This is a genomic window from Microbacterium sp., from assembly GCF_047606685.1.
GTDB lineage: Bacteria > Actinomycetota > Actinomycetes > Actinomycetales > Microbacteriaceae > Microbacterium.
Genome location: NZ_JASGEC010000038.1, coordinates 1 through 47,269, shown reverse-complemented (window position 1 = coordinate 47,269; position 47,269 = coordinate 1). Strand labels below are relative to the sequence as shown.

The window sequence follows — 47,269 nt, the reverse complement described above, 5'->3', positions numbered from 1 at the left end:
GGTGCCGTAGCCGACGAGCACCGCGCCGCCGGCGTCAGGCTCCGGCGCCGCCGCGGGGGCGCCGTGCTCGCTGCGGCCGACCGAGGCATCCGCCCCGCCCGCCGCCGTGATCGTGATGATCGGCGCGCCCACCTCAACGGTGTCGCCCTCGGCCGCCAGCAGTTCGCCGACGGAGCCCTCGAACGGCGACGGCAGCTCGACGAGCGACTTCGCGGTCTCGATCTCGACGAGCACGTCGTTGACGGCGACCGTGTCGCCGGGGCCGACGCGCCACTGCACGATCTCGGCCTCGGTGAGCCCCTCCCCCACGTCGGGGAGGACAAACGTCTGCGTGCTCATCGGGTCTCCTTCGGTCGCCGCATCCCTCGCCGCATCCTCCCGGCGAGAGTACATCTGGTGGACGAAAGCATGGTTGGTTGCCTACCTCTCGTCCATCAGGTGTTCTCTCGCGGTCATGGGGGCGGGGTCAGAAGGCGAGGGAGCGGTCGACGGCTTCGAGGATGCGGTCGGGGTCGGGCAGGTACGCGCCCTCGAGCTTGGCGGGCGGGAAGGGCACGTCGAACCCCGACACCCGCAGCACGGGGGCCTGCAGCGCGAAGAACGCGCGCTCCATCACGGTCGCGGCGACCTCCGAGCCGAGCGACGTGAAGCCCGGGGCCTCCTGCGCGTAGACCATGCGGCCGGTGCGGCGCACCGAGTCGAGGATCGGCCCGTAATCGACCGGCGACAGCGACCGCAGGTCGACCACCTCGCACGACGTGCCCTCGCTCTCGGCGAGCGCGGCGGCCTGCAGCAGCGTCGTCACCATCGCGCCGTGGCCGACGAGCGTGACATCCGTGCCCCGGCGCACGAGCCGCGACGCGTGCAGCGGCAGCGCGCGAGCGGAGGCATCCACCTCGCCCTTCATCCAGTACTTGCTCTTGGGCTCGAGGAAGACGACCGGGTCGTCGGAGGCGATGGCGTCCTGGATCATCCAGTACGCGTCGTTGGGGGTGGATGGCGAGACCACCCGCAGGCCGGCGGTGTGCGTGAAGTACGCCTCGGGGCTCTCCTGGTGGTGCTCGACCGCGCCGATGTGCCCGCCGTACGGGATGCGGATCACCACCGGCATGCGCAACGCGCCCTCGTGCCGGTTGGTGAGCTTGGCCAGCTGCGTCGTGATCTGGTCGAATCCCGGGAACACGAACCCGTCGAACTGGATCTCGCACACGGGCCGGAACCCGCCCATCGCCAGCCCGATCGCGGTGCCGACGATGCCCGACTCGGCCAGGGGCGTGTCGAGCACGCGGCGGTCTCCGAACTCGGCGTGCAGGCCCTCGGTGACCCGGAAGACGCCGCCGAGCGGGCCGATGTCCTCGCCCATCAGCAGCACGCGGTCGTTCTCCGCCATCGCGCGGCGCAGCCCCGCGTTCAGCGCGCGGCTGAACGCCATGGATGCCGGCGGCGCCTGCTCATCGCGTCCCGCCACGCGGGACGGCCCATACTCGGTCATGCGCCCGCTCCCTGGTCGAACGACGCCTCGTACTCGGCGAGCCAGCGCCGCTCCTCCTCGACGAGGGAGTGCGGCTCGGCGTACACGTGCTCGAACATCGAGTCGGCCTCGATCGTGCCGAGGGCGTTGGTGCGCTCTCGCGCGTCGTCGGCGACCGCCTGCGCTTCGGCGTCGACGTCGGCGAAGAACGCGTCGGAGGCGCCGCGGCCGCGCAAGTGCGCGCGCATGCGCGCGATCGGGTCGCGCTCGGCCCACGCGTCCTCCTCGTCGGACGTGCGGTACTTCGTGGGATCGTCGCTGGTCGTGTGCGCACCCATCCGGTAGGTGACCGCCTCGATCGCGCGCGGACCGCCGCCCGCCCGCGCCTCCTCAAGTGCCGCTCGGGCCACCGCCCAGCTCGCGAGGACGTCGTTGCCGTCGACCTGAACGCTGGGCATGCCGTAACCCTCGCCGCGACGGTAAAGCGGCACGCGCGACTGGGTGGAGACGGGCACCGAGATCGCCCACTGGTTGTTCTGCAGAAAGAACACCTCGGGCGTCTGGTAGCTCACAGCGAACACCATCGCCTCGTGCACGTCGCCCTGGCTCGACGCGCCGTCGCCGTAGTAGACCATCACGGCCTCGTCGCGCTCGGGGTCGCCCGTGCCGCACTTGCCGTCGAGCACGAGCGCCATGCCGAGGCCCGTGGCGTGCAGGGTCTGCGATCCGAGCACCAGCGTGTAGATGTGCGTGTTGCCGTTCTTCGGGTCGTACGGGTTCCACCCCCCGTGCGTGAGCCCGCGCATGACACGGAGGATGTTCACGGGGTCCACGCCGCGAATGCGGCACACGGCGTGCTCGCGGTAGGAGGGGAAGATGTGGTCCTGCGGCCGCGCGGCGCGGGCCGAGCCGACCTGCGCCGCCTCTTGGCCGAGGCTGGGCGGCCACAGCGCGAGCTGGCCCTGCCGTTGCAGATTCGTCGCCTGGCGGTCGAAAGCGCGGATGATGACCATGTCGCGGTAGAACCCCTCGACATCGGCATCAGCGAGCCCGTCGACGGCCGCGAGGTAGGGCTCGGCGGCCGGTGTCGGGGCGACGGTTCCGTCGGCCGCGAGGATGCGGACCACGGCGGGGTCGTCGTGCAGAGTCACCGTTCTACGCTAGCCCTCGCCCGGAGTGCCCCTGTGGAAGGCTTTCCACAACGGATGCCGCGATCCGTAGGACCTTCTCCACAGACTCCTCTTCGCCCACGGAGACGCGGACGCCCTCGCCCGCGAACGGTCTCACGATGAGCCCGCCCTCCTCGAACGCCGCGGCGACCGCCGCCGTCTCGTCGCCCGCAGGCAGCCACACGAAGTTGCCCTGCGCGGCGGGCACGCGCCATCCCCTCTCGCGCAGCCCTACCACGAGACGGTCACGGCGCTCGGCGATGACCGCGACGCGCTCGCGCAACTCCGCCTCGGCGTCGAGGCTGGCAAGGGCCGCCTCCTCGGCCTGCGCCGTGACAGAGAGGGGGATGGCGGTGCTGCGCGCCGCGTCGAGCACGCGGGGGTGGCCGATCGCGTAGCCGATCCGCAGCCCGGCCAGCCCGAACGCCTTCGAGAAGGTGCGCAGGAACAGCACGTTGTCGCGCCCCGTGCCGATCAGGCGTATGCCGTTTACGGCATGCGGGTCGGTGACGAACTCGGCGTATGCCTCGTCGAGCACCACGAGAACGTCGTCCGGCACGTCGTCGAGGAAGGCGTCGAACTCGGCCTGCGTCACGATCGGCCCGGTCGGGTTGTTGGGGCTGCACACGATGACGGCCCGCGTGCGGTCGGTGATCGCGGCGGCCATCGCGGCCAGGTCGTGCCGAGCGTCGGCGGTCAGGGGCACCTGAACGGGCCGGGCGCCGGCGACGAGGGCGAGCCCGGGGTAGGCCTCGAACGACCGCCACGCGTAGACGACCTCGTCGCCCGGGCCGCTCACCGCGGCCAGCAGCTGCGCGATGATCGACACGCTGCCCGCGCCCACGTGCACGCCGTCGACGGCGACGCCGTAGCGCGCGGCGAGCGCCTCGCGTAGCCGCGTGGCCGCGGCATCCGGGTAGCGGTTCACGTCGACGCGCGCGCGCAGCCGCTCGACCACGCTCGGCAGCGGGTCGAACGGGTTCTCGTTGCTGGAGAGCTTGAACGCGTCTGCGCCGGCCTGCCTGCCCTGCCGGTACGGTGGCAGGGCGGCGATCTCGGGGCGGACGCGGACAGGGATGTCGGTCACGGTCCGAGTCTACGGACTCGTAGCCGACGCGGTCAGAGATCGAGCAGGTCGAGCGCCTGCACCTTGCGGTGGGCCACGAGCGAGTCGAGGATCACGCAGCTGCGGGTGCGAGTGACGGCCGGGCAGTTCGCGATCTCCAGGAGCACTTCCTGGAGATGGCCCGTGCCCCGCGCCGCGACGCGGCATCGCACATCAGCGTCTCCCGTTGTCGAGAAGGCTTCGATCACCTGCGGCATGGCGAGCAGTGCCTCCCGAATCTCAGACAGCCGGCCCTGCACCACTTCGAGCTCCACCCAGGCCTGCACCTCGAACCCCATCGAGGCCAACTCGAGCTGCGTCTCTCGGCCGACGATGATGCCGCTGTCCCACAGGCGGTCGAGCCGGACACGGAAGGTCGTCCGGGAGACGCCGACGTGTTCGGCAAGCTCGCCGAGCGTCGCGCGGGGCTGGTCGCGGAGCGCTCGAAGTATGCGGCGATCGAGGTCGTCTATGACCTGTCGAGATTCGCGCATGAAGGGCCACTCTCCTTCCCCGCAACGGACTCCCGCGGCCACTGTGCTCCCAGAACTCTATGCGAAATCGCGAGTGCGTTCTCGCGGCCGCAGCATCACGACCCCGGTGCTGGCCGCGTCCGCCGTGCACGCAAAAGCTTGCACTGTGGGAAGCGCTTGTGTACTCTCGCGATCAGAACGGCTACTAAACACGACTATCTGGTTATTTTTGGGAAGCAATATGTCACACCGTGGCGCAATTCAGAAGGTCGCATCCTGTGCGCGGCCTCCGCGAGGCGGTGCGTGCTGTGCGTAATCGGACGGGACGTGTGCTCGTCACCGGCGCGGCATCCGGCATCGGGCACGCCATCGCCGAGTGGCTGGAGCGAGCCGGGACCGAAGTGGTGCGCCTCGACCTCAACGCCGCGGCGGGGGTGCGGGCGTTCGATGTCACCTCCGAGTCCGACTGGGACGCGCTGGACGGCGCCGGCGTGACGGGCCTCGTGCACGCGGCCGGCGTGCGTGGACGCAGTCCGATCGCCGAAACGAGCGTGGCCGCATTCCGGAAGACGTTCGACACGAACGTGCTCGGAACGTTCCTGGCGCTGCGATGGGCGGCTCGGCAGACGGCTGCGGCGTCGCCGCTTGCGGTCGTCACGCTGTGCTCGGCCGTGATCAGCAAGACGGTCGAGGACCAGGCCGCCTACAACGCGTCGAAGGCGGCTATCGCCGCCCTCACGCGCTCCGCCGCGCGCGAGCTCGCGCCCGCCGGCACCCGCGTGAACGCGATCGCGCCGGGCTCCGTGCTCACGCCGATGACAGAGGCCGGGTGGTCCGACGACGAGCACGCCCGGCGCATGCGCACAGAGATCCCCGCCGGTCGCCCGGGCAGTCCGGACGAGGTCGCGGCGGTCGCCGCATTCCTGCTTGGTGACGACAGCGCGTACGTCACCGGCGCGGTGTGGCAGGTCGACGGGGGCTGGACGGCGTGAGAGCCCGACACAGGACGAACAGAGAGGTGAACAGATGAGCTACGACCCGTATGCGGCGCTCCCGGCGGTGCCCGCCCTCGCGGTCACATCGGCTTCGTTCGAAGACGGGGCGCGCCTGCCGCTGGCCCAGGTCGGCGGCATGCTCGGCACGGGAGGCGGCGACTGCTCGCCGCACCTGGCGTGGAGCGCCGTTCCGCAGGGCACGCGCAGCATCGCGGTGACCTGCTTCGACCCGGACGCGCCGACGGCAAGCGGGTTCTGGCATTGGGCGGTGTGGGGCATCCCGGCCGACACTGTCGAACTCCCCGAGGGGGCAGTCGTGCTCGACACGCTCGGAGCCGGGCTCCCGACAGGCGCCTCCGTCCTGCGCAACGACGCCGGCTTCGCCGGCTTCGTCGGCGCCGCTCCGCCTCCCGGCCACGGCGACCACCGCTACATGTTCGTCGTGCACGCGCTCGACATCGACGACCTCGCCCTCGACGCGGCCGCGTCCCCCGCTCTTCTCGGCTTCCACATGTTCGGCCACACGCTCGCCCGCGGACGCATCACCGGCACCTTCGGGCACTGACACTCACGACGACCCAACTGTCCGACGACTTCGCGGACTGTCCCGCAGGATCCCGGCGACGGGCTCCGCAACCTGAAAGAAGCGCACATGTCCGACAATCAACGGGATCGTATCGGCACGGACACCGTCCGCATCGTCACCGCTGACGGCCGCGTCGTCCGACGCGCGACCCTCGCCGGCGCGATCGGCTCCTTCGTGGAGTGGTACGACTACGGCATCTACGGACTGCTGACGACCTTCCTGGCGGTCAACTTCATGAACGGGGTCAGCGCCACCGATCTCATCCTGACCAACGTCGGCTTCCTCGTCAGCTTCGTCGCGCGGCCCTTCGGCAGCGTGGTCTGTGGGTTCCTCGGCGATCGGCTCGGCCGCCGCAACCTGCTCGCGATCCTCCTACTGCTCATCTCCGGCTCGACCACCGCCGTCGGCCTCATCCCCTCGGCCTCCGTCATCGGCGTCGCCGCGCCGATCCTGCTCTTCTCGCTGCGCGTCCTGCAGGGCTTCTCCGCGGGCGGCGAGGTGGCCGGCGCCGCATCGTTCGTCGGCGAGTACGCGCCCGACTCCCGTCGGAACTTCCTGATGAGCTTCATCCCGGTCGGCTCCTACGTCGCGCTGATGGTCGGCAGCGCGCTGTCCGCGTCGTTGATCGCGATCGCCGGCGAAGAGGCGATGACCGCGTGGGTGTGGCGCATCCCGTTCCTGGCGGCGGCGCCGCTGGGCTACATCGGGTTCTACATCCGCCGCAAGATGGAGGAGACGCCGTACTTCGAGGCATTGCGCGAGCGCAACGCGGTGGAGCGCAACCCGCTTGTGGCGGCGTTCACCTCCGCTCGACACCTCAAGGCCATCGCCATCACGATCTTCCTGCCCGCCTTGAACGGCCCGGGCTACTATCTGCTGTTCATCTACATGCCCACCTATCTGAAGACGTCGTTGGGCGAGGAGCGCAACTTCTCGTCGCTGCAGGCCCTGTGGGTGACCGCCATCAGCCTCGTCGCGATCTCGATCGCCATCCCGTTCGCCGCGCGTCTGTCCGATCGATTCGGGCGCAAGGTGCTGCTCGCGTTCTCCTCCGTCGCCATGGCGATCGTCGCGTTCCCCATGTTCCTGCTCATCACCAGCGGCGAGTTCGCGCTGGCGTGCATCGGCACCATCGTGCTGGCGATCGCCTTCGCCGGCCACACGGGCGTCGTGCACACGGTGCTCACCGAGATGTTCCCGACGACTGTCCGCTACAGCGCCTACAGCATCGGGTACAGCATCTCGACGATCATCTTCGGCGGCAGCGCGCCCCTCGTGATGACAGCCCTCATCCAGGCCACGGGCAGCAGCCTCATCCCGGCTTTCGCGGCCGTCATCTCCGCCGTCATCTCGCTGGTCACGCTGCTGTTCGTGAAAGAGACGAAGGGGCAGCCGCTGAAGTCCGTGTAGCCTTTGGCGGCGCTGTGGAGCACGGCCGGATGGAGACTGATACCATTTTGGTATGGCTATGACGCTCCGCCTCCCCGCAGAACTCGACGCCCGCCTCGAGGCGCTCGCCCGAAAGCGCGGCACGTCCAAGCACGCGCTCGTGGTCGAGAGCACGAGGATTCTCGTCGACCTCGAGGTGAAGACCGACCTCGCGGTGGAGATCGCGTCCGACGTGCGCACTCGCTATGCCGAGCTGTTGCGCCGCCTCGAAGACGCATGACGGTCTATCTCGACCTTCCCCAGGCTGCCGCCATTGCGGCCGACATGGGCCTGCATGTGCGCGACCTCGGTCTGCTCAGCTCGGCCATCGCCCGCCCCGAGAGCGCGATGTTCGGCGTCGAGGCGTATCCCGACCTCGGCCGCAAAGCCGCCGCGATGTTCTCGTCGCTCGCCCAGAACCATCCGTTCTTCGACGGCAACAAGCGGTTCGCGTGGGTGGCGACGCTGACCTTCCTGGAGCTGAACGGGGCCGTGGTCGACATGCCGACCGGCGAGGCGTTCGAGCTCGTCCTCACCGTCGCGCAGAGCGCGATCGGGCTCGACGAGATCGCGGCGGCGCTCGCCGCGCGCACGGTTCGCGCCTGACCCTCAGCACCCCGTGCAAGACTGGCCGAACTATGGGCTTCATCATCCGAGTCGTGGTCAACGCCTTCGCCATCTGGGTCGTCTCGCTCATCCCGGCGCTCGCCGTGTCGGTCATCGCGTTCCCGCCGGGCGAGACCCTGCAACTGGTGCTGGCGCTGCTCGCGGTCGCCGTCGTGTTCGCGATCGTGAACACGATCGTCGGCACCGTGATCAAGATCCTCGCGTTCCCGCTCTACATCCTCACGCTGGGGCTGATCTCGCTCGTCGTCAACGGGTTCCTGCTGTGGCTGACCGCGTGGCTCACGCACTGGTGGAACTGGGGCCTGCGCGTCGACAGCTTCTGGTGGGGCGTGGTCGCGGCCTTCCTCATCTCGCTCATCAACTGGATCTTCGGCATCATCCTGCGCCCCCAGCGACAGCGGAAGCGGGACTGAGGCGATGGCCGACGCACACCGGGCGGCGCGGCCCGTCATCGTCGACTGCGATCCCGGCCACGACGACGTGTTCGCGCTGTGGCTCGCCGCCGCGCACCCGGGCCTCGAGCTCCTCGCCGTGACGACCGTCGGGGGCAACGTGCCGCTCGCGCACACGACTCACAACGCCCGCGTCGCGCTCACCGTCGCCGGTGTGGCAGGAGTCCCCGTCGCGGCGGGCGCGGCCGGCCCGATCGCGCGCGAGCTGCAGACGGCGGAGTGGATCCACGGCGAGAACGGGCTGGGCGGCCCCGAGCTGCCCGAGCCGACGGTGCCGCTCGACCCGCGCTCGGCGACCGAACTCATGGCCGACACGCTGCGCGCCGCGGCCGAGCCGGTGACGATCGTGGCCACCGGGCCCATCACGAACGTCGCCGTGCTGCTGCGCGACCGGCCCGACGCCGCCGCGCGCATCCGCGAGATCGTGTGGATGGGCGGATCCACCGGCCGCGGCAACGTGACCCCGTACGCGGAGTTCAACGCGTGGGTCGACCCCGAGGCCCTGGCCGCGGTCGTGGCCTCCGGCATCCCGTTCACGATGGTCGGTCTGAACGTCACCCACACCGCGCTCGTCACCCCCGCGGTGCGCGCGCGGCTGGCGTCGGCGGACACGGCGACCGCGGTCTTCGGCGGCGAGCTGCTCGAGTTCTTCTGCCGCACGAACGACGAGGTCTTCGGCCTGCCCGACGGCCCGCTGCACGACCCGGTCGCCGTGGCGGCGGTGGCTGAGCCCGACGTCGTGGCGCGCGTGCGCACCCGACTGGATGTCGAGCTGGCCGGCGCCGAGACATCCGGAGCGACGTGCGTCGACCTGGACGGCGTGCTCGGACGCGAGCCGAACGCGTGGGTGGCGACCGGGCTGGATGTCGACCGCTTCTGGGACTCGATCGCCGCCGCCATCGCGCGACTGCGCTGACGCCGGTCACGGCCGCGTCGCCGTGTACTCGGTGACCTCGACCGATGTGGCCTGGCCGAGCCGGTCGAGCGTCTCGCGCACCGCGTCCATGCGCGGGTCGGGCGACGCGTCGAGCATCCGCGCCGTGTCGCTGTAGTGGTCCATCCAGTGCGCGCGCGCCGCGAGGTCGTGGAGGGCAGGCAGCGGATCGGCCGTGCGCTGCGCCACGAAGCTGTCGGCCGAGCCCACGCCCACAGCCGAGCCGCCGTGCGCGAGCGCGGCCACCGGATCGTCGGTGTGGCGCACGTCGACCGACAGCACCGACGTGGGCAGTTCGGCCTGCACGGGCGACCCGAACGAGACGACCGTCTTCACGTTGTACTCGCGCTCCATCGCGAGGCGGTTGGCAACCATCGCGCCCTGCGAGTGGCCGACCTGGTGCAGGGTGTCGCCCGGGCGGGCGCCGGCTTGGCGCAGCGCGTCGCGCACCGACTCGTACGACGCCGACCGCTTGCCGTCGTAAAGCTGGGTGTTCGAGGTCCAGTCGAACGCCGTGCCGCCGCGCGTGCCGGCCACATACACCACGAACTCGCGCGAGCCGCCGGGCATCGTGTGGCGCTCGACGCGGATGCTCGCATCGCCGGGGATGCGGCGCGCCGCCTGCTCGAGCGAGGTGAGCGGCGCTCCCTCGCCGCGCGCGACTCTCGTCACCGTGACCGGGTCGGATCGGCCGGACAGCCGCGCGTCGGCGCGCACCAGGCCGCGGTCGGCGATGCGCAGGCCGATGCCGAGGCCGGCCACACCGCTCGCGGCCGCGAGCCCGAGGCCGGGGATGGTGCCGTTGCCGAGCGCCCACGCTTGCACGATGATCTCCCACGGCATCCGCAGGTCGTACGCCGCGTCGGCGACGCCCAGGCCGAGCGCGTCGCCCGGGTGCTCCGCCTCCAGCTCGCGCAGCCGCGCGTCGTACGCGGCGATCTCGGCGGGGTCTGTGGCCGCGAGACGGAGCGCGGAGAGCTCGGCGTGCTCATAGCGGGCGGCGGCCAGCCGCAGCCGCCCGCCCACCTCGGCCACGCGCTCGCCGGCCACGCCGACGCCGATCGTCAGGGCGGAGGCGTCCACCGAGAGCATCCCGCGCAGCTCGGCGTCCACGTCGCCGAGGAGCAGCGTCGCGGCACGGCCGAGCTCGACGGCCTCGTCGAGCCCGGCGCGCAGCGCGTCGAGCTCGGCCGCCGCCTGGCGCAGGGTCGCCGAGTCCACGGCGACCACCGCGCCGTGCCGGATGTCGACCTCGTCGTCGCTCACGAGCGCCACATTCTGGTGACCAGGATGCTGTGCTGCCGCGCGGCGTCCTGCGCGAGCGCGCACGCGCGCTCGCGCAGGCGCACGACCTCGTCGCGCACGCGGTCGAGGTCGTCGTGGAACCCGGAGGCGGCGTCGGACTGCCAGTCGGTCGCATCGGCCGCCCGCCCGAGCGCCGGCGCGGCCTCGTCGAGGGTCGCCACGAGCGCCTCGAGGCGGAGCACGGCGTTGCGCGCGGCATCCATCAGCCAGGTCTCCGGATTCACCGCACCAGCCTCGCCCGCCCGCGACCGCCGGCGGCGCGGTGGGCGGGAAACCGCGAACGACTCGTCCGCAGCGAGAGGCTGTGCAGGAACAGACGGCGCGCAAATCCGGGCGGCACGGCACAATGGTGTGCATGCCCGCGCCCGCCGTCCAGCCCTTCCGGGTGGTCTTCGTGTGCACGGGCAACATCTGCCGGTCGCCGATGGCGGAGGTCGTGTTCCGCGCCCTGGCCGAGGCCAGCGGGCTGGGAGACCGCGTGGTGTCCACCAGCGCAGGAACTGGCGACTGGCACGTCGGCGAGCTCGCCGACCAGCGCACGATCACCGCCCTCCAGCGCCGTGGCTACGACGGCCGCGCGCACCGCGCGCGCCAGTTCAGCCACGACGCGTTCGCCGCCAACGACCTCGTGATCGCGCTGGACCGCAGCCACGCGCGCATTCTGCACGGCTGGGCGCAGTCGGTGGACGAGTCCGACAAGATCGCGCTCCTGCTCTCGTACGACCGCGCCGCCGGTGGCGCGCTCGATGTGCCCGACCCGTACTACGACGGCGCGGCGAAGTTCGACGAGGTGCTCGGTATGATCGAGAGCGCGAGCCGAGCGCTCTTCCGCCAGCTGGAGCCGGCCCTTCGCTGATCCGCCGCTGGACACACACTCCCGGAGCCTTTTCGTGACCTCGCTGCCCCCGCAGCCGCTCAGCCCTCTCGACGGGCGCTACCGCGCCGCCGTCGCCCCGCTCGCCGACTACCTCTCCGAGGCCGGCCTCAATCGCGCCCGCGTCGAGGTCGAGGTGGAGTGGCTCATCGCGCTCACCAACAAGCGCCTGTTCGGCTCCGAGCCGCTGGATGACAGCGACATCGACCGGCTGCGCGCGCTGTACCTCGACTTCGGTCAGAGCGAGATCGACTGGCTCGCCGAACGGGAGGCTGTCACCCGCCACGACGTGAAAGCCGTCGAGTACCTCGTGCGCGACCGCCTGGCGGCCCTCGGCCTCGACGCGATCGCCGAGCTGACCCACTTCGCGTGCACGAGCGAGGACATCAACTCCACCGCGTACGCGCTCACCGTGCAGCGCGCGGTGAGCCGCGTGTGGCTGCCCGCCCTCGAGGGCGTCATCGCCGACCTGCGCGCGCTGGCGGCAGAGCATCGGGATGCCGCGATGCTCGCCCGCACGCACGGCCAGCCGGCCACCCCGACGACGATGGGCAAAGAGCTCGGCGTGTTCGCGTGGCGGCTCGAGCGCGTCGCCGAGCAGGTGCGCGAGACCGAGTACCTCGCGAAGTTCTCCGGCGCGACCGGCACCTGGTCGGCGCACCTCGCGGCCGACCCGGCCGTGGACTGGCCGACGCTGTCGATGTCGTTCCTGGAGACCCTCGGGCTGACGTTCAACCCGGTCACCACCCAGATCGAATCGCACGACTGGCAGGTCGAGCTGTACGACCGCGCGCGGCACGCGGGCGGCATCCTGCACAATCTCGCGACGGATGTCTGGACGTACATCTCCCTCGGCTACTTCTCGCAAATCCCGGTCGCCGGCGCGACGGGCTCGTCGACGATGCCGCACAAGATCAACCCGATCCGCTTCGAGAACGCCGAGGCGAACCTCGAGATCGCCGGCGGGCTGTTCGCGACGCTGGCGGCCACCCTCGTCACCTCGCGCCTGCAGCGCGACCTCACCGACTCGACCACGCAGCGCAACATCGGCGTCGCGTTCGGGCACTCGCTGCTCGCCCTCGACAACCTGCGGCGCGGCCTCGGCGAGATCTCACTCGCCCAGCCGGTGCTCGACGCCGACCTCGACGCGAACTGGGAGGTGCTCGGCGAGGCGATCCAGACTGTCGTGCGCGCCGAGATCGTGGCCGGCCGCTCGCGTATCAGCGACCCGTACGCGCTGCTGAAGGAGCTCACTCGCGGCCGTCGCGTCGGCGCCGCCGAGCTCGCGGAGTTCGTGCGCGGCCTCGACATCGGCGACGCCGCGAAGCAGCGCCTGCTCGCGCTGACCCCCGCCGCCTACACGGGCCTCGCGGCGAAGGTAGTCGACTGGCTGGAGTGACGCCCGGCATCCCCCGCCCCTGCCCGCCCGCACTCGTGGGGCTTGCCCAAATCTCCTGATCTCGCGCACTCAGGCCGATAACGCGGCAAACGTCCTGAGCACGCGAAATCTCCTGATCTGGGCAAACGCGACGAAGGGGCGCGAGGAAAGTCACGACAAGGAGGGATGCCGCGGCGCGCAGACGGCGGAGGGATGCCGCGGCGCGGCGCTACGGCGAGCGCGCGGGGCCCGGGGAGTCCGGCGCGTCGCCGGCCTGGTCGTCGGGGTCGTCCAGCAGCACCGGGCGGTCGATCTGCTTGCGCACTTGCGCCGGATCGACAGCAAGGATCAGCAGCGCGATCGTGACGAGCGTCACGATGAACGCGATGCCGGCGACCACGCCGCCCACCATCAGCGCGCGCATCGGCTTGGTCAACTCGCCCTCGGCGACCTGGCCGGCGCTCTGGAAGGCCCCCATAGACACCGCCGTCACGATTCCCGCGAACAGCGCGGCGCCGAAGGCCAGCCCGAGCAGTTGCACAGGCCGCATGAGCTCTCGGCGGGTGGGCTTGTCGGTCACGCGCCCTCCTCTGAGGTGGTCGTGCGCCGCGGCGAGAACGCCGCGATGCCGAGGTAGACGGCCACGATCGCCGCGTAGGCGCCGAAGAGGCCGACCGCGATCGTGGTGCCGGTGAGCGTGAATTGCCCCGCCTCGTCGATGACGTAGTCGAGGCTGTAGCCGGCCGGGACGATCGCGACGGCCGCGGCGAGCACCAGCCCGAGGCCGCCGACGACGATCGCGTCGCGCGACTCCGAGCGACGCTGCGCGTCGTCGGGGTCGAGCAGCTGGCGCTCGCGCCATCCCTCGATCAACTCGACCACTCCGGCCACCGCGGACCACGCGATGACGACCGCGAAAAACACCGGTGTCGTCCGCCACGCGGGCACGCCGCCGAACATTCCGGCGATGAGCGTCACGACCGCCAGCGCAGCGACGGGCCACCGCCGCCCCGCCGGATACGCCATCCACGCCCCGAACCCGAGCACGAGCGCCGTGGCGACGGCGAAGCCGCTGAACACCGCGAGCCCGAGCGCCGCGGAGTGGTCGGGCGAGAAGGTGATCATCACCGCCGCGATCGCGGCCAGCGCCGCCCGCAGCAGCTGCACGCCGGGGACGACGAGCCGCGGAGCGGCGCTCGCGGGCGCGCTCGTCGCGGTGTTCTCAGGCACAGGCATTTCCAGTTCAGCGGAGGGATCGCCTCACAGTCTACGGTCGTCGGGCCCGTCGGCACGCGCCATCGCGCGGGCGAGCAGTTTCCGAGAAGCGCGCGTCGTCAGCCGCACGTGCGCTGAGTCCCATGACCTCGAAGACGGATGCCGCGACCGCCCCCGCGGGGGGCCACATCGCCGACTCGCACGCCTCGATCCGCGTCACGGGCGCACGCGAGAACAACCTCAAGGGTGTGAGCCTCGCGCGATGCCCCCGTTCGCGAACGCGTCTCGCGCCTCGCGCTACAGATACCCGCAGTCGCGCCAGCGAATAACACGCGCGAATGCGGGCATCTGTAGCGCGTGAGCGTGAGGCCCGCAGAATACTGGCGCGAATGCGGGTTGCTGTAGCGCGAGAGCGCGTGAGCGCGTCAGAGGCCGAGGCGCTCGGCGAAGTCCGGCGCCCCGGGTTCGAAGCGCGAGAGCGCGGGGATGCCGGCGAACGCGCGGTCTGCCAAGGCGACGCCGCGCACGTGATCGCGACGTTGCACGGCTGCCGCGAGCGCCGCGTCGAACACCCCCAGCCGCTCGTGCCGGCGGAACAGCTCCATCCCGCGGGCGAAGTCGTCGTGGCCGACCGACACGAGCGGCGCGAGCAGGTCGCCGTAGCGCTCGGCGAGCTGCGCGACATAGATCGCTGTGCGCACGAGCGAGGCGACCGACACCCCGCGGGCGCGGGCGCTGCGATCCAGGCCAGACGCTCGCGCAGCTCGGCGTCGATGAGCACTTGAAGCCGCTCCGCCTTCATGCTCATACAGGAGCAGGTTTTTTCACTGTCAGCGGTCCGCGCGCGGGTCGAGGTGCAGCAGCGAGGCTTGCGCGTCCTCTTCCCGCAACTCGAACTCGAATCGGGAGCGATCGCCGCGGTGGTGCGCGATGAAGAACTCGATCACCCGGCCGCTCGCGTCGCGACTGACGCTGCGCAGGCGCAGCAGGGCCGTGCCCGCGCTGACCCCGAGCAGCAGCGCCTGCGCGTGCGAGGCGACTGTCGCCTCGGCCGAGCGCACGCCGGTGGTCGCCCGCACGCCGTGATCGGCCAGCAAGCGGTAGAGCGAGGCGTCCGACAGGTCGGCGCCGAACGTCACGCGCCCGACCTCCTCCGGCATCCACACGGTGGCAAGCGCCCACGGGTCGTGGTCGACGATGCGCAGCCGCTCGAGCACCACCACGGGTGTGCCGGGCTCGAGCCCGAGCGCCTCCGCCACGTCGGCCGAAGCGGGCTCGATCTCGTGGCGCAGCACGTCGCTGTGCACGTGGCCGCCCCGGCGCTCGACGTCCTCGTACAGGCCGACCAGCGTGTGCACGAGGTTCTCGTTGATGCGCGGCCGCGCCACGAATGTGCCCTTGCCCTTGACGCGCTCGACGACGCCCTCGTGCTCGAGCTGGGCGAGAGCCTGCCGCACGACGGTCCGCGAGATGCCGTACTGCTCGCACAGCCGGTGCTCGCCCGGCAGCAGGTCGCCCGGCCGCATCCCGTCCCGCGAAATGCCGTCGATGATCAGGCGGCGCAGCTGGTCGTACATCGGCGCGGCCGACTGGCGGTCGATCGCCGCGGAGAAGGCGCCGGCCGCGGCCATCTCAGTACGCCACCCCGGCGTGCAGGATGACGTTCGCGTAGGGCGTGAACTCGCCCGAGCGCACGAACGCGCGCGCCGACCGCGTGCGGGCCTTGAACTCGACATGCGGAACGAGCTCGATCTCGAACCCCATTCCGGCGAACCGCTCGCGCAGCGCCGCCAGCACGTGCGGGCTGTGCTCGGCGACCTCGGCGGAGACGGTCGCTCCCTCGACGACGAGCTCGCCGAGCACGGTGTCGAGCACGTCGAGGAACGCGGGGGCGCCGGGGCGGTACGCGAGGTCGATGCGCTCGCTGCCGGGCGGGATGGGCAGGCCGGCGTCGGTGACGACGATGAGGTCGGTGTGCCCGGTCTCGCTGATGACGCGCGAGAGCGCCGGGTTGATCGTGGTGCGCGTCCGCCTCACGGGTGGCTCCTTTCCGGAAGGGATGCCGCATGCTCGGCGAGGAAGGAGTCCACCCGGTCGCTGGCGGGAAGGCTCGGCGACGCGCCGCGGGCGGTCACCGTGAGCGCGCCCGCCGCGTTGGCGCGCACGACCGCGTCGGCCAGCTCGGCGCCCGACGCGAGGGCGGCGCCGAGATAGCCGGCGAAGGCGTCGCCCGCCGCCGTGGTGTCGACCGGGTCCACCGGGAACGGCGGGAACAGCCGCACGAGGTCGGGGGTCGCCAAGAGAGACCCAGAGCCGGCGAGCGTGATGATCGCGGCCCCCGCGCCGCGGTCCAGGAACCACCGCGCGGCGCGCTCGGCCGAGGCCGGGTCGGTCACCTCGACGCCGGTCAGCAGGTGCGCCTCGGTCTCGTTCGGGGTGACCACGTCGACCGACGGCCAGATCTCGTCGGGAAGGGCGACGGCCGGGGCAGGGTCGAGCACGACAGCGAGGCCGCGCGCGTGCGCGGAGCGGATGGCGTGCATGGTCGGCTCCACGGGGGTCTCCAACTGCGTCAGCAGCACGGCGGCGGTGTCGGCCAGCTCGTCGAGGGCCGCGTCGATCTGCTCGATGCTCAGGGCCGCGTTGGCCAGCGGGACCATGACGATGTCGTTCTGCGCCGACGCGTCGACCCGGATGTGCGCGATGCCGGTGGGGCCGGGGACGGTGCGCACGTACGAGATGTCGACGCCCGCTGCGGCGAGGGAGTCGACGATCAGGTCGTGGAAGAGGTCGCTGCCCACGCACGCGACGAAGCTCGTCTCGGCGTTCGCCAGGCCCGCCGCCACCGCTTGGTTCGCGCCCTTGCCGCCCAGCACGAGGGTGAAGTCGTCGCCGTGGATCGTCTCGCCCCGGGCCGGCAGCCGTTGCGAGAAGGTGGTGAGGTCGGCGGTGACGCTGCCGACCACGACGACTCCCGTTCGGGCCGGGTTGTCGGGTCCGGAGGAAACGGCGGCCATCACGCCTCCCGGTGGTCGACGACGCTGTTCCCCCTCACACTAATGGAGCCGTGGCCTGTCACGACAGGCTCGCCGGCCGCCGGCGGGCGTCGCGCAGCCAGCGTTCGACGCCGGCGACATGCGCGCTCGCCAGCGCCGTCGCCCGCTCCACATCGTGGCTCGCGATCGCCGCGACGATCGCGGAGTGCTCGCTCAGCGTCCGCTCCACGGCCCCGGCCTCGGTGACGCCGCGCCACACCCGCGCGCGCACGGTGTGGCTGATGAGGCTCTCGGTGAGGCTGGCCAAGTACCGATTGCCGGCGAGCTCGACGATGGCTCGGTGCAGGCGGATGTCGTGCTCGACAAGCGTCGGGAGGTCCGTGTCGCGGGCGACGGCGTCGACTTCGCGCTGCAGCGCCTCCACGTCGGCGCCCGTCGCCCGGGCAGCGGCGATGCCGGTGGCCTGCGACTCCAGGATGCGGCGCACCTCGAAGACCTCCAGGAGCGACTCGCCGTCGCGCAGGTCGGCGGCGAACGAGACGGCCTCCAGCAGCAGGCCGGGCTCGAGGCTCGTGACGTAGGTGCCGTCGCCGCGCCGCACATCGAGCAGCCGGATCACCTCGAGCGCCTTGACGGCCTCGCGCATCGAGCTTCGCGAAAGCCCCAGCCGGGCGGCGAGCTCCTTCTCGGGCGGCAGGCGGTCGCCGGGCCCGAGCTCGCCGGCGGCGATCATCGCCTTGATCTTCTCGATCGCCTCGTCGGTCACGGCCACGGTGTCATGCTAAGCGCATGCGCGTGCTCGACAGCCATCTGCACCTCATCGACCCGGCCGTGCTCTCGTACGACTGGCTCGACGACCGGCTTCGTCGGCGGTTCGGGCCGGAAGAGCTCGCGCGCGCCACGGCCGCCGCGCCGACGGCCGAGCGCCGCGCGTTCGTCGCCGTGCAGGCGGAGTGCGCCCCCGAGCAGTCCCTCGCCGAGGTCGACTGGCTCGTCTCCGTGGCGGCCGACGCGGCCATCGTGGGCATCGTCGCCCGCGCCCCGCTCGAGCGCGGCGAGCGCGTCACGGAGGCGCTCGACGAGCTGCGCTCCCGCCCGCTCGTGGTCGGGGTGCGGCGGCTGCTGCAGTCCGAGCCGGACGGATTCTCGGCCACGCCGGAGTTCCGCGCCGGCGCGCAGGCCGTGGCGGAGGCGGGGCTCGTGTTCGACGCGTGCGTGCGCGACCGCCAGTTGCCGCACGTGATCGCGCTGGCCGACGCGCTGCCCGAGCTGCGCATCGTGCTCGACCACCTCGGCAAGCCCGCCGTGGGCTCGGCGGAACGCCCGAAGGGGCCGGATGCCGCGTGGCTGCGCGATGTGCGCGCCCTCGCCGAGCGGCCGAACGTGGCCTGCAAGGCGTCGGGGCTGCCGGCGGAGTCGGCCGGGGGCTGGGCGCCGGCGCAGCTGCGCCCGTTCCTGGACGCTGCGCTGGACGCGTTTGGCGCCGACCGGCTGCTGTTCGGCGGCGACTGGCCGGTGTCCGAGCCGTACGGGACGTGGGCGCGCTGCGTCGCGGAGTGGACGGCAGGCCTGTCGGCGGCGGAGGCCGACGCCATCCTGTGGGCGAACGCCGAGCGCGTCTACCGGATCGCGTGACCTACTGCGGGCGCAGTCGCAGGCCCGACATGCCGCCGTCGACCTCGACGAACGTTCCGGTCGTCGAGCCGGCCGCGGGGCTCACGAGGTAGAGCACCGCCGCCGCCACCTCGTCGGCGGTCACGAGCCGCCCGTGCGGCTGCCGCGCCTCCAGCGCCGCGCGCTCGGCCACCGGGTCGGGCGCGGAGTCGAGGAGTCGGCCGATCCAGGGCGTGTCGGCGGTGCCCGGGCACACCGCGTTGACGCGGATGCCTTCGCGCACGTGGTCGGCGGCCATCGCCCGGGTCAGCGCGACGACCGCGCCCTTGGACGCGCTGTACAGCGCGCGCTGCGGCAGCCCGGCGGTCGCCGCGATCGACGCCGTGTTGCACACGGCCGCGGCGGGCGAGGAGCGCAGCCACGGCAGGGCCGCGGAGGTCACCCGCGCGATGCCGGTGACGTTGATGGAGAGCACGCGCGCCCACTCCGCGTCGTCGTTCGCTGTGATGTCGCCTTGCGCGCCGATGCCGGCGTTGTTGACCACGATGTCGAGTCGGCCGAACCGCTCGGCGGCGGCGCGCACGGCGGCGTCCACGCTCGCCCGGTCGGACACGTCGGCACAGAACGCGGCGAACCGCTCGTCCACGCCTGCCGGGTCGAGATCGAGCACCGCCACACGCGCCCCGGCGCGGTGCAGGCGCGCGGCGATCGCCGCGCCGATGCCCGACGCGCCCCCCGTGACAACCGCCGCGAGCCCCTTCAGCTCCTGCGCCGGGGTGGCCGGGTCGCGGTCGGATCGCATGCTGCTCCTGCGGGTCGGCGAGTGTCGTCGTGGGATCGTTGACAGTATAGACATCCGATGTTTACACTGCGATGGTTCGTCGGCTGTCGCCGCGCAGAAGGGGCTCGCCGTGACCCGCATCGTCGGTCTGGAAACCAGCGACATCCGCTTTCCCACGTCGCTCAGCCTCGACGGCTCTGACGCGATGAACCCCGACCCGGACTACTCCGCCGCGTACGTGCGCGTCGTGACCGACGCCGAGGACGACATCGAGGGCCACGCGTTCGTGTTCACGATCGGCCGCGGCAACGACGTGCAGGTCAGCGCGATCTCGGCGCTTGCCGACCACCTCGCAGACCGCGAGCTGGAGCCGCTGCTGGATGACATGGGCGCGATCTGGCGAGAACTCGTGGGCGACTCGCAACTGCGGTGGCTCGGCCCCGAGAAGGGCGTCATGCACATGGCGATCGGCGCCGTCGTCAACGCCCTGTGGGACATCAAGGCCAAGCGCGCCGGCCTGCCGCTGTGGCAGCTGCTGGCGCGCATGTCGCCGGAAGAGCTCGTCTCGCTCGTCGACTTCCGCTACCTGACGAACGCGCTCACGCCCGACGAGGCGCTCGGCATCCTGCGCGCGGCCGAGCCGGGGCGCGCGCGGCGCGAGGCGGAGCTGATCGAGACCGGCTACCCCGCCTACACGACCACGCCGGGATGGCTCGGCTACTCGGACGAGAAGCTCGCCCGGCTGTGCCGCGAGGCCGTGGCCGACGGGTTCGGGCAGGTCAAGCTCAAGGTCGGCGCCAACCTCGACGACGACATCCGGCGCTTGCGCATCGCCCGCGAGGTGTGCGGGGCGGGCTTCCCGATCGCGATCGACGCCAACCAGCGCTGGGAGGTCGCCGAGGCCATCGCCTGGGTGAGAGCGCTCGCCGAATTCGACCCGGCGTGGATCGAGGAGCCGACAAGCCCCGACGACGTGCTCGGCCACGCCGAGATCGCGCGCGCGGTCGCGCCGGTGCCGGTGGCCACGGGCGAGATGGCCCAGAGCCGCGTGGTCTTCAAGCAGTTGCTGCAGGCGCGCGCGATCGAGGTCGTGCAGATCGACGCGGTGCGCGTGGCGGGCGTCAACGAGAACATCGCCAACCTGCTGCTGGCGGCGAAGTTCGGCGTGCGGGTGTGCCCGCACGCCGGCGGCGTCGGCCTGTGCGAGGCGGTGCAGCACCTGTCGATGTTCGACTTCGTCGCCGTGAGCGGCACGAAGAAGGGCCGGGTGATCGAGTACGTCGACCACCTGCACGAGCACTTCGTGAACCCCACCGTCGTCCGCGACGGCGCGTACCAGGCCCCGCTCGCCCCGGGGGCGGGCATGGAGATGCGGGCCGCCAGCCGCGCGGCGCACGAACGGCAGGGTGCGCGTGTGGCCTCCTGACCGGCTGACGGCGCTCGGCTACGGCGCCGCCAACGTCGGCAATCTCTTCCGCCCGCTCACGGACGACGAGGCCTGGGAGGTCTTGGAGGCGGCGTGGGAGTGCGGCATCCGCTACTTCGACACGGCGCCGCACTACGGGCTCGGGCTCTCCGAGCAGCGGCTCGGGGCCTTCCTGCGCACGAAGCCGCGGGCCGAGTACGTCGTCTCGACCAAGGCCGGCCGCCTGCTGCGGCCGAACCCCGACCACGACGGCGAGCTCGACCTGGACAACGACTTCCACGTGCCGGCGGCGCTGCGGCGCGTGTGGGACTTCTCGGCGGCGGGCATCGGCGCGAGCGTGGACGAGTCGCTGGAGCGGACGGGCCTCGACCGATTCGACATCGTCTACCTGCACGACCCCGAGCGCCACGACCTCGGCCGGGCGATCGCCGAAGCGCTGCCCGCGCTGGTCGCGCTGCGCGGGCAGGGCCGCGTCGGCGCGGTCGGCGTCGGCTCGATGGTGACGGCGGCGATCGCCGCGACGGTGGAGGCAGCCGACCTCGACGTCGCCATGATCGCGGGCCGCTACACGCTGCTCGAGCAGCCGGCGGCCGCCGACGCGCTGCCCGCGTGCCGCGCGACATCCACCGACGTCGTGACCGCGTCGGTCTTCAACTCGGGCCTGCTCGCCAGCGCCCGGCCGAGCCGCGACGGGCGCTACGAGTACGGCCGACTGCCCGACGAGCTGTGGGAGCGGCTCACCCGCGTCATCGCGGTGTGCGACGCGCACGGCGTGCCGCTGCCGGCCGCCGCCCTGCAGTACACGCTGCGCGACGACCTCGTGCGCTCGGTCGTCGTCGGCGGCAGCCGCCCGGCCCAACTGCGGCAGAACGCCGAGCTCATGGCCGCGCCGATTCCCGACGCGCTGTGGCGCGAGCTCGCCGCCACCGGCCTCATCCCCGCCGACCCCGAAAAGTGAAGGACCCCGCATGCTCGAAGGAATCCACCCGCTGCTGACCGGCGAGTTGCTGCGGCACCTCGACGAGATGGGCCACTCCGACGCGGTCGTGGTCGCCGACGCGCACTTCCCCGCCGCCGCCGTGGCCTCACGGCTCGTGACGCTGCCGGGCACGACGACGCCCGACGTGCTGGCGGCGATCCGCACCGTCGTGCCCCTCGACGACGCGCCGGCGCTCGACCTGATGGCGTCGGCCGACGGCGCGGTGCTCGACGTGCAGCGCGAGCTGATGGCGGCCGCCGGCGCCGACGAGGCGGCGACGCGGTTCGTCGACCGCTTCGACTACTACGACCTCGCGCGAGCCGCGTTCGTCATCGTGCGCACGGGCGAGACCCGGAAGTACGGCAACGCGCTGCTGCGCAAGGGCGTGGTCGGGCACCCCTCCGCGTGACTGTCGTGCTGTTCGCTCGCAGAATGGAAGGCGGGGCGCTAGTGCATCGCGATCGTGCGGACGGCGTGGACGCCGTCGCGGATGAAGCGGTTGGCATGCGCGGCGAGGTCGTCCGAGTCCTCCCACAGGTTGCGCCAGACGCCGAGCGTGTTGCTCAGCTGCTCGCTCACCACGGCCGAGCTGAACGACTCGAACACGACGGGGCCGTCGAACCCGACCCGGTCGAGCGCGCGGAAGAAGCCGTCGAAGTCCACGGTGCCGGTGCCGAGGTACCCGCGGTGGCTCTCGCCGATGTGCACGTAGCCGAGCCGGTCGCCCGCGTCCAGCACCGGCTGCCACATGTCGGACTCCTCGATGTTCATGTGGTACGTGTCCAGGTGCAGCGAGACGTTGTCGGAGCCGACGCCGTCGACAAAGCGCAGCCCGCCGCGCGCGGTGTTGAAGACGTTCGACTCGTAGCGGTTGACGACCTCCAGGCAGAGGCGGATGCCGCGCTCGCGCGCCCGGTCGGCGAGCCGCGCCAGCGCCGCCTGGCTGTTCGCGACGCCCGCCGGCGTCGTCGGCGCCATGTACTTGCGCATCGCCGAGTAGATCACCCCGCACAGCACGCCGCCGCCCATCGCGGCGACGTGGTCGAGGCATCCCTCCAGCATCCGCTCTCCCGCCTTCACCGCCGCGGAGTCCTCGCTCGTCAGGTCCGTGGCATCAGTCAGCCCGAGCGACGCCGTCACCTGCAGGCCGTTGTCGGCGACGAGGCGCCCCGCGAGCGCCGAGTCGAAATTGTCGGGGTCCATCAGCGGCAGCTCGATGAGGTCGAATCCCGCCGCGGCGGTTCCCTCGATCGCGCGGCGCAGGCCTGCCTCGTCGAAGACTCCGGTGAACACAAGGCCGTGGGCGCCGATCAGCATGGCTCTCCTTCGAGTTGTCGCGGCTGTGATCAAGATGTTATTACAGGTCTTTCCTCCGGCGCAGAGTGTTAGATACATTTGAGTACAACTTGAACCGCGATGCCGCGCCATACCTCCAACGAAGCAGGTGAACCAGTGACCGACCCCATCCTCAAAGTCGAGGGGATCAGCAAAGGATTCCCGGGCGTGCAGGCCCTGAAGGACGTGCACCTCGACGTGTACGCGGGCGAGGTGCTCGTGCTCGTCGGCGAGAACGGCGCGGGCAAGTCCACCCTGATGAAGATCCTCTCCGGCATCTACCAGAAGGACGAGGGCACGATCACCTTCGAGGGCAACGAGGTCGAGATCACCAGCCCCCTGCAGGCGCAGCAGCTGGGCGTGACGATCATCCACCAAGAGTTGAACCTCATGCCCGACCTCACCGTCGCGCAGAACATCTACATCGGCCGCGACCCGACAACCGGCCCGTTCCTGGCCGAGGCGAAGCTCAACCGGCAGACCAAGGAGTTGCTCGACCGGCTCGGCATCAACCTCAACCCGCGCCAGCTCGTGGGCGAGCTCACCGTCGCCAAGCAGCAGATGGTCGAGATCGCGAAGGCGCTCTCGTTCAACGCCAAGGTGCTCATCATGGACGAGCCGACGTCGGCGCTCACCGACAGCGAAGTAGAGACGCTGTTCACGCTCATCGACCAGCTGCGCGCCCGGGGCACCGGCATCGTCTACATCTCGCACCGCATGGACGAGCTGCGCCGGCTCGCCGACCGGGTCACGGTCATCCGCGACGGCACCTACATCGGGTCGCTGACCAAGGAGGAGATCAACGTCCCCCGGATCATCGAGATGATGGTCGGCCGGCCCATCGACGAGGGAGCGCGCCCGACGGCGCGCGAGCACCAGAACGACCCGGTCGTGCTCGACGTGCAAGGGCTGACCACGAAGGCGCTGCTCAAAGACGTCTCGTTCCAGCTGCACAAGGGCGAGATCCTCGGCTTCGCGGGCCTCATGGGCGCGGGGCGCACCGAGACCGCGCGGGCGCTCATCGGGGCCGACCCCCGAGACGGCGGCACGATCTCGGTGGCCGGGCGCGAGGTGCGCATCCAGCAGCCGGCCGACGCCGTGCGGCTGGGCATCGGCTACCTCAGCGAGGACCGCAAGCTCCTCGGTCTCATGCTCGAGCAGGACGTCACGTTCAACACCGTGCTGGCCTCGCTGAGCCGCTACGCCAACGCGATCGGCTGGATGTCGGACGGCAAGGCCAAGGGCAAGACCAAGGACTACGTCAAGACCCTGCGGGTCAAAACCCCCTCGATCAACCAGATCGTCAAGCTCCTCTCCGGCGGAAACCAGCAGAAGGTCGTCATCGCGCGGTGGCTGCTGCGCGACTGCGACGTGCTGATCTTCGACGAGCCCACGCGCGGCATCGACGTGGGCGCCAAGGAGGAGATCTACCGCGTCATGCAGCAGCTGGCCGAGGACGGGAAGTCGATCATCGTCATCTCGTCGGAGCTGCCCGAGATCCTGCGCGTCGCCAATCGCATCGTCGTGATGGCCAACGGGCGGATCATGGGGACGCTGCGCAACGAGGAAGCAAGTCAGGAGAAGATCATGCAGTTCGCCGCACACGGAGAGGAAGACGAATGAGCAGCCCTCAGGGACCGTCGACGACGACGGTCATTCAGCAGGCCGTCGAGGAGGACTCCTCGTCCGGAGGGATCGTCGGGCTTCTCAAGCGCCAGCTCCAGCAGTCGCTGGCGTTCGGGACGCTCATCGTCCTGATCGTGTTCTTCTCGATCTTCGGGCCGAACTTCTTCACGTGGAGCAACATCTCCGGCATCCTGCTGGCGACCGCCGTGATCGGCATCCTCGCCCTGGGCACGACCTTCGTGATCATCACGGGCGGGATCGACCTGTCGATCGGAACCGGCATGACGCTGTGCGCGGTCATGACGGGCGTCTTCATCACGAAGATGGGGCTGCCGATGTGGATCGGCGTGATCGGCGGCGTCCTGACCGGAGTGGTGATCGGGCTCATCAACGGCCTGAACATCACGTTCTTGAACCTGCCCCCGTTCATCGCGACCCTCGCGATGATGATGATCGCGCAGGGCCTCGCGCTGATCATCTCGGGCGTCGCGCCGATCTACTTCTCCGGCTCGGCCCCCGACTTCAAGCAGATCGCGCTGGGAACGCTCATCCCCGGCTTGCCGAACGCGGTGCTGATCACCCTCGCGTTGGCGCTGGTGGCCTTCCTCGTGCTGAACAAGACGCTGCTCGGCCGCTTCACGTTCGCGATCGGCTCCAACGAGGAGGCAACGCGCTTGTCAGGGGTCAACACGCGCCGCTGGAAGATCCTGATCTACATGTTCGCGGGCGCCTTCACCGGCATCGCCGGCGTCGTGCTGGCCGCGCGCCTGGACTCTGCGCAGCCGCAGCTCGGGCTCGGGTACGAACTGCAGGCGATCGCGGCCGTGATCATCGGCGGCACGTCGCTGCTCGGCGGCCGGGGCTCGATCCTCGGCACCGTGATCGGCGCGCTCATCATGAGCGTTCTGATCAATGGCCTGCGCATCATGTCGATCCAGACCGAGTGGCAGAACGTCGTCACCGGCATCGTCATCCTGATCGCCGTCTTCTTCGACTCGCTGCGCAACCGGTCGAAGACCTGACGCGACACAGACCTGTCGGCGCGAACAGTGCCCGGCGCCGACACGGGCCGCACGGCCCGTCGAGGGCACACAACACCAAAAAGGTCCAACCCACAGCCGACTGACGTCGGCCCACACAGAGCAATGGAGTTCACATGAGGTATCGCAGAAGGGCCGCGATCGTCGCGGCCGCTGCAGCGGCGGCGCTCGTCTTCGCCGGCTGCGCGCAAAGCGGCGGCGAGACGGGCGAGGGCGGCGCTGGCACCGAGTCCGGCGACAAGATGTACATCGCCCTCGTCTCGAAGGGCTTCCAGCACCAGTTCTGGCAGGCCGTGAAGAAGGGCGCCGAGGAGAAGGCGGCAGAGCTCGGCGTCGAGATCACCTTCGAAGGCCCGGCCGCCGAGACCGAGGTCGACGCCCAGCTGCAGATGCTGCAGACGGCCATCGACAAGGGGCCCGACGCCATCGGCTACGCGGCGCTCGACCCCGAGGCGTGCATCCCGCTCTACGAGCAGGCCGAGGAGAAGAAGATTCCGATCGCGCAGTTCGACGCCCCGTGCGACAGCGACTACGGCGCCAACCTGTCGGCGACCGACAGCCTGAAGGCGGGCGCGCTGGCCGCACAGCACATGGCCGAGCTCATCGGCGACTCGGGCAAGATCGCGATCGTCGGCCACAGCCAGATCAACTCGACGGGTGTCGAGCGCCGCGACGGCTTTGTCAACGAGATGAAGGACAACCACCCCAACATCGAGATCGTCGACATCCAGTACGGCGACGGCGACCACCTGAAGTCGGCCGACATCGCCAAGGCGATGCTCGCGGCGCACCCCGACCTCAAGGGCATCTACGGCACCAACGAGGGCTCGGCGATCGGCGTCGTGAACGCGGTCAAGGAGCTCGGCCTGGAGCCGGGCAAGGTCACGATCGTCGGCTTCGACTCCGGCGCCGCGCAGGTGAACGCGATCAAGGACGGCACGATGGCCGGCGCGATCACGCAGGACCCGATCGGCATCGGCAAGTCTGTCGTGGAGTCGGCGTACAAGCTGGCCAAGGGCGAGACCGTCGAGGAGTTCATCGACACCGGTTCGTACTGGTACGACAAGACCAACATCGACGACCCGGAGATCGCCGCGGTGCTGTACGAGTAACAGCGCCTCCGCGCCAGAGCGCCCCTCGCCGTCCGGCGAGGGGCGCTCTGCGTCACCCGGGCAGATCGAGCAGGCGCGCGGGGTTGGCCGTGAGCATGGAGGCGACGATCTCCTCGCCCAGGCGCTCGCGCAGGCGCGGCAGGTAGCGCTCGCCGAGGTACGCGAGCCCCGGCATCCCTCCGTACGCGACGTAGCGCGTGCGGCGCGCGACGTCCCCGCCCAGCACGACGCGCCCGACCGCGCCGAGCGCGACGACCCGCTCGGCGAGCTCGAGCAGTTCGGCGTCGCTGCGGGTGCGCGGGCGGGCGAACCCGTCGTAGCCGAGATACGCGCCGCGGGCGGCGAGCTCGGCGTGCAGGCCGGGGTCGGGGTCGCGGTCGGCGTGCGCGAGCACGACCCGGTGCGGCGCGACGCCGCCGTCGGCGAGCAGATCGAGCACCTCGTGCGCAGCGGTGCAGAACTCGAGGTGCACCATGACCGCAGCGCCCGTCGCGACGTGCGCGGCCGCCACGGCGTCGAGCGTCTCGTGCTCGAACGGAGAGATCCGCCAGTAGTCGATGCCGGCCTTGAGCAGCCCGGCCCGCACGGGGGGACCCGACGGCGACGCGGCGACCGCGCTGTGGTCGCCGCGCAACACGGCCGGCTCGTCGCGCGGCATCCCGTCGCGCACGTCGGCGACCAGCCGCTCGGTGAGCCGGGCCATCCCCCACTCGCGCAGGGGGTGGGATGCCGCGTAGTGCGCCTCGCGGTGGCGCCCGGTCGTGGCGACGACCCTCAGCCCCGTCGTCGCGCTCGCCCGGGCGATCGCCTCGGCGTCGCGGCCGAGGCCCAGCGGCGTGGCATCCACCATCGCGGCGAAGCCGCTGTCGCGCAGCGCCGCCGCCTCGCGCGTGGACGCCTGCTCGTCGTCGAGCTCGTCGCCGGGAAGCAGCGGCGAGACCTGGAAGAGGTGCTCGTGGTAGTTCGTCGCGCCGAGCGTCTCGGGGGCGACGTCGCCCAGCACCGTGCGGATCATCGCGTGGTCGCCGCCGCGGCCGCGAGCTCGTCGACGAGCTCGGGGGTGAGGCGCAGGTCGAAGACGTCGGCGACGACCTGCGACCAGCCGTGGATGAAGTAGCGCCAGCCGTCCACCACCGTCAGCGCGTGGCGCTCGGCGTCGGCCACGGCCTGGTGCAGGAACTCCAGCGACCCGCGGTAGTTGAACTCCCACGCGAAGCCCGCGTCGGGAAACCGCACGCCGTCGGGCAGCGGAGAGCCGGGGCGGTCCTTGCCGAGGCCGGTCGCGTTGGCGACAACCGACCCGGGCGGCAGCGACGCGACGAGCGCGGCGGACTCGTCGGGCGACCCGACGCGCGCGTAGCGGATGAGCCCCTCCGGCGTGCCGCGCTGGTCGTGGATGGCGCGCAAGTCGTCGAGCTTGTGGTCGTTGCGGGCCGTCACGGTGACTCGGGCCGGCTGCTCGGCGCGCTCGGCGAGCGCCCAGCTCAGCGCCGTGCCCGACCCGCCGGCGCCGAGGATCAGCACCTCCGCGCCGGTGGCGGCGAAGTGCCCCGCCGGCAGGAAGTCGTCGAGCGAGCTGGCGACCGTGATCGGGTCTTTCGCCTGGCCGACGAGCCGGTCGCCGCGCTTGGAGATGCTGGAGATCTCGCGGCACGAGACGGCGAAGTCGTCGAGGTCGTCGAACAGGTCGGATGCCGCGGCGTACACGTTCATCTTGTGGGTCGTCACGAGCGCGCCGCGATGGTGCTCGTCGTCGCGGATCTGCTCGACCATCGCGCGATACTGCTCGCGCGTCGCGTCCAGCGGCAGGTCGTGGCCGACGAGCCGGTCGGTGGGAAGGCCGAGGATGCCGGCCCACAGCGGGAAGACGGCGTTGATCGACGACGCCGCGGTGCTGACGCCGACGAATCCCATGTAGTCGGCGGCCATCAGGCATCCTCTCCTTCGCGCACGCTTCGAAGCGCCCGGGCGAACAGCGCGGCACGGCGCTCGATCTCGGCGTGGTCGCCGGCGGCGAGCGCGGCGCCGGGCACCAGGTCGCCGCCCGCGCCCACGGCGATCGCGCCGGCGGCGAACCACTCGGCGAGGTTGCGCGGTGTGACGCCGCCGGTCGGCATGAGCGGGATGTCGGGGAACGGCCCGCGCAGCGCCTTCAAGTACGCCGGGCCGCCCAGCGACGCGGGGAACACCTTGACGACGTCGACGCCGAGCGCCGTGGCGGCCATGACCTCGCTCGGGGTGAGCGCTCCCGTCATCGAGACCGCGCCGGTGGCGCGCATCGCCTCGGCGACCTGCGCGGTCGTGCCGGGGCTCACGAGGAACGCGGCGCCCGCGTCGGCGGCTTCCCGCGCCTGCGCGGGCGTCGTGACGGTGCCGGCGCCGACGTAGGCGTCGGGATGGCGCCGCAGCGCCTCCGCGATGACGTCGGCCGCGTCGGGCGTCGAGTACGTCACCTCGATGCCCGTCACGCCTCCGCGCACGAGCGCGGCGATCGCGTCGAGAGCGGACGCCGCGTTGGGAGCGCGCAGCACGGCCAGGACGCCGGCGGCCCGCGCCGCGTCGAGGGTCGACGGAAGTGTCGTCATGGTGCCTCCGGGTCTAGACCTCGTTCAGGGGGTTCGGCGGCGGGTCGCCGGCGAGGACTGCGAGCGCGTTGTCGAGCGCGAGCGTTCCCATGTTGTCGACGGCCTGCACGGTCTGCGCGCCGAGGTGCGGGGTCACCACCACCCGATCGGCGAGGTCGTCGGCCAGGAGCGGGCTGTCGTGGCCGGCGGTGTCGCCCTGCAGCACGTCGGCAGCGTACGCGCCAAGGGCGCCCGAGCGCAGGGCGCGCGCCACGGCGTCCTCGTCGACGAGGTCGGGGCGCGCGGTGTTGACGAGCACGGCGCCGGGCGGCAGCAGGGCCAGCCGGGCGGCGTCGGCCACGAGCTGGCCGCCGGGCGCGTGCAGCGTGACGAGGTCGGACTCGTGGAACACGTCGTCGAGAGTCGCCGCGGTCGCACCGAGGTCGGCGAACCGCTCGGCCGGGAGGAAGGGGTCGGCCGCGAGCACGCGCGACCCGAATCCGCTCACGCGGCGGGCGACGCCCTGCCCGATGCGGCCGAAGCCGACGATGCCGACGGCGAGTGCGCCCAGCTCGCGGCCGCGGCGCACCGACCAGTCGCCACGGCGCACACGCCGGTCGCCGTCGACCGTGTGGCGCAGCGCGGCGAGCATGAGCCCGACCGCGTGGTCGGCGACGGCGTCGGCGTTCGCGCCCGGCGTGTTGGCGACCCACACGCCGCGGCGGGTCGCCGCCTCGATGTCGACAGCCTCGACCCCGACGCCGTAGCGCGCGACGATCCTCAGCCGCGGGGCGGCGGCGAGGTGCTCGGCGGTCACCGGCCCGGTGCCAGCGACCCAGGCGTCGGCGCCGGCCAGCAGCGGCGCGAGCTCGTCGAGGGCGTGGTGCGACGGGCCGCGCACGACCTCGTGCCCCGCGGCGGCGACGCGCGCGTGCAGGTCGGCTTCGCCGTCGCCGAACGACCGGCTCGTGACCAGGATGACGCTCATCCCCCGAACCACCCCTCCAGCGAGTCGTACGCGGCGCGGAACCGCGCGTGCCGCTTCGCGTACTCGGCGTGGCGCGCGCGGTCGGGCACGAACTCGGCGGTCACCTCGCTGAGGCTGCGTGCCGCGGCGAAGTCGGCCACGCCGAACGCGACGGCTCCGGTCACGGCGGCGCCGAGGCTGTTCGCCTCCTCGACGACCGAGCGGCGCCGCACCGGCACGCCCCACACGTCGGCGAGCAGGCCCAGCCAGACGTCGCTCTGCGCGCCGCCGCCGACGGCGTCGATGCGGTCGATCGCGGCCCCGGCGGCGCGGAACGCGTGGATGCACGTGAGCAGGTTGAAGGCGACGCCCTCGAGCACGGCCCGCATGAGGTGCGCGCGCGTGTGGTGCCGGCCGAGGCCGACGAACGCGCCGCGCGCGTCGGGGTTCCACAGCGGCGAGCGCTCGCCGAGGAGGTACGGCAGAAAGTACAGGCCGTCGGTGTCGACGGCGTCGGCCGCGTCGGCGAGCGCGCCGGTGTCGGGATGCCGCGGGTCGGCGGAGAGCGCCTCGGCGATCCACTGCACCGATGCGCCGCCGGCCTGCATCGTCGCGGTGGGCACAAAGCTGCCGGGAACGACGTTGTCGAACGTGAACGTGCGCATGGCGGGGTCGTGGAGCGGCGCGGCGCTGGCGAACGAGATCCATGACGACGTGCCCAGGCACACGTACGCGCCGTCCTCGGGCGCGACGACGCTCGAGCCGACGGCCGCCATCGGCCCGTCCCCACCGCCCATCGCGACGCGCACGTCGCCCGACAGCCCGAGGGCGTCGGCCGCCGCCGGGAGGAGGGCTCCCACGACCGTGACCGAGTCGACGATCTCGGGGAACAGCGCGCGGTCGAGCCGCGCGGCATCCAGCACGTCCGACGACCACGCGCCGGCCGCCTGGTCGTACGCGTTCGTGCCCGACGCGTCGGAGCGGTCGGTGGCGAGACGGCCGGTCAGACGCAGCACGATGTAGTCCTTCGCGACGCAGAACGAGCGCACCCGCGCCCACGCCTCGGGCTCGTTGTCGCGCACCCACATGACCTTCTCGACCGAGTAGGTCGGGTTCAGCCGGTGGCCGAGCACGCGGTACGCGTGCTCCTCGCCGATCGCGGCCGCCAGCTCGCGCTCCTGGGCGGCCGAGCGCGTGTCGGCCCAGATGATGGCGGGGCGCACGGGTTCGCCTGCGGCATCCAGCAGCACGGCTCCCATCATCTGGCCGCTGACGACGAGGCCTGTGACCGAGCGCGGGTCGATCTCCGACTTCGCCACGAGCGCTCGCGTCGCGCCGACGACGGCGTCCCACCAGTCGTGCGGGTTCTGCTCGGCGACGCCTCCGGTCGCGAAGTGCGCCGGGTACCCGACCGTCACGGAGGCGACGAGGCGCCCGTCCTCGTGGTGCAGCGACGCCTTGTTCCCCGTCGTGCCGAGGTCGTGGGCGATGATCACGGTCGCCCCTCAGCCGTTGTACGGCCGCAGGTCGAAGCCTCCGTCGGCGCCGCGGTAGGCGCGCAGGCCCATCCCGTGCTCGAGCACCCAGCCGTAGTCGTGGCCGGCGACGCCCGGGTACACGGCGAGGAACGAGTAGGGCTCGTCGCCGACGTTGACCGAGCGGTGCGCCCAGCCCGGCGGGATGTAGCCGATCGTGCCGGGAAGCATGTCAAGCCACTCGGTGCGCTCGCCGTCGAACATGAGCAGTCCGCCGCGGCCGTGCAGCGCGAGGTAGATCTCGCCCTGGTGGTCGGGATGCTGGTGTCCCTTCGTCATCCACAGCTCGCCGCCGGTCGCGCCCGCGTGGATCGTCGTGATCGACTGCGGCAGCTCGCGGTCGGTCTCGGGCACCGGGCTGCTCACGACGGTGTAGACGACGGGGTTGTCGCCCGCCGCCGACGCGGCCCACGCCTCGTGGTCGAGGAAGAGGCCCTCCAGGTCGCTCATCCGGCGGGTGAGAGTCGGCCCTTCCGGGCTCAGCGTGGCCGTTTGCGCGTCGAACTGGATCGCAAACGGCGCGATGGGAGGGGCGAAGAACTCTGGCACGCGTCTGTCTCCTCGACGGCTCTGTCACGGGGCCTGTAATAACAGGTGAGTCTAGCTGTCACTACAGGTCGCGTCCAGCGCGGGCGGGTCGCGTGGATGGCGCCAGCACGGCCTGATGCCGCGCGTCAGCCGCGCGCGGCGCGGCGCACCGACTGGCGCTGCGCGCCCAGGCCCTCGATCTCGATGTCCATGACGTCGCCGTCGGCGAGGTACGGGAACCGCCCCGACAGCGCGACACCCTGCGGCGTGCCCGTGTTGACCACGTCGCCGGGCTCGAGCACCATGTACTGGCTCAGGTTCCACACCAGCTCGAGCACGGGGAAGACCATGTCGGCCGTCGACGAGTCCTGGCGCGGCTGGCCGTTGACGGCCGAGCGCAGCCGCAGCGCCTGCGGGTCGACCTCGTCGGCCGGCACAAGCACAGGGCCGAGCGGGTTGAAGGTCTCGGAGCACTTGCCCTTCGACCACTGCCCGCCCGAGACCTCGAGCTGGTACGCGCGCTCGGACACGTCGTTGGACACCGTGTAGCCGGCGATCACGTCGGCGGCGGCCTCGGGAGAGGCGAGATAGCGCGCGGGCTTGCCGATGACCACCGCGAGCTCGACCTCCCAGTCCACCTTCTCGGCGCCGGGGGGAAGAAGCACGTCGTCGTCGGGCCCGACGACGGTGTTGGGATGCTTGAAGAACACGACGGGATGCTCGGGCGGAGCCGAGCCAGACTCGGCGGCGTGCGCGGCGTAGTTCATGCCGATGCACACCACCGCCGACGGACGGGCGATGGGCGGCCCGATCCGCAGCCCCGCGGCATCCGCCTCGGGCAGCGCGCCTTCCTCCAGCGCGGCACGCGTCCGCGCGATGCCGTCGGCGGCCAGGAACGCGCCGTCGATGTCGGCGGCGACAGGCGACAGGTCGCGCACGACCCCCGCGTCGTCCCGCACGAACGGCCGCTCGGCGCCCGCGGGCCCCAGTCGCATGAACTCCATCGGCATCCCTTCCCCGCGCGAGGCGCGATCGCGTCCGCACTCACGATACTGAGCCCGTTGAGTTGCCGCGAAACGCGCGTCGCGCCGCGCATCGCGGCAACTGGGCCGAGGTGCGGGCGGTCCAGCCGCGTTCGGTTGCCGCGAAACGCGCGACCGGGCGCAGAACGCGGCAACTCGACAGCGCGGATGAACGGGGTCAGCACGAACGATCCCCCCGGAGCACGCTCCGGGGGGATCTGCACTGCGCGGTCATGGGGTCAGAAGTTCTGCGGTGCGGCGCCGGCCCATGCGGCGATGGTGCCTGTGGCGGTGCCGAGCACGCCCGTCGGGGATGCAGCGTTCTGACGGGTGTGCGTGTCCGCAGCGGCCTCGGAGGAGGCGGGGGTCGTGTCGGAGGTGAAAAGGCTGAGCAGGTTTTTGATGTTCATGCATCCAGTGTCGTCGCCCCTTTTCGATACGTCCAATGATAAGTTCACATACAATCAATGCGTAAATCGTATCGATTGGAAGAGCATGGACACCGAGGCGCTGCGCTGGTTCCAGATGGTCGCCGACGGGGCGACCGTCACCGAGGTCGCCGAGCTCGAGATGAAGTCGCAGCCCAGCGTGTCGCGCGCCCTCGCGCGCCTCGACGACGAGGTGGGCGCGCCGCTGTTCCGGCGCTCGGGCCGGCTCCTGGCCCTGACCCACGCCGGCGCCGCCTTCCACCGGCATCTGGGTGGCGCCTTGCACCGACTCGACGACGGGCTCGCCGCGGTGCAGCAGATCGCCGATCCCGAGACCGGGACGGTGACGCTCGCCTTCCAGCCGTCGCTCGGGACCTGGCTGATCCCCGACCTCATCGGCAGCTTCCGCAGCACTCATCCGCGCGTGCGCTTCGACTTGCGCTCGAAGGCCGACGAGCACGTGCCCGCCGTGGGGCCGCGCAGCGCCGTCGACCTCGAGCTGTCGACGCTGCGGGTCGACGACGCCGACCGCGCGTGGCGTCCGCTCGTGCGCGAGCCGATCCGGCTGCTCCTGCCCAGCGGGCACCGGCTCGCCGACCGCCGCAGCGCGACGCTCGCCGAGGTCGCCGACGACCCCTTCGTGTCGCTGCGCGAGACCTCGGTGCTGCGCACGCAGCTCGACCGGATCTGCGCGCGCGAGGGGGTCCTCCTCGACATCGCGTTCGTCGCCGACGACCTGCCGACGCTGCGCGGGTACGTCGCGTCGGGCCTGGGCACAGCGATCATCCCGGCACGCTGGGACGCCGGCGCGATCGAGCCGTCGTCCCCGCGGGTGCACTACCTCGAGCTCGACGACCCCGAGGCATACCGCAACGTCGGCTTGTCGTGGTTCCGCCCGCGGCGGCTGCTGCCGGCCGCCGAACTCTTCCGCGCGCACATCCTTGCCCGCACCGAGAGCGGCGGGCTGCCGCATCCCGTTGCCATCCCCTGAGGCGGAGAAAGTCAGCGACCGGGGGCGCGCAGCCAGACCGTGGTCTCGCCGGGCAGGTCGCCCGCGACCGGGCCGCTCGCGATCAGGATGTCGCCCGCCGGCAGCGGCGCCGGCTCAGCGCCGAAGTTCGCGACCACCTCCCAGCCGCCCGGGCGCGCGAAGTGCAGGATGTCGGGCGCGGCCGGCATCCACTCCAGCGACTCCTCGGTCTGCAGCTCGCGCCGCAGGGCGAGGGCGTCGCGATAGAGCGAGAGCGTCGAAGCGGGGTCGCTCTGCTCGGCCTCGACCGAGTACTCTCCGAACCACGCCGGCTGCGGCAAGTGCGCCCCGTCAGCGCCGAACCCGAACGACGAGCCCTCGCGCGACCACGGCAGCGGCACGCGGCATCCGTCCCGTCCGATGTCCACGCCGGGATTGCGGAAGAAGGCGGGGTCCTGCCGGTCGGCGTCGGGAATCTGCCCGACCTCGGGCAGGCCGAGCTCCTCGCCCTGGTAGAGGTAGGCCGAGCCGGGAAGCGCGAGCATGAGCAGCGTGGCCGCGCGAGCGCGTCGCAGCCCCTGTTCCGCGTCCACGGCCGCGGGGTCGCCGCCGTCGAGCAGCCACTGCTTCCCGGCAGCCGGGGTGCGGTCCTCCACCAGGCCGTAGCGGGTCGCGTGCCGCACGACGTCGTGGTTGGACAGCACCCACGTCGAGGACGCGCCCGTCGCGTCGGCGTCGTCGAGGTTGTGCGCAATGACCTCGCGGAACCGCGCCGCGTCGAAGGCCGACTCGAGCAGGTCGAAGTTGAACGCCTGGCCGAGACCCTCACGAGAGGCGTAGCGGCCCCGCCGGTGCGCCGCCACCCACGCCTCCGCGACGGCGGTGCGCGGCGGGTCGTACTCGTCGAACACCTCCCGCCACGCGCGATAGACGTCGTGGACGTCGTCGCGGTCCCACAGCGGGTGCTCGCCGTCGTGGAACATGTCGCGGCTGAGCAGGATGTCGCGCAGCGCGTCGAACGCCGGGTCGAGGTTCTTCTTCAGCCCGTGCGCGACATCGACACGGAAGCCGTCCACACCGCGGTCCGCCCAGAAGCGGAGGGTGGCGAGGAAGTCCTCGTGCACCTCATTGTTGTCCCAGTTGAAGTCGGGCTGCTCTTTCGCGAACAGGTGCAGGTACCACTGCCCCGGCGTGCCGTCGGGCTCGGTGACGCGCTCCCACGCACTGCCGCCGAACATCGACTGCCAGCGGGTCGGCGGCAGCTCGCCGTGCTCGCCCTTGCCGTCGCGGAAGATGTAGCGGGCGCGCTCGGGCGAGCCCTTCGGGGCTGCGAGCGCCGCGCGGAACCACTCGTGGCGGTCGGAGGAGTGGTTCGGAACGATATCGACGACCACCTTGATGCCGGCGCCGTGCAGCGCGGCGACCATGTCGTCGAACTCGGCGAGGGTGCCGATGCGCGGGTCGACGTCGCGATAGTCGTCGACGTCGTAGCCTCCGTCGGCGAGCGCTGACGGGTAGAACGGGCTCAGCCAGACGGCATCCACTCCGAGATCCGTCAGATACGGAACCTTGGCGATGATGCCGCCGAGGTCGCCGATACCGTCGCCGTTCGCGTCGGAGAAGCTGCGCGGATAGATCTGGTACACGGCGGCTTGGCGCCACCAGTCGGCAGAGATGCTGTTGGTCACGTCCTAAATATATCCGTCGAATTTACTAGGCATGCTCATCGACGGCCGCGGCCGAGAGCCGACGGGCGAGGAGGGGGATGGCGATGCTGCGCGCCTCCTCCCGCGCCGCCGCGATCGCGCCCAGGGCGACGACGTCGCCGCCGAGCCGCGAGGCCATGATTGTCGGGGCGGGAAGGTCGAGGGCGCGGCCAACGCGGCGCGACGCGCTGGCGATGACGTCGTCGAGCGCGTCTGCCACGGCGCCGCACACGACGATGCGCTCGGGGTCGTAGAAGCTGCCGAGCACGCCGCAGATGCGGGCGAGCAGAGCACCGAGCTCTTCGACGAGCGGACTCGTCACGGGGTCGTCCGCCCGAATGTGGGCGAACTCGGCCTGCGCCGTCAGGTCAGCGTCAGGAATGCGCGCCAGCGGGTGGGCGGCGGGGACGCGGCCGTCTGCCCGCGCCGCGCGCACCCACTCGTCGGCCCGCTGGCCGATCCCGTGCGCGCTACCGACGCCTGACACGTGGATGAACGCGTCGAGCTCGCCGATGCCGCCGTGGGTGCCGCGGACCAGCCGCCCTTCCAGCACGACGCCCGCGCCCATGCGACTGCCTGCGAGGAGTGCGACGAAACTCGGGATTCCTCGGGCGGCCCCCACGGAGCCCTCCGCCACCGCGGCGAGCGCGGCGTCGTTCTCCACACGAACAACAGGGAAGCGGTCGGCGAAGAAGTCTCGGAAGCCAGGATTCATCCGCTCCCAGAAACGCTCTTCGTGCGCGGGGGAGCGGCCCGAGGTATCCACGGGCGCCGGCACGCCCACGGCGAGCGCGAGAACGTCTTCGGGCCCCGCCCCGGCGTCGGCGATCACCCCTTCGATCGCTCGCGTGGCCGCCGCTCGCCGCTCGTCGGGCGAGTCGTGGAGGATCCCCACCTCGTCGTGTCGTTGAACCAGCACCGCGCCCGAGAGATCGGCGGCAATCGTCGTGAAGCGGGTACGCCCGGCATCCAGTCCCACGATGATGCCCGCGTCGGCGCGGAGCTCGAAGCGCCTGGCGGGGCGGCCCGTGCGGTAGCCGCGCTCGGAGCGGGCGTTCGCCAGCTCGCGGATGAGGCCGAGCTCGATGAGCCGGTCGATCGCGGAGATCGCGGTGCTGCGCGTCAGCCCCGCCGCCGCCATGATGTCGTCGGTGCGGAACACGCCCGTGTCCCACGCGTGGTCGAGCACTGCCGCCGTGCTCGCTCGCGTCGACGACGACTCGTCACCGAGCGGGATGGTCATGAATCCGCCCCCATCCTTGACGTCTCCTTCGGGCGTGCGCTAGCTTGTGGTGTTAATTCGAGTCTTATATCTAGTAACCAGATAAAGGCGGAGAATCCAGCCATTCCAATGGAGGACGAGCTGATCCGCGATCCGCACCCAGACTACTTGCCGGGTTCGTTCGGCATGCCTTCGTGGTGCCGACGACTCGAAGCGCGCAGTACCCCACACTCGATCGCCCCACGATCGATCAACTCGACCTGAAGGTCAACGACGGCGAGTTCGTGTGCGTCGTCGGCCCGTCGGGCTGCGGCAAGAGCACGACGATCCGCATGCTCGCGGGCCTCGAGTTCATCACCGGCGGCCGCGTGTACATCGGCGGCAAGGACGTGTCGGCGGTTCCCCCGCGCGACCGCGACATCGCGATGGTGTTCCAGAACTACGCGCTCTACCCGCACATGACAGTCGCCGCCAACATCGGCTTCCACCTGATGCTGCAGAAGACGCCGAAGAGCGAGATCGACGAGCGCGTCCGGCATGCGGCGTCGCTGCTCGACCTCGAGGAGTACCTCGACCGCAAGCCGGGGGGAGGAGCTGGGGTTGCACGAGGTCGTCGAGATCGGGCTCGCCGAGCGCCAAGACCCGCACTTCCTCCGCACCGGCGGGGCCGACGTCGGCCGCGATGGATGCCGGGTGCCCCTGCCGTGGGAGGCGGCGAGGCCGACGTTCGGGTTCGGGTCGGGCGGGACGCATCTGCCGCAGCCGGAGTGGTTTGCGTCGCTCGCGGTCGACGCGCAAGCATCCGATCCGGCCTCCATGCTCTCGCTGTACCGGCGCGCGCTGGCCCTGCGCCGCGAGCTGCAGTCGGGCGAGCAGCTGGAGTGGGTCGAGACGGGGCACGACGACGTGCTGCGCTTCCGTCGCCCGAACGGCTGGGAGGTCGTGACGAACTTCGGCTCTGAGCCCTATCTGCTCGACGACGTGAGTGTTGTGCTCGCCAGCGCGCCCGCGCCGATCGGCGTCGTGCCGGCGGAGACCACCGTGTGGCTCGGCCCCGAGCGCGGCTGAAGCCCGCCGCGACCGCCTCCGGCGCGGTCGCCTTTCGCGACGCGGTCGCCTTTCGCGAAAGTGGCGCGTGACGCCGCATCCCTCGTCCTGACGAGGCACGACGCGACACCTCGGTCGAGGGCGCGCTCGCGAAGGTGGCGCGTGTTGTCGCATCGAGCCACGGGATGCGGCGTCAGCCGCCACTTCGGCGGGGGTGTGATGGTGCGAGCCCGGGGAGGGATGGCGCGGCGAGGACGGGCCTAGGCGCGGCGAGGACGGGCCTGGGCGCGGCGAGGGACGGCCTAGAGGCGGCGGGCGTCGTGGGCGCGCAGCGCGTCGACGACCCGCAGCGTGGCGAGCGCGCGCGCGTGGTCGGCCGAGGCATCCCGGTCCCCCGCGACCAGCTCCGCGAAGCGCCTCACCTCGAACACCATGTTGTTGTCGGGGCCGGCCAGCTCGTGGCGGGCGCGGGAGCCGTCGAGCAGGGCGAGCTCCGCCCACCGCGGGCGCGCGACGCTGTCGAAGGTGAGCGTGCCGAGCTCGCCCTGGATCTCGTTCGGGCGGTCGGATGCCGTGATCTTCGAGTACGACAGGTCGACCACGAACTCGGGGTACGCCGCGAGCGCCGCGCCCGCGCCGTCGGCTCCGGTCGCGATCGGCGCCGACGCGCCGACGGCCCGATCGGGCTCGCCGAACAGCTGCACCATGGCGCTTATGCAGTACACGCCGAGGTCGTACAGCGCGCCACCGGCGAGCGCCGGGTCGAAGATGTTCACCGTTTCGCCGGCCAGCACGAGGTCGTAGCGCGCGGAGCGCTGGCACATCCCCAGCGACGCGCGCCGCACCGGGCCCACCTCCCGCACGAGGTCGGAGACCGCCGCGATCGCAGGGTCGTACGCGCTGCGCATCGCCTCGAGCACGACCGCGCTGTGCTCTCGAGCGGTCGAGACGAGCGTCTCGAACTCCGCCGCGGTCGGGGTGGCGGGCTTTTCGAGCAGCACGTGCACTCCGGCATCCAGCGCACTGCGCGCTTGCTCGAAATGGATGGCGTTCGGCGACGCCACGTACACGGCGTCGATGTCGCCCGAGGCCAGCAGGGCCGGCAGGTCGGACGACGTGTGCGGGATGCCGGCCTCGGCCGCGAACCGCACGGCCCGCTGCGGATCGCGCGAGAACGCGGTGGTGACGGCGATCTCGGGCACGTCGGCCGCGGCCTGAAGGAACGTGCGCACGATCGCGCTGGTGCCGATGGTGGCGAGTCGGATGCGGGCCATGCCAGCACGCTACCGCGTCGCCGGCCTGCTTCAGTTGCCGCAAACCGCGCCCCGTGCCCGCGAAACGCGGCAACTCAACGCTCCCCCGGCCTGGCTACGGCGTCGCACGCCAGCGATATGATTTCGGGCGGACCCGAGGAGAGCAAACGTGAGCGTGTCGTGGCCGCCACCGGCGAACTTCCGCGATCTCGGCGGCATCCCCGTCGCCGGCGGCACCGTGCGCCCGCGGCAGGTCTTCCGCAGCGACGACGTCACCCACGCGCCCGACGGGTTCCTCGACGAGCTCGTGCACACCCACGGCGTCACGCACGTCATCGACCTGCGCTCGACAGAGGAGTCGCGCAGCGTCGACCGCGGCCGGCTCGAGTCGCGCGGCATCCACTACCGCAACATCGCGCTCGGCGCGCAGTTGTTCGTGGGCCACGCGCTGCCGCGCACGGTGCGCGACATGGGCGAGTTCTACTGCCGGCTCGTCGACCAGCACGCCGCCGACCTCGTCGCCGCCCTCGGCCTCATCGCGGCGAGCCCGCGGGGGGTCGTGTTCCACTGCGCGGTGGGCAAGGACAGGACCGGGATGCTGGCCGCGTTCCTGCTCGCAGCGCTCGGCGCCGACGACGACGCGATCGTCGCCGACTACGGCGTGACGCAGAGCAACCTGCCGCTGCTCGTGCAGCGCTGGCGCGCGATGGCCCAGCTGGCCGACGACCTGCCCGGGCTGCCTCCGCTCTCGGTGATCGCCGCGCTCGATCCCGACGACATGCCGGTCCTGATGACCGCGCCGGTCGAGGGCTTGCGGATCGCGATGGCGCGGCTGCGCGAGCGCGACGGCGACCTCCTCTCCCCGCTGCGCGCCGCCGGCTTCGACCAGGCACTGCACGACGCGCTGCGCGCACGGCTCGTCGAGGCATCCCCCTGACGCTCAGCGCCCGGCATCCTCGGCGAGGACCTCGCCGAGGATCCGCGCCGCCTCGGCGAAACGATCCGGGTGCTCGCCGGCGTAGTTGAGCCGCAAGTGCGGTCCGGACGGCTCGGCGGGGAACCACTCCCCGCCCGGCGCGACGACGAGTCCGCGCACCTCGCACTCGCGCACGGTCCGTTCGAGATCGGTGCCCTCGGGTAGCCGCAGCCACAGGTTGAGCCCGCCGACCGGGACGCTCTCGACGTGCGCCGACGGGGCGTGCGCGCGCACGCTCTCGAGCAGGGCGTCGCGGCGGGCGCGCAGTCGCGGCCGCAGCCCGCGCAGGTGGCTGCGCCATCCCGGCTGCGTCACGACGTCGAGGGCGGCGGCCTGCAGCAGCCCGCTCACGTACATCGAGTCGGCGGCGCGGTCGGCGAGGATGAGGAACGCGCCGTGCGCGCGCACGGTGTCGAGCACGGCGCGGGAGGTCTCCACCGGCCACTGGCCCCCGGTCGGATTCGCGAACGTCGGCTGCGCGTAGAACGCCCGCGCCCCCGTGTGCGCGAGCGCGCGCTCCACGGCGTCCGGGTCGGGCCCGGCCGGCCCGGTCGGAATCGGCACGAGCACGACACCCGCCTGCTCGGCGGCGAGGATCGCGCCCCAGTACGTCGGCGACTCGACGACGAGCGGCTGCCCGCGCCCGACGACGGCGCGGAAGACCGCGCTGAGCCCGCCCTGGCTGCCCGGCACGATCAGCGCGTCGCGCGCGGCGGCGGGGGTAATGCCGGATGGCGCGGCCTCGGCGAGCGCGGCAGCGAACCACGCCTGCAGCTCAGGCATCCCGCCCACCGGGGAGCGTGTGGTCGCGGCTTCGGTGCGCGCCGCGCGGGAGCCGGTCATGAGCATCCTGTGGGCGGCGCTGCTGCTGCGCGAGCACATCGGCTGGCCGACGCCGCTCGGCGGCGTCGCGGTCATCGGGTGCGCCGCGCTCGCCGTGCGCACGCGCCGGCGTCGAGCGGGCTGAGCCGGGGAGTGCCGGCACCTCCGCCGCGTGCCGAGCACAGGAAAAGGGCCGGGGGAAGGATGCCTCGGGCCACATGCATCCTCCGCCGGGTACATTTCCTGTCCCCGGCGCCACACACGCCCCCGACGCCGCACGCGCCTCGGCGGCGTCGGCCATGATGGGTTGGTGAGCCTCGACATCCCCGCCCTCCGCGACGCGTTCCCCTCCCTGCGATCCGGCATCGCGCACTTCGACGGCCCGGGCGGCACGCAGACGCCCGCCGTCGTTGGCGACGCGATCGCGCGGGTGCTCACTGCTCCGCTTTCCAACCGCGGCGTCGGCATCCTCAGCGAGCAGAACGCGGAGGATGCCGTCCTCGCCTTCCGGCACGCGTACGCCGACCTGCTCGACGCGAGCCCCGACGGCATCGTCTACGGCCGCAGCGCCACGCAGCTCGCGTACGACTTCTCTCGACACCTCGCGAAGGCGTGGGGGCCCGGCGACGAGGTCGTGGTGACCCAGCTCGACCACGACGCCAACGTGCGCCCGTGGATCCAGGCGGCCGAGCGCGCGGGCGCGACGGTGCGCTGGCTCGAGCTCGACCCCGCGACGGCCGAGCTGCGGCTCGACGCGCTCGACGACGTCGTCACCGAGCGCACGCGGCTCGTCGCCGTGACGGCGGCATCCAACCTGCTCGGGACCAAGCCGCCCGTCGCCCGCATCGCGCGACGCGCGCACGAGGCAGGCGCGCTCGTCTACGTCGACGGCGTGCACTTCGCGGCGCACCAGCGCGTGAGCCTGCGCGCGCTCGGGGCCGACTTCTTCGTGTGCTCGCCGTACAAGTTCTTCGGCCCGCACTGCGCTGTGCTCGCCGCCGATCCGGCGCTGCTCGACACGCTCACGCCCGACAAGCTGCTGCCGTCGACCAACGAGGTGCCCGAACGCTTCGAGTTCGGCACGCTGCCGTACGAGGTCATGGCGGGCGCGACCGCGGCGGTCGACTTCACGGCATCCCTCGGCGACGGCGCGACGCGCGCCGAGCGGCTGACCGACGCCTTCGAGCGGTACGACGCACACGAGCTCGCGCTGCGCCGGCGCGTCGAGGAGGGGCTGGCGGCGCTCGGCGACCGCGTCGTGGTGCACTCGGTCGCGGCCGATCGCACGCCGACCCTGTTCTTCACGCTGCCGCGCCACGACCCGCAGGAGGCGTCGCGCTTTCTCGCCGAGCGCCTCGTGCACGCCCCCGCCGACACGTTCTACGCGTACGAGCCTTTCCGCGCGCTGGGCGTGGCGGCCGACGCCGGCGTGCGCGTGGGGCTCGCCCCGTACAACACCGAGTCCGAAGTGGACCGGCTGCTCGCCGCGCTGGCGCACTTCCTCAGCTGACAGGATGCCGCGGCCCGCCGCCGCGCAACGGCGCGTTTCGCCAGATCAGGCGATTTCGCGCAGTCAGGTCGTTTCGCCACAACTCGACCTGACTGCGCGAAATCAGGAGATTTCGGTTGGTTCGTCAGGGGGCCGAGGGGGGCTGGCTGCCGCCCTCGCCGCCGCCGGGGCCACCACTGGCGCCCGGGCCGCCACTGGCGCCGGGGTCGCCGCCGGCTCCCGAGCCAGACCCGGCGGAGTCGCCGCCGGTCGGCGTCGTCGTGGTGTCGACGCGGGCGACGAGGGATGCCTCGTAGCCGCTGGCGACGTCTCCGGTCACCGTCGCCAGCTGCAGCTCGCCGCCGTCGTTGCCGAACACGTTGTCGGTGGCCAACGAGACTTGCGAGAGGTTGGCGGGCGAGGTCTCGTACTCCGCCTCCTGGTAGACGACGTTCAGCATGTCCTCGGGGAAGGCGAGCTGCGAGGTGGCAATCGCGTTCGTCGAGTCGGTGATCGAGTCGACGTCCGGATACACCTCGAAGTGGATGTGCGGCCAGCGGCCCGTGTAGCAGGCCGGCACGATCGAGGTGAACGTGACCGTTCCGTCGGAGCCGGTCACCTGCACGCCGCGCAGCCAGGTCTCGTTCTCGACGCCCTCCGAGTACAGCGAGTAGCGGCCCTGCGCGTCGCAGTGCCACGCGTAGACGGCGACGCCCTCGAACGGCACGTCGCCGTTCGCCAAGTCGGTGATCGTGAGAGTGAACACGAGCGGCACGCCCTCGACGGCCGTGGTGCCGCCGATGCTGGTGCGGATGTCGCTGCGCACAATGCCCGCCTCCTCGAGCACGTCGGGGCCGTTCGAGCCGTCGGCGGGGTACGGCCCAGCCGTCTCGTCGGGGATCTCGCCCGTCGTCGAGGTCGACCCGGTCGCACTCGACGAGCTCGACGGGGTGGCCGCGTTGGAAGCGCACGCGGCCAGCACTGCGGCCCCCGCGCCGAGCCCCATGACCGTGAACAGGCGGCGGCGGGTGATGAGCGTGCGCAGGTCGAAGGCGACACCCTGGTCGACCACCTCTTCGTCAGGCCTGTCGAGCAGCCGCCCCTCGTATACCGGGCCGTCCGGCGTCTGCTCCGGTTCCGGAAACTTGTTCATGTTCAAACCTCCCAGTGGTGTTGTGCCAGCATGTCGCACGCATCCCGGCCGCGTCTATGCCTCGCCTATGCGATTCCCCTGACGGGTCGACCCGGGCTTAGGGGAGGGATGCCACGAGCTCGATCTCCACGAGCGCCCCGAGCGGCAATCCCGCCACGGCCACCGTCGTGCGAGCCGGGTGCGGCGCAGTGAAGAAGGAGTCGTAGACCTCGTTCATGCCGGAGAAGTCGTCCATCGACGCGAGGTAGACGTTGACTTTCACGGCATCCTCGAACGACCCGCCGACCGCGCGCAGCACGGTCTCCAGGTTCCGCAACGCTTGCCGTGTCTGCTCGCCGATGCCGCCGTCGACCAGCGCGCCGGTCTCGGGGTCGATCGGCGTTTGGCCCGACAGGAAGACGAGCGACGATCCCGCCGCGCGGGCGGCGACGGAGTAAGGCCCGATAGGCGGAGGAGCGCCGGGAGCGCTGAACGGGATTCGTGGCATCGACGCCAGGCTAGCGCCAGACTCGAGGCGTAAAGGCCGACCTCAAGAAGCAGCTCGTCGTGACGCAGAGGCACAGGTCGAGAATCGAGCTCGTCTGGAGCCCCCGCTCGCTACCACGCGGTCGCCACCGCCGCGTGCGCGCCAAGCAGCGGCACGACCGTCTCGGCGGGGGCGCGCCCGATGCCGCACTCGGTCGCCACGCCGAACGCCGGCGCGTGCCGGGCAGCCGCCTCGATGCGCCGGCGCGCGCCGTCGGCGAGGTCCTCGCGGTGCACGAGGCCGAGGTACAGCTCGGTCTCCGGGCCCAGCGCTAGCTCGTCGAGAGGCGCGAAATAGGCGTCGTCGTCGCGACCGATCGGAACCGGCAGGTGCACCCATTGGATCGAGCGCTCCACGCCCGCCGCGAGCAGGTTCGCGAACCGCGCGAGGTTCGCAGTGTCGGCCGGTTCGAAGAAGTGCTGCTCGCCCGCGTCGCCGTAACAGAGGTGGTAGCCGAGCTCGACGGGCTCGGGCACGTGCCGTGACTGCTCGACCGCCCGCCCGATGACGCCCGCCCACACGTCGTCGAACCAGGGCGTGTAGGCGCCGCCGAATCGCTCGGGGTAGCCCGCGCCCTCGATGAACGCGAACTCGACCGCCGTGTCCCACTGGATGGCGAGGTCATCGTGCGGAACGGCGGCGAGGATGCGGTCGAGCTCGCCGTATAGCGCGGCGGCGTACACCGGCTCGAACGCCGCCCGCTGCTCGGCCACGACGAAGGCGCCCACGACGGCCGCCGGCGTCGGCAACGACACTTGGAAGCGCGTGCCCGGCGCGATCACTCCGGCCTCGCGCAGCGCGCGGAACTGCTCCCACGACTGGAGCGCCGAGTCGGCGTAGCCGAGGGGCGCGAGCCGCAGCGACGCGATGTCGACACCATCGGCGACGCGGATCGGGCGCAGATCCAGGCCCTTGAGCAGCACGGGCTCGTCGCCCACGCGCTCGATGCCGGGAGTCGCGGCGATGCGGTCCGCCTGGAACGCGATCCAGTGGAAGCGCGCGCCTGGCTCGCCGTCTGGCACGCGCTTGAGGTGTCCGCCAAGCGTTTCCGCAGCGGTGCGGAACGTCGTCTCGGCGTCGGGGAGGTTGATGCTGCCGACCAGCAGCGCACCCTGCACAGTGGCCATGTTCGTCTCTTTTCGCGTCGGGGAAGCCACACGACTTCCCACCGGATGGGAAATCGCAGCCAGTGCCCAGCCGCCGAAGCGGAACGTCGGGCGCGAGGCTTCGCGTCAGCCTGCGAACGCGCCCATGCTCGCACACGACGGCGACGAGGGGGGATGCAGCGAAACTTGCCGTCACACAACCTCATCAGTTGCCCCGCGAACGATCGGGGGTCAGCGGTCCGGTTTCAGAACAGTTCCCACAGGGCGGTGCAGCTGCCGGCCAACACAACGAACACAACGAACAGGCCCACGGTGATCCACACGCGCGCCGGCGAGTCGCGTGGCTCGTCCGCGTCGTGGGCCGCCGACTCGACGTCGGGAGTGTCGGTCATGCCATCCCCGCCAGCCTCGAGACATCCAGCACGATCGCGACGATCAACACGACGAACACGACCGCCATGAACCACGTGTACATCCACCTGCTGCGGTGGTTCGACACCCAGAAGCGGCGCACGCTGATCACGCCGTTGACGATCGCGAACAGGCACAGCGCGAGGCTGAGCGGCGCGGCGACGAACCCCGCGACGGCGGTGATCGGGATCAGGATCGGCACCAGGAGGTAGCTGATCAAGCAGCGCACCCCGGAGACGATGATCGCCGTGCGGAAGGCGCGGTGGGCGCCGGCGACCTTGCCCGTGTCGGTCGACGACACGCGCAAGAGGCGGCGCATGAACCGATCGGCGGGCGGGACCGGGCGCGCGGCGCGCGTCACGACGCCCTCAGGAGTCGTCGCCTCCTGCTCTGCAACCGCGCCCACGCTCCGATGCTACCGCGGGGCGCTGAGATCGGAGGCGCCATCGTGAGGCCGACCGCGGCGCCCACCTCGCCGCGTTTCGTCTCGCTTCGCTCGCTCAACGACCGGGGACCGCTCACCCACCGAGGGACCGCTCACCGACCGGGGGCTCGCGCGGCGAGCGACGCGGCGGCGGCCGCCGCCCAGCGCGCGGGCTCGCGCAGCGACGCCGCAGCATCCC

The 47,269-nt window shown here is 71.7% G+C and carries 54 protein-coding genes and 1 pseudogene; 22 read left to right on the top strand and 33 right to left on the bottom strand.

Translation table 11 applies throughout. The annotated features are described in order from the left end of the window. From QM611_RS04175 to QM611_RS04155, 5 genes are all read right to left on the bottom strand, one after another. A partial coding sequence (locus tag QM611_RS04175; protein ID WP_415078642.1) for a biotin/lipoyl-containing protein occupies nt 1-339 on the bottom strand: 339 nt, incomplete at its 3' end. A gap of 127 nt (nt 340-466) precedes the next feature. Next, nucleotides 467-1,432: an alpha-ketoacid dehydrogenase subunit beta gene (locus tag QM611_RS04170; RefSeq protein WP_415078644.1), complete on the bottom strand. Its 966-nt coding sequence runs from the start codon at nt 1,430-1,432 to the stop codon at nt 467-469. Between the two features lie 56 nt (nt 1,433-1,488). Continuing rightward, nucleotides 1,489-2,622, bottom strand: a complete 1,134-nt coding sequence (locus QM611_RS04165) for a thiamine pyrophosphate-dependent enzyme (RefSeq protein WP_415078641.1) — start codon at nt 2,620-2,622, stop codon at nt 1,489-1,491. A gap of 4 nt (nt 2,623-2,626) precedes the next feature. After that, a complete protein-coding gene (locus tag QM611_RS04160) occupies nt 2,627-3,727 on the bottom strand; it encodes a histidinol-phosphate transaminase (RefSeq protein ID WP_415078640.1) in 1,101 nt (366 codons plus the stop codon). Nucleotides 3,728-3,759: 32 nt separating this feature from the next. Next, nucleotides 3,760-4,239, bottom strand: coding sequence for an Lrp/AsnC family transcriptional regulator (locus tag QM611_RS04155; protein WP_415078639.1), 480 nt, complete (start codon nt 4,237-4,239; stop codon nt 3,760-3,762). Between the two features lie 287 nt (nt 4,240-4,526). Between QM611_RS04155 and QM611_RS04150 the strand changes: the two genes are divergently transcribed. From QM611_RS04150 to QM611_RS04120, 7 genes are all read left to right on the top strand, one after another. Then, complete coding sequence (locus QM611_RS04150) at nt 4,527-5,210, top strand: SDR family NAD(P)-dependent oxidoreductase (RefSeq protein ID WP_415078638.1); 684 nt, start codon at nt 4,527-4,529, stop codon at nt 5,208-5,210. Between the two features lie 34 nt (nt 5,211-5,244). Next, nucleotides 5,245-5,778 (top strand): YbhB/YbcL family Raf kinase inhibitor-like protein, encoded by a 534-nt coding sequence (locus QM611_RS04145; RefSeq protein ID WP_415078637.1) that lies wholly within the window; start codon nt 5,245-5,247, stop codon nt 5,776-5,778. An 87-nt stretch (nt 5,779-5,865) separates the two neighbouring features. After that, nucleotides 5,866-7,209: an MFS transporter gene (locus QM611_RS04140; protein ID WP_415078636.1), complete on the top strand. Its 1,344-nt coding sequence runs from the start codon at nt 5,866-5,868 to the stop codon at nt 7,207-7,209. 52 nt (nt 7,210-7,261) lie between these two features. Further along, nucleotides 7,262-7,468, top strand: coding sequence for a ribbon-helix-helix protein, CopG family (locus QM611_RS04135; protein WP_415078635.1), 207 nt, complete (start codon nt 7,262-7,264; stop codon nt 7,466-7,468). After that, nucleotides 7,465-7,833 carry a type II toxin-antitoxin system death-on-curing family toxin gene (locus tag QM611_RS04130; protein WP_415078634.1) on the top strand — a complete coding sequence of 123 codons (369 nt, stop codon included), beginning with the start codon at nt 7,465-7,467 and terminating at the stop codon, nt 7,831-7,833. The genes QM611_RS04135 and QM611_RS04130 overlap by 4 nt, the downstream gene beginning before the upstream one ends. Nucleotides 7,834-7,865: 32 nt before the next feature. Beyond that, nucleotides 7,866-8,267, top strand: a complete 402-nt coding sequence (locus QM611_RS04125) for a phage holin family protein (RefSeq protein WP_415078633.1) — start codon at nt 7,866-7,868, stop codon at nt 8,265-8,267. Between the two features lie 4 nt (nt 8,268-8,271). Then, nucleotides 8,272-9,222, top strand: a complete 951-nt coding sequence (locus QM611_RS04120) for a nucleoside hydrolase (protein WP_415078632.1) — start codon at nt 8,272-8,274, stop codon at nt 9,220-9,222. A 6-nt stretch (nt 9,223-9,228) separates the two neighbouring features. Here QM611_RS04120 and QM611_RS04115 read toward each other — a convergent pair whose 3' ends face one another. After that, nucleotides 9,229-10,506 (bottom strand): hypothetical protein, encoded by a 1,278-nt coding sequence (locus tag QM611_RS04115; RefSeq protein WP_415078631.1) that lies wholly within the window; start codon nt 10,504-10,506, stop codon nt 9,229-9,231. Continuing rightward, nucleotides 10,503-10,769, bottom strand: a complete 267-nt coding sequence (locus tag QM611_RS04110) for a hypothetical protein (protein WP_415078630.1) — start codon at nt 10,767-10,769, stop codon at nt 10,503-10,505. The genes QM611_RS04115 and QM611_RS04110 overlap by 4 nt, the downstream gene beginning before the upstream one ends. 131 nt (nt 10,770-10,900) lie before the next feature. Between QM611_RS04110 and QM611_RS04105 the strand changes: the two genes are divergently transcribed. Together QM611_RS04105 and purB are read left to right on the top strand one after the other, a co-directional pair. Then, nucleotides 10,901-11,401 carry a low molecular weight protein-tyrosine-phosphatase gene (locus tag QM611_RS04105; protein WP_415078629.1) on the top strand — a complete coding sequence of 167 codons (501 nt, stop codon included), beginning with the start codon at nt 10,901-10,903 and terminating at the stop codon, nt 11,399-11,401. Nucleotides 11,402-11,435: 34 nt separating this feature from the next. After that, nucleotides 11,436-12,818 (top strand): adenylosuccinate lyase, encoded by a 1,383-nt coding sequence (gene purB, locus QM611_RS04100; protein WP_415078628.1) that lies wholly within the window; start codon nt 11,436-11,438, stop codon nt 12,816-12,818. Between the two features lie 208 nt (nt 12,819-13,026). On the opposite strand, the gene QM611_RS04095 is transcribed toward purB, so the two are convergent. From QM611_RS04095 to QM611_RS04065, 7 genes are all read right to left on the bottom strand, one after another. After that, a complete protein-coding gene (locus tag QM611_RS04095; RefSeq protein WP_415078627.1) occupies nt 13,027-13,377 on the bottom strand; it encodes an amino acid transporter in 351 nt (116 codons plus the stop codon). Then, nucleotides 13,374-14,033: an acyl-CoA synthetase gene (locus QM611_RS04090; RefSeq protein ID WP_415078626.1), complete on the bottom strand. Its 660-nt coding sequence runs from the start codon at nt 14,031-14,033 to the stop codon at nt 13,374-13,376. The genes QM611_RS04095 and QM611_RS04090 overlap by 4 nt, the downstream gene beginning before the upstream one ends. 404 nt (nt 14,034-14,437) lie before the next feature. Then, complete coding sequence (locus QM611_RS04085; protein WP_415078625.1) at nt 14,438-14,713, bottom strand: hypothetical protein; 276 nt, start codon at nt 14,711-14,713, stop codon at nt 14,438-14,440. Between the two features lie 129 nt (nt 14,714-14,842). Next, on the bottom strand, nt 14,843-15,643 hold the full coding sequence (locus QM611_RS04080; RefSeq protein ID WP_415078624.1) for a GntR family transcriptional regulator: 801 nt from the start codon (nt 15,641-15,643) through the stop codon (nt 14,843-14,845). 1 nt (nt 15,644) lies between these two features. After that, nucleotides 15,645-16,049, bottom strand: a complete 405-nt coding sequence (gene rbsD / locus QM611_RS04075) for a D-ribose pyranase (RefSeq protein ID WP_415078623.1) — start codon at nt 16,047-16,049, stop codon at nt 15,645-15,647. Beyond that, nucleotides 16,046-17,029 carry a ribokinase gene (locus QM611_RS04070; protein WP_415078622.1) on the bottom strand — a complete coding sequence of 328 codons (984 nt, stop codon included), beginning with the start codon at nt 17,027-17,029 and terminating at the stop codon, nt 16,046-16,048. Before QM611_RS04070 ends, rbsD begins: the two co-directional genes overlap by 4 nt. Before the next feature lie 58 nt (nt 17,030-17,087). Further along, nucleotides 17,088-17,780, bottom strand: coding sequence for a FadR/GntR family transcriptional regulator (locus QM611_RS04065; RefSeq protein ID WP_415078621.1), 693 nt, complete (start codon nt 17,778-17,780; stop codon nt 17,088-17,090). 17 nt (nt 17,781-17,797) lie between these two features. Between QM611_RS04065 and QM611_RS04060 the strand changes: the two genes are divergently transcribed. Continuing rightward, nucleotides 17,798-18,643: an amidohydrolase family protein gene (locus QM611_RS04060; RefSeq protein WP_415078620.1), complete on the top strand. Its 846-nt coding sequence runs from the start codon at nt 17,798-17,800 to the stop codon at nt 18,641-18,643. Nucleotide 18,644: 1 nt separating this feature from the next. Here the strand turns inward: QM611_RS04060 and QM611_RS04055 are convergent, their stop codons facing one another. Beyond that, complete coding sequence (locus QM611_RS04055; protein ID WP_415078619.1) at nt 18,645-19,424, bottom strand: SDR family NAD(P)-dependent oxidoreductase; 780 nt, start codon at nt 19,422-19,424, stop codon at nt 18,645-18,647. A 109-nt stretch (nt 19,425-19,533) separates the two neighbouring features. Between QM611_RS04055 and QM611_RS04050 the strand changes: the two genes are divergently transcribed. The 3 genes from QM611_RS04050 to QM611_RS04040 are packed head-to-tail and all read left to right on the top strand — an operon-like array spanning nt 19,534 to nt 22,217. After that, nucleotides 19,534-20,829 carry an enolase C-terminal domain-like protein gene (locus QM611_RS04050; RefSeq protein ID WP_415078643.1) on the top strand — a complete coding sequence of 432 codons (1,296 nt, stop codon included), beginning with the start codon at nt 19,534-19,536 and terminating at the stop codon, nt 20,827-20,829. Continuing rightward, nucleotides 20,810-21,787, top strand: a complete 978-nt coding sequence (locus QM611_RS04045) for an aldo/keto reductase (RefSeq protein WP_415078618.1) — start codon at nt 20,810-20,812, stop codon at nt 21,785-21,787. The genes QM611_RS04050 and QM611_RS04045 overlap by 20 nt, the downstream gene beginning before the upstream one ends. Before the next feature lie 10 nt (nt 21,788-21,797). Beyond that, nucleotides 21,798-22,217, top strand: coding sequence for an RbsD/FucU family protein (locus tag QM611_RS04040; protein ID WP_415078617.1), 420 nt, complete (start codon nt 21,798-21,800; stop codon nt 22,215-22,217). Nucleotides 22,218-22,255: 38 nt separating this feature from the next. Here QM611_RS04040 and QM611_RS04035 read toward each other — a convergent pair whose 3' ends face one another. Then, a complete protein-coding gene (locus QM611_RS04035) occupies nt 22,256-23,125 on the bottom strand; it encodes a sugar phosphate isomerase/epimerase family protein (protein WP_415078616.1) in 870 nt (289 codons plus the stop codon). Between the two features lie 135 nt (nt 23,126-23,260). On the opposite strand from QM611_RS04035, the gene QM611_RS04030 reads away from it, so the two are divergent. The 3 genes from QM611_RS04030 (at nt 23,261) to QM611_RS04020 (ending at nt 26,921) form a co-directional block, all read left to right on the top strand. Then, nucleotides 23,261-24,766 carry a sugar ABC transporter ATP-binding protein gene (locus QM611_RS04030; protein WP_415078615.1) on the top strand — a complete coding sequence of 502 codons (1,506 nt, stop codon included), beginning with the start codon at nt 23,261-23,263 and terminating at the stop codon, nt 24,764-24,766. After that, complete coding sequence (locus QM611_RS04025; protein WP_415078614.1) at nt 24,763-25,791, top strand: ABC transporter permease; 1,029 nt, start codon at nt 24,763-24,765, stop codon at nt 25,789-25,791. The genes QM611_RS04030 and QM611_RS04025 overlap by 4 nt, the downstream gene beginning before the upstream one ends. A 134-nt stretch (nt 25,792-25,925) precedes the next feature. Then, nucleotides 25,926-26,921 carry an ABC transporter substrate-binding protein gene (locus QM611_RS04020; protein WP_415078613.1) on the top strand — a complete coding sequence of 332 codons (996 nt, stop codon included), beginning with the start codon at nt 25,926-25,928 and terminating at the stop codon, nt 26,919-26,921. 52 nt (nt 26,922-26,973) lie between these two features. Here QM611_RS04020 and QM611_RS04015 read toward each other — a convergent pair whose 3' ends face one another. The 8 genes from QM611_RS04015 to QM611_RS03980 all read right to left on the bottom strand — a co-directional run bounded on the left by QM611_RS04015 (nt 26,974) and on the right by QM611_RS03980 (nt 33,947). Then, nucleotides 26,974-27,936, bottom strand: coding sequence for a phosphotriesterase (locus QM611_RS04015; protein WP_415078612.1), 963 nt, complete (start codon nt 27,934-27,936; stop codon nt 26,974-26,976). Beyond that, on the bottom strand, nt 27,933-28,850 hold the full coding sequence (locus QM611_RS04010; protein WP_415078611.1) for a shikimate dehydrogenase: 918 nt from the start codon (nt 28,848-28,850) through the stop codon (nt 27,933-27,935). The genes QM611_RS04015 and QM611_RS04010 overlap by 4 nt, the downstream gene beginning before the upstream one ends. Next, nucleotides 28,850-29,506, bottom strand: coding sequence for a bifunctional 4-hydroxy-2-oxoglutarate aldolase/2-dehydro-3-deoxy-phosphogluconate aldolase (locus tag QM611_RS04005; RefSeq protein ID WP_415078610.1), 657 nt, complete (start codon nt 29,504-29,506; stop codon nt 28,850-28,852). The genes QM611_RS04010 and QM611_RS04005 overlap by 1 nt, the downstream gene beginning before the upstream one ends. Nucleotides 29,507-29,519: 13 nt before the next feature. Continuing rightward, nucleotides 29,520-30,473 carry a phosphoglycerate dehydrogenase gene (locus QM611_RS04000; RefSeq protein ID WP_415078609.1) on the bottom strand — a complete coding sequence of 318 codons (954 nt, stop codon included), beginning with the start codon at nt 30,471-30,473 and terminating at the stop codon, nt 29,520-29,522. Beyond that, on the bottom strand, nt 30,470-31,948 hold the full coding sequence (xylB, locus tag QM611_RS03995) for a xylulokinase (RefSeq protein WP_415078608.1): 1,479 nt from the start codon (nt 31,946-31,948) through the stop codon (nt 30,470-30,472). Before xylB ends, QM611_RS04000 begins: the two co-directional genes overlap by 4 nt. Nucleotides 31,949-31,957: 9 nt before the next feature. After that, nucleotides 31,958-32,536: a glucose-6-phosphate isomerase family protein gene (locus QM611_RS03990; protein WP_415078607.1), complete on the bottom strand. Its 579-nt coding sequence runs from the start codon at nt 32,534-32,536 to the stop codon at nt 31,958-31,960. Nucleotides 32,537-32,661: 125 nt separating this feature from the next. Beyond that, a complete protein-coding gene (locus tag QM611_RS03985; protein ID WP_415078606.1) occupies nt 32,662-33,519 on the bottom strand; it encodes a fumarylacetoacetate hydrolase family protein in 858 nt (285 codons plus the stop codon). A gap of 257 nt (nt 33,520-33,776) precedes the next feature. Beyond that, nucleotides 33,777-33,947, bottom strand: coding sequence for a hypothetical protein (locus tag QM611_RS03980; RefSeq protein ID WP_415078605.1), 171 nt, complete (start codon nt 33,945-33,947; stop codon nt 33,777-33,779). A gap of 85 nt (nt 33,948-34,032) precedes the next feature. Between QM611_RS03980 and QM611_RS03975 the strand changes: the two genes are divergently transcribed. Further along, the gene (locus QM611_RS03975) at nt 34,033-34,956 is read left to right on the top strand and encodes a LysR family transcriptional regulator (protein ID WP_415078604.1); all 924 of its coding nucleotides are present in this window, start codon (nt 34,033-34,035) and stop codon (nt 34,954-34,956) included. A gap of 11 nt (nt 34,957-34,967) precedes the next feature. On the opposite strand, the gene QM611_RS03970 is transcribed toward QM611_RS03975, so the two are convergent. Together QM611_RS03970 and QM611_RS03965 are read right to left on the bottom strand one after the other, a co-directional pair. Next, on the bottom strand, nt 34,968-36,623 hold the full coding sequence (locus tag QM611_RS03970) for a glycoside hydrolase family 13 protein (protein WP_415078603.1): 1,656 nt from the start codon (nt 36,621-36,623) through the stop codon (nt 34,968-34,970). Nucleotides 36,624-36,648: 25 nt separating this feature from the next. Continuing rightward, a complete protein-coding gene (locus tag QM611_RS03965; protein ID WP_415078602.1) occupies nt 36,649-37,884 on the bottom strand; it encodes an ROK family protein in 1,236 nt (411 codons plus the stop codon). 173 nt (nt 37,885-38,057) lie between these two features. Between QM611_RS03965 and QM611_RS03960 the strand changes: the two are divergent. Further along, nucleotides 38,058-38,477, top strand: a pseudogene (locus QM611_RS03960) (ABC transporter ATP-binding protein); the annotation flags it as partial. Further along, entirely contained in the window at nt 38,464-38,931 is a 468-nt protein-coding gene (locus tag QM611_RS03955) for a hypothetical protein (RefSeq protein ID WP_415078645.1), read from the top strand. The pseudogene QM611_RS03960 and the gene QM611_RS03955, both read left to right, overlap by 14 nt. A gap of 281 nt (nt 38,932-39,212) precedes the next feature. Here QM611_RS03955 and QM611_RS03950 read toward each other — a convergent pair whose 3' ends face one another. Continuing rightward, the gene (locus tag QM611_RS03950; RefSeq protein ID WP_415078601.1) at nt 39,213-40,184 is read right to left on the bottom strand and encodes a Gfo/Idh/MocA family protein; all 972 of its coding nucleotides are present in this window, start codon (nt 40,182-40,184) and stop codon (nt 39,213-39,215) included. Between the two features lie 148 nt (nt 40,185-40,332). Here QM611_RS03950 and QM611_RS03945 point away from each other — a divergent pair, with 148 nt between their 5' ends. Then, nucleotides 40,333-41,100 (top strand): tyrosine-protein phosphatase, encoded by a 768-nt coding sequence (locus tag QM611_RS03945; protein WP_415078600.1) that lies wholly within the window; start codon nt 40,333-40,335, stop codon nt 41,098-41,100. Between the two features lie 3 nt (nt 41,101-41,103). Here the strand turns inward: QM611_RS03945 and QM611_RS03940 are convergent, their stop codons facing one another. Beyond that, nucleotides 41,104-41,982 (bottom strand): aminotransferase class I/II-fold pyridoxal phosphate-dependent enzyme, encoded by an 879-nt coding sequence (locus QM611_RS03940; RefSeq protein ID WP_415078599.1) that lies wholly within the window; start codon nt 41,980-41,982, stop codon nt 41,104-41,106. Here QM611_RS03940 and QM611_RS03935 point away from each other — a divergent pair. Both QM611_RS03935 and QM611_RS03930 read left to right on the top strand, forming a co-directional pair. Then, the gene (locus tag QM611_RS03935; RefSeq protein WP_415078598.1) at nt 41,981-42,106 is read left to right on the top strand and encodes a hypothetical protein; all 126 of its coding nucleotides are present in this window, start codon (nt 41,981-41,983) and stop codon (nt 42,104-42,106) included. The two genes, QM611_RS03940 and QM611_RS03935, sit on opposite strands and share 2 nt — an antisense overlap. A gap of 165 nt (nt 42,107-42,271) precedes the next feature. Further along, nucleotides 42,272-43,471, top strand: coding sequence for a cysteine desulfurase-like protein (locus tag QM611_RS03930; RefSeq protein WP_415078597.1), 1,200 nt, complete (start codon nt 42,272-42,274; stop codon nt 43,469-43,471). A 124-nt stretch (nt 43,472-43,595) separates the two neighbouring features. On the opposite strand, the gene QM611_RS03925 is transcribed toward QM611_RS03930, so the two are convergent. From QM611_RS03925 to QM611_RS03905, 5 genes are all read right to left on the bottom strand, one after another. Next, entirely contained in the window at nt 43,596-44,603 is a 1,008-nt protein-coding gene (locus tag QM611_RS03925; protein WP_415078596.1) for an intradiol ring-cleavage dioxygenase, read from the bottom strand. Between the two features lie 97 nt (nt 44,604-44,700). Continuing rightward, nucleotides 44,701-45,090 carry a RidA family protein gene (locus QM611_RS03920; protein ID WP_415078595.1) on the bottom strand — a complete coding sequence of 130 codons (390 nt, stop codon included), beginning with the start codon at nt 45,088-45,090 and terminating at the stop codon, nt 44,701-44,703. Between the two features lie 110 nt (nt 45,091-45,200). Next, nucleotides 45,201-46,256, bottom strand: coding sequence for a hypothetical protein (locus tag QM611_RS03915; protein ID WP_415078594.1), 1,056 nt, complete (start codon nt 46,254-46,256; stop codon nt 45,201-45,203). Nucleotides 46,257-46,480: 224 nt separating this feature from the next. Then, entirely contained in the window at nt 46,481-46,627 is a 147-nt protein-coding gene (locus QM611_RS03910; protein ID WP_415078593.1) for a hypothetical protein, read from the bottom strand. Next, nucleotides 46,624-47,052 carry a hypothetical protein gene (locus QM611_RS03905; protein WP_415078592.1) on the bottom strand — a complete coding sequence of 143 codons (429 nt, stop codon included), beginning with the start codon at nt 47,050-47,052 and terminating at the stop codon, nt 46,624-46,626. The genes QM611_RS03910 and QM611_RS03905 overlap by 4 nt, the downstream gene beginning before the upstream one ends. Nucleotides 47,053-47,269 lie beyond the last annotated feature (217 nt).

Bases quoted from the DNA above. Each gene is read 5' to 3' on its own strand.
- QM611_RS04170 (WP_415078644.1), bottom strand. From the start codon at position 1,432: ATGGCGTTCAGCCGCGCGCTGAACGCGGGGCTGCGCCGCGCGATGGCG.
- QM611_RS04155 (WP_415078639.1), bottom strand. From the start codon at position 4,239: ATGCGCGAATCTCGACAGGTCATAGACGACCTCGATCGCCGCATACTT.
- QM611_RS04145 (WP_415078637.1), top strand. From the start codon at position 5,245: ATGAGCTACGACCCGTATGCGGCGCTCCCGGCGGTGCCCGCCCTCGCG.
- QM611_RS04140 (WP_415078636.1), top strand. From the start codon at position 5,866: ATGTCCGACAATCAACGGGATCGTATCGGCACGGACACCGTCCGCATC.
- QM611_RS04135 (WP_415078635.1), top strand. From the start codon at position 7,262: ATGGCTATGACGCTCCGCCTCCCCGCAGAACTCGACGCCCGCCTCGAG.
- QM611_RS04130 (WP_415078634.1), top strand. From the start codon at position 7,465: ATGACGGTCTATCTCGACCTTCCCCAGGCTGCCGCCATTGCGGCCGAC.
- QM611_RS04125 (WP_415078633.1), top strand. From the start codon at position 7,866: ATGGGCTTCATCATCCGAGTCGTGGTCAACGCCTTCGCCATCTGGGTC.
- QM611_RS04120 (WP_415078632.1), top strand. From the start codon at position 8,272: ATGGCCGACGCACACCGGGCGGCGCGGCCCGTCATCGTCGACTGCGAT.
- QM611_RS04105 (WP_415078629.1), top strand. From the start codon at position 10,901: ATGCCCGCGCCCGCCGTCCAGCCCTTCCGGGTGGTCTTCGTGTGCACG.
- QM611_RS04090 (WP_415078626.1), bottom strand. From the start codon at position 14,033: ATGCCTGTGCCTGAGAACACCGCGACGAGCGCGCCCGCGAGCGCCGCT.
- QM611_RS04080 (WP_415078624.1), bottom strand. From the start codon at position 15,643: ATGGCCGCGGCCGGCGCCTTCTCCGCGGCGATCGACCGCCAGTCGGCC.
- QM611_RS04070 (WP_415078622.1), bottom strand. From the start codon at position 17,029: ATGGCCGCCGTTTCCTCCGGACCCGACAACCCGGCCCGAACGGGAGTC.
- QM611_RS04060 (WP_415078620.1), top strand. From the start codon at position 17,798: ATGCGCGTGCTCGACAGCCATCTGCACCTCATCGACCCGGCCGTGCTC.
- QM611_RS04055 (WP_415078619.1), bottom strand. From the start codon at position 19,424: ATGCGATCCGACCGCGACCCGGCCACCCCGGCGCAGGAGCTGAAGGGG.
- QM611_RS04040 (WP_415078617.1), top strand. From the start codon at position 21,798: ATGCTCGAAGGAATCCACCCGCTGCTGACCGGCGAGTTGCTGCGGCAC.
- QM611_RS04035 (WP_415078616.1), bottom strand. From the start codon at position 23,125: ATGCTGATCGGCGCCCACGGCCTTGTGTTCACCGGAGTCTTCGACGAG.
- QM611_RS04025 (WP_415078614.1), top strand. From the start codon at position 24,763: ATGAGCAGCCCTCAGGGACCGTCGACGACGACGGTCATTCAGCAGGCC.
- QM611_RS04020 (WP_415078613.1), top strand. From the start codon at position 25,926: ATGAGGTATCGCAGAAGGGCCGCGATCGTCGCGGCCGCTGCAGCGGCG.
- QM611_RS04015 (WP_415078612.1), bottom strand. From the start codon at position 27,936: ATGATCCGCACGGTGCTGGGCGACGTCGCCCCCGAGACGCTCGGCGCG.
- QM611_RS04010 (WP_415078611.1), bottom strand. From the start codon at position 28,850: ATGGCCGCCGACTACATGGGATTCGTCGGCGTCAGCACCGCGGCGTCG.
- QM611_RS04005 (WP_415078610.1), bottom strand. From the start codon at position 29,506: ATGACGACACTTCCGTCGACCCTCGACGCGGCGCGGGCCGCCGGCGTC.
- QM611_RS04000 (WP_415078609.1), bottom strand. From the start codon at position 30,473: ATGAGCGTCATCCTGGTCACGAGCCGGTCGTTCGGCGACGGCGAAGCC.
- QM611_RS03985 (WP_415078606.1), bottom strand. From the start codon at position 33,519: ATGGAGTTCATGCGACTGGGGCCCGCGGGCGCCGAGCGGCCGTTCGTG.
- QM611_RS03980 (WP_415078605.1), bottom strand. From the start codon at position 33,947: ATGAACATCAAAAACCTGCTCAGCCTTTTCACCTCCGACACGACCCCC.
- QM611_RS03975 (WP_415078604.1), top strand. From the start codon at position 34,033: ATGGACACCGAGGCGCTGCGCTGGTTCCAGATGGTCGCCGACGGGGCG.
- QM611_RS03965 (WP_415078602.1), bottom strand. From the start codon at position 37,884: ATGACCATCCCGCTCGGTGACGAGTCGTCGTCGACGCGAGCGAGCACG.
- QM611_RS03950 (WP_415078601.1), bottom strand. From the start codon at position 40,184: ATGGCCCGCATCCGACTCGCCACCATCGGCACCAGCGCGATCGTGCGC.
- QM611_RS03935 (WP_415078598.1), top strand. From the start codon at position 41,981: ATGAGCATCCTGTGGGCGGCGCTGCTGCTGCGCGAGCACATCGGCTGG.
- QM611_RS03940 (WP_415078599.1), bottom strand. From the start codon at position 41,982: ATGACCGGCTCCCGCGCGGCGCGCACCGAAGCCGCGACCACACGCTCC.
- QM611_RS03925 (WP_415078596.1), bottom strand. From the start codon at position 44,603: ATGAACAAGTTTCCGGAACCGGAGCAGACGCCGGACGGCCCGGTATAC.
- QM611_RS03920 (WP_415078595.1), bottom strand. From the start codon at position 45,090: ATGCCACGAATCCCGTTCAGCGCTCCCGGCGCTCCTCCGCCTATCGGG.
- QM611_RS03915 (WP_415078594.1), bottom strand. From the start codon at position 46,256: ATGGCCACTGTGCAGGGTGCGCTGCTGGTCGGCAGCATCAACCTCCCC.
- QM611_RS03910 (WP_415078593.1), bottom strand. From the start codon at position 46,627: ATGACCGACACTCCCGACGTCGAGTCGGCGGCCCACGACGCGGACGAG.